57 protein-coding genes and 1 pseudogene (1 of these 58 running past the window's edge) are annotated in these 56638 nt (G+C 54.9%); 10 read left to right on the top strand and 48 right to left on the bottom strand.

Going from position 1 to position 56638, the window contains the following annotated elements; all coding sequences use genetic code 11:
• The 19 genes from GZH47_RS21085 to GZH47_RS20995 form a co-directional block, all read right to left on the bottom strand.
• On the bottom strand, window positions 1-933 hold the 5' portion of the coding sequence (locus GZH47_RS21085; RefSeq protein ID WP_162642971.1) for an oxidoreductase. The gene continues 144 nt to the left of window position 1, outside the view; only the first 933 of its 1077 coding nucleotides appear in the window; the start codon lies at window positions 931-933; its stop codon lies beyond the left edge, outside the window.
• Window positions 930-1682 carry a sugar phosphate isomerase/epimerase family protein gene (locus GZH47_RS21080; protein WP_162642969.1) on the bottom strand — a complete coding sequence of 251 codons (753 nt, stop codon included), beginning with the start codon at window positions 1680-1682 and terminating at the stop codon, window positions 930-932. Before GZH47_RS21080 ends, GZH47_RS21085 begins: the two co-directional genes overlap by 4 nt.
• A 552-nt stretch (window positions 1683-2234) precedes the next feature.
• Window positions 2235-3341: a Gfo/Idh/MocA family protein gene (locus GZH47_RS21075; RefSeq protein WP_162642967.1), complete on the bottom strand. Its 1107-nt coding sequence runs from the start codon at window positions 3339-3341 to the stop codon at window positions 2235-2237.
• A gap of 233 nt (window positions 3342-3574) precedes the next feature.
• Window positions 3575-4483, bottom strand: coding sequence for an ATP-dependent DNA ligase (locus GZH47_RS21070; protein ID WP_162642964.1), 909 nt, complete (start codon window positions 4481-4483; stop codon window positions 3575-3577).
• Window positions 4484-4641: 158 nt separating this feature from the next.
• Window positions 4642-5169 carry a copper amine oxidase N-terminal domain-containing protein gene (locus tag GZH47_RS21065; protein WP_162642962.1) on the bottom strand — a complete coding sequence of 176 codons (528 nt, stop codon included), beginning with the start codon at window positions 5167-5169 and terminating at the stop codon, window positions 4642-4644.
• Window positions 5170-5581: 412 nt separating this feature from the next.
• Window positions 5582-7171, bottom strand: a complete 1590-nt coding sequence (locus tag GZH47_RS21060) for an ATP-binding protein (RefSeq protein WP_162642959.1) — start codon at window positions 7169-7171, stop codon at window positions 5582-5584.
• A 59-nt stretch (window positions 7172-7230) separates the two neighbouring features.
• A complete protein-coding gene (locus GZH47_RS21055; protein WP_162642954.1) occupies window positions 7231-7518 on the bottom strand; it encodes a hypothetical protein in 288 nt (95 codons plus the stop codon).
• Window positions 7519-7729: 211 nt separating this feature from the next.
• Window positions 7730-8083 carry a hypothetical protein gene (locus GZH47_RS21050; RefSeq protein ID WP_162642953.1) on the bottom strand — a complete coding sequence of 118 codons (354 nt, stop codon included), beginning with the start codon at window positions 8081-8083 and terminating at the stop codon, window positions 7730-7732.
• A 69-nt stretch (window positions 8084-8152) separates the two neighbouring features.
• Window positions 8153-8866 carry a hypothetical protein gene (locus GZH47_RS21045; protein ID WP_162642952.1) on the bottom strand — a complete coding sequence of 238 codons (714 nt, stop codon included), beginning with the start codon at window positions 8864-8866 and terminating at the stop codon, window positions 8153-8155.
• 152 nt (window positions 8867-9018) lie between these two features.
• Window positions 9019-9402, bottom strand: a complete 384-nt coding sequence (locus tag GZH47_RS21040; protein ID WP_162642951.1) for a Na-translocating system protein MpsC family protein — start codon at window positions 9400-9402, stop codon at window positions 9019-9021.
• A gap of 254 nt (window positions 9403-9656) precedes the next feature.
• The gene (gene arsC / locus GZH47_RS21035) at window positions 9657-10076 is read right to left on the bottom strand and encodes an arsenate reductase (thioredoxin) (RefSeq protein ID WP_162642949.1); all 420 of its coding nucleotides are present in this window, start codon (window positions 10074-10076) and stop codon (window positions 9657-9659) included.
• A gap of 2 nt (window positions 10077-10078) precedes the next feature.
• Window positions 10079-11521 (bottom strand): arsenic transporter, encoded by a 1443-nt coding sequence (locus GZH47_RS21030; protein WP_162642948.1) that lies wholly within the window; start codon window positions 11519-11521, stop codon window positions 10079-10081.
• A gap of 55 nt (window positions 11522-11576) precedes the next feature.
• Window positions 11577-12053 carry an ArsI/CadI family heavy metal resistance metalloenzyme gene (locus GZH47_RS21025; protein WP_162642947.1) on the bottom strand — a complete coding sequence of 159 codons (477 nt, stop codon included), beginning with the start codon at window positions 12051-12053 and terminating at the stop codon, window positions 11577-11579.
• Between the two features lie 48 nt (window positions 12054-12101).
• Entirely contained in the window at window positions 12102-12443 is a 342-nt protein-coding gene (locus GZH47_RS21020) for an ArsR/SmtB family transcription factor (protein ID WP_318653376.1), read from the bottom strand.
• 335 nt (window positions 12444-12778) lie between these two features.
• Window positions 12779-14416, bottom strand: a complete 1638-nt coding sequence (gene groL, locus GZH47_RS21015; RefSeq protein WP_162642945.1) for a chaperonin GroEL — start codon at window positions 14414-14416, stop codon at window positions 12779-12781.
• A gap of 75 nt (window positions 14417-14491) precedes the next feature.
• A complete protein-coding gene (gene groES / locus GZH47_RS21010; RefSeq protein WP_090644098.1) occupies window positions 14492-14773 on the bottom strand; it encodes a co-chaperone GroES in 282 nt (93 codons plus the stop codon).
• A gap of 1511 nt (window positions 14774-16284) precedes the next feature.
• Window positions 16285-17079, bottom strand: coding sequence for an ABC transporter ATP-binding protein (locus GZH47_RS21005; RefSeq protein WP_162642944.1), 795 nt, complete (start codon window positions 17077-17079; stop codon window positions 16285-16287).
• A gap of 14 nt (window positions 17080-17093) precedes the next feature.
• On the bottom strand, window positions 17094-18137 hold the full coding sequence (locus GZH47_RS21000; RefSeq protein WP_162642943.1) for a FecCD family ABC transporter permease: 1044 nt from the start codon (window positions 18135-18137) through the stop codon (window positions 17094-17096).
• A 1-nt stretch (window position 18138) separates the two neighbouring features.
• Complete coding sequence (locus tag GZH47_RS20995) at window positions 18139-19146, bottom strand: FecCD family ABC transporter permease (protein ID WP_162642940.1); 1008 nt, start codon at window positions 19144-19146, stop codon at window positions 18139-18141.
• Window positions 19147-19346: 200 nt separating this feature from the next.
• Between GZH47_RS20995 and GZH47_RS20990 the strand changes: the two genes are divergently transcribed.
• On the top strand, window positions 19347-20384 hold the full coding sequence (locus GZH47_RS20990) for an ABC transporter substrate-binding protein (RefSeq protein ID WP_162642939.1): 1038 nt from the start codon (window positions 19347-19349) through the stop codon (window positions 20382-20384).
• A gap of 145 nt (window positions 20385-20529) precedes the next feature.
• On the opposite strand, the gene tatC is transcribed toward GZH47_RS20990, so the two are convergent.
• The 6 genes from tatC to GZH47_RS20960 all read right to left on the bottom strand — a co-directional run bounded on the left by tatC (window position 20530) and on the right by GZH47_RS20960 (window position 24459).
• Window positions 20530-21267, bottom strand: a complete 738-nt coding sequence (tatC, locus tag GZH47_RS20985; RefSeq protein ID WP_162645354.1) for a twin-arginine translocase subunit TatC — start codon at window positions 21265-21267, stop codon at window positions 20530-20532.
• A gap of 176 nt (window positions 21268-21443) precedes the next feature.
• Entirely contained in the window at window positions 21444-21674 is a 231-nt protein-coding gene (locus tag GZH47_RS20980) for a twin-arginine translocase TatA/TatE family subunit (RefSeq protein ID WP_162642937.1), read from the bottom strand.
• A gap of 107 nt (window positions 21675-21781) precedes the next feature.
• A complete protein-coding gene (locus tag GZH47_RS20975) occupies window positions 21782-22813 on the bottom strand; it encodes a molybdopterin-binding protein (RefSeq protein WP_162642935.1) in 1032 nt (343 codons plus the stop codon).
• Window positions 22810-23304 carry a MogA/MoaB family molybdenum cofactor biosynthesis protein gene (locus GZH47_RS20970; protein ID WP_162642932.1) on the bottom strand — a complete coding sequence of 165 codons (495 nt, stop codon included), beginning with the start codon at window positions 23302-23304 and terminating at the stop codon, window positions 22810-22812. Before GZH47_RS20970 ends, GZH47_RS20975 begins: the two co-directional genes overlap by 4 nt.
• Before the next feature lie 53 nt (window positions 23305-23357).
• On the bottom strand, window positions 23358-23834 hold the full coding sequence (moaC, locus tag GZH47_RS20965; protein ID WP_162642930.1) for a cyclic pyranopterin monophosphate synthase MoaC: 477 nt from the start codon (window positions 23832-23834) through the stop codon (window positions 23358-23360).
• Entirely contained in the window at window positions 23815-24459 is a 645-nt protein-coding gene (locus GZH47_RS20960) for a 5-formyltetrahydrofolate cyclo-ligase (RefSeq protein WP_162642928.1), read from the bottom strand. Before GZH47_RS20960 ends, moaC begins: the two co-directional genes overlap by 20 nt.
• A 204-nt stretch (window positions 24460-24663) precedes the next feature.
• On the opposite strand from GZH47_RS20960, the gene GZH47_RS20955 reads away from it, so the two are divergent.
• A complete protein-coding gene (locus GZH47_RS20955; RefSeq protein ID WP_162642926.1) occupies window positions 24664-26604 on the top strand; it encodes an ABC-F family ATP-binding cassette domain-containing protein in 1941 nt (646 codons plus the stop codon).
• A 437-nt stretch (window positions 26605-27041) separates the two neighbouring features.
• Here the strand turns inward: GZH47_RS20955 and GZH47_RS20950 are convergent, their stop codons facing one another.
• Window positions 27042-27467 (bottom strand): hypothetical protein, encoded by a 426-nt coding sequence (locus tag GZH47_RS20950; protein ID WP_162642924.1) that lies wholly within the window; start codon window positions 27465-27467, stop codon window positions 27042-27044.
• 28 nt (window positions 27468-27495) lie between these two features.
• Window positions 27496-27939, bottom strand: coding sequence for an Rv0361 family membrane protein (locus GZH47_RS20945; protein WP_162642922.1), 444 nt, complete (start codon window positions 27937-27939; stop codon window positions 27496-27498).
• Window positions 27940-28807: 868 nt separating this feature from the next.
• On the opposite strand from GZH47_RS20945, the gene GZH47_RS20940 reads away from it, so the two are divergent.
• Window positions 28808-29683, top strand: coding sequence for an AraC family transcriptional regulator (locus tag GZH47_RS20940; protein WP_162642919.1), 876 nt, complete (start codon window positions 28808-28810; stop codon window positions 29681-29683).
• Window positions 29684-30183: 500 nt separating this feature from the next.
• Here the strand turns inward: GZH47_RS20940 and GZH47_RS20935 are convergent, their stop codons facing one another.
• The 15 genes from GZH47_RS20935 to GZH47_RS20870 all read right to left on the bottom strand — a co-directional run bounded on the left by GZH47_RS20935 (window position 30184) and on the right by GZH47_RS20870 (window position 44190).
• The gene (locus tag GZH47_RS20935) at window positions 30184-30639 is read right to left on the bottom strand and encodes an HIT family protein (protein ID WP_162642917.1); all 456 of its coding nucleotides are present in this window, start codon (window positions 30637-30639) and stop codon (window positions 30184-30186) included.
• Window positions 30640-30679: 40 nt separating this feature from the next.
• Complete coding sequence (locus GZH47_RS20930; RefSeq protein ID WP_225446151.1) at window positions 30680-32359, bottom strand: 2-isopropylmalate synthase; 1680 nt, start codon at window positions 32357-32359, stop codon at window positions 30680-30682.
• Between the two features lie 848 nt (window positions 32360-33207).
• Entirely contained in the window at window positions 33208-34032 is an 825-nt protein-coding gene (locus GZH47_RS20925; RefSeq protein WP_162642915.1) for a protein kinase family protein, read from the bottom strand.
• A gap of 494 nt (window positions 34033-34526) precedes the next feature.
• Window positions 34527-35309, bottom strand: coding sequence for an MBL fold metallo-hydrolase (locus tag GZH47_RS20920; protein WP_162642913.1), 783 nt, complete (start codon window positions 35307-35309; stop codon window positions 34527-34529).
• 40 nt (window positions 35310-35349) lie between these two features.
• Entirely contained in the window at window positions 35350-36132 is a 783-nt protein-coding gene (locus GZH47_RS20915) for an SDR family NAD(P)-dependent oxidoreductase (protein WP_162642911.1), read from the bottom strand.
• Between the two features lie 27 nt (window positions 36133-36159).
• Window positions 36160-37278 (bottom strand): galactonate dehydratase, encoded by a 1119-nt coding sequence (dgoD, locus tag GZH47_RS20910; RefSeq protein WP_162642909.1) that lies wholly within the window; start codon window positions 37276-37278, stop codon window positions 36160-36162.
• Between the two features lie 271 nt (window positions 37279-37549).
• Entirely contained in the window at window positions 37550-38599 is a 1050-nt protein-coding gene (tsaD, locus tag GZH47_RS20905; RefSeq protein WP_162642907.1) for a tRNA (adenosine(37)-N6)-threonylcarbamoyltransferase complex transferase subunit TsaD, read from the bottom strand.
• Window positions 38580-39086, bottom strand: coding sequence for a ribosomal protein S18-alanine N-acetyltransferase (gene rimI, locus GZH47_RS20900; RefSeq protein ID WP_225446150.1), 507 nt, complete (start codon window positions 39084-39086; stop codon window positions 38580-38582). The genes tsaD and rimI overlap by 20 nt, the downstream gene beginning before the upstream one ends.
• Entirely contained in the window at window positions 39073-40098 is a 1026-nt protein-coding gene (gene tsaB, locus GZH47_RS20895; protein WP_162642905.1) for a tRNA (adenosine(37)-N6)-threonylcarbamoyltransferase complex dimerization subunit type 1 TsaB, read from the bottom strand. Before tsaB ends, rimI begins: the two co-directional genes overlap by 14 nt.
• 3 nt (window positions 40099-40101) lie before the next feature.
• Window positions 40102-40584, bottom strand: a complete 483-nt coding sequence (gene tsaE / locus GZH47_RS20890) for a tRNA (adenosine(37)-N6)-threonylcarbamoyltransferase complex ATPase subunit type 1 TsaE (RefSeq protein WP_162642897.1) — start codon at window positions 40582-40584, stop codon at window positions 40102-40104.
• A gap of 13 nt (window positions 40585-40597) precedes the next feature.
• Window positions 40598-41767 carry a thiamine-phosphate kinase gene (locus GZH47_RS20885; RefSeq protein ID WP_162642892.1) on the bottom strand — a complete coding sequence of 390 codons (1170 nt, stop codon included), beginning with the start codon at window positions 41765-41767 and terminating at the stop codon, window positions 40598-40600.
• A 145-nt stretch (window positions 41768-41912) separates the two neighbouring features.
• Entirely contained in the window at window positions 41913-42779 is an 867-nt protein-coding gene (locus tag GZH47_RS20880) for a YitT family protein (protein ID WP_162642891.1), read from the bottom strand.
• A 676-nt stretch (window positions 42780-43455) separates the two neighbouring features.
• On the bottom strand, window positions 43456-43611 hold the full coding sequence (locus GZH47_RS33870) for a hypothetical protein (protein ID WP_192043530.1): 156 nt from the start codon (window positions 43609-43611) through the stop codon (window positions 43456-43458).
• A gap of 203 nt (window positions 43612-43814) precedes the next feature.
• Window positions 43815-44003, bottom strand: coding sequence for an H-type small acid-soluble spore protein (locus GZH47_RS20875; RefSeq protein ID WP_162642876.1), 189 nt, complete (start codon window positions 44001-44003; stop codon window positions 43815-43817).
• A 1-nt stretch (window position 44004) separates the two neighbouring features.
• Window positions 44005-44190, bottom strand: a complete 186-nt coding sequence (locus tag GZH47_RS20870; protein WP_162642874.1) for a hypothetical protein — start codon at window positions 44188-44190, stop codon at window positions 44005-44007.
• A gap of 158 nt (window positions 44191-44348) precedes the next feature.
• Here GZH47_RS20870 and ku point away from each other — a divergent pair, with 158 nt between their 5' ends.
• From ku to GZH47_RS34665, 5 genes and pseudogenes are all read left to right on the top strand, one after another.
• On the top strand, window positions 44349-45284 hold the full coding sequence (gene ku / locus GZH47_RS20865; RefSeq protein WP_162642872.1) for a non-homologous end joining protein Ku: 936 nt from the start codon (window positions 44349-44351) through the stop codon (window positions 45282-45284).
• The gene (locus GZH47_RS20860; RefSeq protein ID WP_162642871.1) at window positions 45285-46472 is read left to right on the top strand and encodes an ATP-dependent DNA ligase; all 1188 of its coding nucleotides are present in this window, start codon (window positions 45285-45287) and stop codon (window positions 46470-46472) included. It abuts the gene before it with no gap.
• Complete coding sequence (gene ligD, locus GZH47_RS20855; RefSeq protein ID WP_162642868.1) at window positions 46469-47374, top strand: non-homologous end-joining DNA ligase; 906 nt, start codon at window positions 46469-46471, stop codon at window positions 47372-47374. The genes GZH47_RS20860 and ligD overlap by 4 nt, the downstream gene beginning before the upstream one ends.
• Before the next feature lie 86 nt (window positions 47375-47460).
• A pseudogene (locus GZH47_RS34670) lies at window positions 47461-48291 on the top strand (ABC transporter substrate-binding protein); the annotation flags it as partial.
• 297 nt (window positions 48292-48588) lie between these two features.
• A complete protein-coding gene (locus GZH47_RS34665; protein ID WP_404823816.1) occupies window positions 48589-48987 on the top strand; it encodes a DUF3502 domain-containing protein in 399 nt (132 codons plus the stop codon).
• 147 nt (window positions 48988-49134) lie between these two features.
• On the opposite strand, the gene GZH47_RS20845 is transcribed toward GZH47_RS34665, so the two are convergent.
• Entirely contained in the window at window positions 49135-50073 is a 939-nt protein-coding gene (locus GZH47_RS20845; RefSeq protein WP_162642864.1) for an aldo/keto reductase family protein, read from the bottom strand.
• Window positions 50074-50241: 168 nt separating this feature from the next.
• On the opposite strand from GZH47_RS20845, the gene GZH47_RS20840 reads away from it, so the two are divergent.
• Complete coding sequence (locus GZH47_RS20840; RefSeq protein ID WP_162642862.1) at window positions 50242-50574, top strand: winged helix-turn-helix transcriptional regulator; 333 nt, start codon at window positions 50242-50244, stop codon at window positions 50572-50574.
• A gap of 86 nt (window positions 50575-50660) precedes the next feature.
• Here the strand turns inward: GZH47_RS20840 and GZH47_RS20835 are convergent, their stop codons facing one another.
• From GZH47_RS20835 to GZH47_RS20820, 4 genes are all read right to left on the bottom strand, one after another.
• Complete coding sequence (locus GZH47_RS20835; RefSeq protein ID WP_162642860.1) at window positions 50661-51683, bottom strand: HD-GYP domain-containing protein; 1023 nt, start codon at window positions 51681-51683, stop codon at window positions 50661-50663.
• 247 nt (window positions 51684-51930) lie between these two features.
• Window positions 51931-52515: an RNA polymerase sigma factor gene (locus GZH47_RS20830; protein WP_162642857.1), complete on the bottom strand. Its 585-nt coding sequence runs from the start codon at window positions 52513-52515 to the stop codon at window positions 51931-51933.
• A gap of 210 nt (window positions 52516-52725) precedes the next feature.
• Entirely contained in the window at window positions 52726-53943 is a 1218-nt protein-coding gene (locus tag GZH47_RS20825; RefSeq protein WP_162642855.1) for a copper amine oxidase N-terminal domain-containing protein, read from the bottom strand.
• A gap of 104 nt (window positions 53944-54047) precedes the next feature.
• Complete coding sequence (locus GZH47_RS20820; protein WP_162642853.1) at window positions 54048-54662, bottom strand: phosphatase PAP2 family protein; 615 nt, start codon at window positions 54660-54662, stop codon at window positions 54048-54050.
• 191 nt (window positions 54663-54853) lie between these two features.
• Here GZH47_RS20820 and GZH47_RS20815 point away from each other — a divergent pair, with 191 nt between their 5' ends.
• The gene (locus tag GZH47_RS20815; protein ID WP_162642851.1) at window positions 54854-55729 is read left to right on the top strand and encodes an SDR family oxidoreductase; all 876 of its coding nucleotides are present in this window, start codon (window positions 54854-54856) and stop codon (window positions 55727-55729) included.
• Here GZH47_RS20815 and GZH47_RS20810 read toward each other — a convergent pair.
• Window positions 55726-56574, bottom strand: coding sequence for a protein phosphatase 2C domain-containing protein (locus tag GZH47_RS20810; RefSeq protein ID WP_162642850.1), 849 nt, complete (start codon window positions 56572-56574; stop codon window positions 55726-55728). The two genes, GZH47_RS20815 and GZH47_RS20810, sit on opposite strands and share 4 nt — an antisense overlap.
• Between the last annotated feature and the right edge of the window lie 64 nt (window positions 56575-56638).

Below are 56638 nucleotides of genomic sequence, written 5' to 3'. Positions count from 1 at the left end.
CATCACGTTCCGGTAATAGTCCACATAGGAGCCCGCGATCGTCTCGATAACGCCTTCCACGTGCAAGCCGCCGACGGAAGCGTTGATTTTGCCCCACAGCTCCTTCGGCTCTTTGCCCCAATTGCGCACGGCCGATGGCTGCGTTCCTGCGATCAATGCCGCTTCCTGCGGATCGACGCCGTATTTCACGAACGATCCTTTCGTACCGTGCAAGGAATAACGAGGGAACGATTCCCGCACGAATTTGGACGACTTCAGACGCACCTTCAGCCCGCTGCCGTATTGGAGCGTCACGTCGAAGTAGTCATGCGCTTCGCCGCCGCGCTGCTTTCGGATATCGCCGGAAATCGTGGCAGGAATGCCGAACAGCTTGACCGCCTGATCCAGGAAATGAACGCCCAGATCATAAAACACGCCCGTTCCCGGCTCACTTCCTTCGCGCCAGTTGGTCGAACGCAGGACCGGCGCGAAGCCGTCCCAGTGGAACTCCGCTTCCTTCACTTCGCCCAGCAAATCCTGATCAAGGATTTCGCGCAGCGTCAGGAAATCGCCGTCGAAACGGCGGTTGTGATAGACCGTGAGCACTTTGCCTTGTTTCTTCGCGAGGGCGATGAGCTCGTCCGCTTCGGCGGAAGAAGGCGTGAACGGCTTCTCGACGACGACATGCTTGCCCGCAAGCAGCGCGTCTTTGACGAAGGCGTAGTGATCCGTGCTCGGCGTCGTCACCACGACCAGATCGATCGCGTCGTCCGCGTAGAGATCCCGTGCGTCCCGCACGACTTCCACCCACGGATACCGCTCCTTGGATTTATCGCTTCTGCGTTCGACGACTTTGGTCAGCTCCAGGCCCGGAACCGACGTAATTATAGGCGCGTGGAAGGCGCTTCCCGCAAAGCCGTATCCGATTAGGCCGACTTTGATGGTTCCGCTCATTTTGCGACGACCCCCATTTTGCTTAAGTTATTGTAGCTGATGGCAATGCTCTCGAACGGCGAACGGCGGCAGGCATCCTGCTCGACCACGAGCCATTCCGTGCCGATCTCCTCGGCAACGGCAAGAATCGCTTCGAAATCGAGCACGCCTTCTCCGACTTCCGCGAAGAAGCGCTCGTCTCCCGGCTCCATATCCTTCACGTGCAGCAGCGGACAGCGCCCCTTCAGCTTGCGCAAGTAAGCCACGGGGTCAACGCCGCCTTTCTGCGCCCAATAGACGTCCAGCTCCAGCTTCACCAGCTGAGGATCGGTAGCGCCGAGCAAAATATCAAGCGCGGACTCGCCGTCGAACTGCTGGAACTCCCAGTCATGATTGTGGTAGAGGAATTGAATGCCCCGCTCGCGGCAGGCGGCGCCGACGCTATTGAACGTTTTGGCCGCTTCCAGCACAGCCTCGCGGGAATCGAACCGGTAGGACATCGCGACATAGCGCGCGCCGAACAGATTCAGATAATCGACCAGCTGATCCAGGCCGTTCGTAAGCTGATCCAGGCCGGTATGGCAGCCTACGACTTGAAGGCCGATCCGGTCGAAATGCGCTTTCATTTCTTCGATCGTCACGCCTTCCGGCGGCGGACCCGCTTCGACGGCTTGATAGCCGATTTCGGCAACCTTCGTATAGCTGCCCAGAAAATCCTGTTTCAGTTCCTCGCGAATCGTATAGGGCTGCAGTGCAATCGGAAATCTCATCGTTCTCTCAACCTTTCTGGAGTGGGATTGAGGCCGTGCTTGGCCTGTGCTTGCGATGTCGGCGAATGTCGTATTGCCGTTGCTAATACGAATGGCTAATGCTATTACGTTCAGTGGGCCGGAGCACCTGGAGCACCTGGAGCACCTGGAGCAACTGGAGCACCTGGCTAACGAATCGAATAAACCTTATTCGACCCAAATACCTCATTTCGGGTTTCTAACGAATCCTATGAGCGCTATCGCTAGCGATAACTCGCTTTTTCGCCTATTTCTTCGTGTTTTGATTCGCATAAGGCCGCTGAGATTCGTTAGATTGATTTTCCATGTCTATTCGACCAAATAAGAACGCTATGATTCGTTAGCCTCTGAATGCTGCATTCCCCGACCTTCGTCGGGCAACGCAAACCAATCAGCTGCCTATGCTTCCGAAGTAGCTGAATGCTGCATTTCCCGACCTTCGTCGGGAAACGCAAACCAATCGCCTGCCTATGCTTCCGAAGTAGCTGAATGCTGCATTTCCCGACCTTCGTCGGGAAACGCAAACCAATCAGCTTAATCCAACGCGTTATATTTCAAACCCAACGGCAGCGCTGCCGGTTGTTCGCAGCTCGCTTCGATCGGGATATGGCGGCCTTCTTGGGACGAGGCGAGAATGCCCAGCTGAATATCGAGCACGTGGCTGGCCAGCTCGCCGCTTGCGCGATGCTGTCTGCCCGAGCGGATCGCATACGCCATATCGGCGATGCCGACGCCGCGGCTGTTCTTCGCGAAATCATGCGAATACGGGAACGATTGCGTCTGTCCGTTCCGCTGCTGGAGCGTAATGGCCCCGTCGAACATATTCGGGTCCGGTACGTGCAGAATGCCTTCCGTCCCGTAAATTTCGAGGCGCGGCGTATAGCCGAAGCTTTCTTTGGCCGCCTGCAGGCTGGCCGTTGCGCCGTTCTCGAATTCGAGCATCGCCGTCACATGCAGCGGCGCGCCGATCGGAACCGTATCTCCGTATCTCGGCGAGAACGGATTGGTCACCGTATGCTCCGTGCGTACGTTGCCGGCCGAGCCGCTGACGCTTCTCACCGGACCGAGCAGATGGATGAAAGCGGTTAAATAATAAGGCGCCATATCGAACAGCGGGTCCCAGCCGAACTGCAAGAAGTTATCGAAGTTCGGACGCATCGCGTCGAACGAATTGCCCATCAGGATCAAGCCGCTCGCCGCATATGGCGTGCCGATCCAGCCGTCTTCGATGATTTTCCGGCTCGTTTGCAGCCCCGCGCCGAAGAACGTATCCGGCGCGCTGCCGACCCGAAGGCCCTTTTCCTTCGCCAGCGCCAGTACGCGATCCGCGTCCGCCCGATTCAATGCAAAAGGCTTCTCCGCATACACATGCTTGCCCGCCTGCAGGATTTGCAAGTTCACTTCCGTATGCGCCTGTGGCGCCGTTAAATTCACGACAAGTTCAATCTCGGGATCGGCCAGCAATTCCTCAGGCGTGCACGCTTTCGGAATCCCGAATTCCTCCGCCCGCTTCTTGGCCAGGTCGATCACCAGGTCCGCGACCGCGACAACTTCCAGGATGGCGAATGACTTGGTACAGTTCTCCAGATAAATACCACTGATCATGCCGCAACCAATAATGCCGATTTTCATCTTCTGCATGACACTCACCTTTCATCTGCGTACTCGTATAAACAATTCATCCTTAAGGCGCGGAATCCTTCCGTTTTATGAAAATTCATCCTTTCCGCACGGGATGCCCATCAACGTCCAGATGCCTAGCAGTCCCATCGGCAGCAAAGAAAAAGCCAGCCGCGGTGATTACCGACGACTGGCAGTTTTATCTTGCAAGATATCTTGATCCTTGTTTTACCGACTAGGCTCGCTTCATTCATTTAATCATAAGCCCAGACGCAATTCTCCGGCTTGCGATCTGGCAGGAACCCCAGGAAATTCGTTCCATGCAGCTGATGCATGTCCGTTCGGTCCTGATATTCGATTCGGCAGCACAAGCGCGGCTCGATCCACTGCGTTCGCTGGTCCTCTACAGTATGGAGCCTTTGCGCGATTGCCAGGAAAGTTTGTTTTTCTTCAGGCGTGATGCCTTTTTCTACGGTTCCTACCGGCTTGTTCGTCACCGTCCTGAAGTGAAGTCCCAAGACCAGCGCGAAAGGTTCTGTCCGATAGCCCAAAATAATCGTGTCGATGGTCTTGAAATGCTTGATTTTCAGCCAATCCGGCGATGTCTGATTCAAGCGATAGGCAGAATCCTTTCGTTTCGCGACAATGCCTTCCATGCCTTTCTCCTTCGTCATCGCGAACAGCGCCTTGCCCTTCCCGTCGACAAACATGGTTTTCGTGAGAACGGGCGAATCGCTCACGACATCGGTTAAACGTTCTTTTCGCTGCGTTAATGGTTCATGTAAATGCGCGCGATCCGTATAGAGAAGATCGAACACGACGAAAGTCGCCGGATGCGTACGGGCCGCTTGGGCGATTCTTGAAGCCAGGCTCAGCCTCCCGCGATACGCAAAATCGTCGAACACGGGCCGTCCCCCGCGCATGCAGATCCCTTCGCAATCCAAAATAGCCGTGTCGGCCTTGATCGCGGCTGCCGCCTCCTTCAATTCGGGAAACTTGGCTGTAACCAGCGCTCCGTAGCGGGTGTAGGCTTCGATGCGTTCGTTATGCTTATGAATGAGCATGCGCCAGCCGTCATACTTGGGCTCGAAGAGGTAGTCTTCATCGTCGAAGGCCTCCTTCCCCTCACTCACGATCATGGGCTTCCATGCAGAAAAGAGCATAGGATGGCATTCCTCCCCTATCCTCTATTGTCTCCGCAATGAATCGTTAGCAAACCGCGGGGAAAATGCAGATTAGCCCCAACCCTGCGTTCGATCCTATAAGAATGTTAAAGGGATAAAAAAAGACTACTTCTTGTGGAAAGAAGTAGTCTTGGCTTCTATGATTGGCTGACCAATTTCGTCAGCGTTACGCTCCAGTCAAGCTCGCTGTAATCGAGCTGCCAGCCGAGCTGATCCGCCACGAACCGCAGCGGCACCATGACGCGGCCGTCCTCGTTCAGCATGACCTTCGAGCCCATGGAGATCTTCGCGTCGTTAATCTCCATCGCGTTCCGTCCGACCCAGAATTTCATCTTGTACGTCCCGGCCCAGACGATCGTCGATCCGTCCGCTGCGTTCCACGCGACCTTCGCGCCGACACCCTCTGCGAGCGCGCGCAGCGGCACGTATACCATGCCCTTCCAGAGCATCGGCTTCGTGTCCATCTTGACCATGCGGCCGTTATTGTTCAGCATGGGATCGTTCACCTTCAGCTTCACCGTGTATAAACTCATCGGAACGACCGGCTTGTCCGCCGCGATAACCGTCGGCGCCGTCGGTTCGTTCGGCAAGGCGTCAGCGTTTACCAGGGCAGGTGTCATCAGTGATAGTGCGAGCAGGGGGAGGATCAACTTTTTCGTCTTCAAATTCGTCACGCTCCTTAGGATGGGTAGGTGAGGCAAACCGTTCCAGCTGATGCAGGGCCAAGCGAGGCGTATTTAAGCTCAACGAAGCGGAAGTCATGTCTAAGGTGCGGATTGATTCAAATCGCCTATTGGCATGGCGGAAAGTGGGTATGAAGGACTTGTTTGCCATGTACTTTGATGTTACCCAGGGGTAGCGTGACATGAATCAAAAGAAAGGGGGCCGGGTGCGATTTCCCGCGCGTTGAAGAACGCATGCACTTCTCCAGCGCCGGACAGGATGAATCCGAGCCTTGACATCGAATAGGAAAATCGGGGGTTTTCATCTTTCTTTGCGCGGGAAAAAACCGGCCCGTGGATGCTCCTCAGAAATACCGGCTGCCGGATGCATAACGCGACATCGATTAGGATTCGATCATTCCGGCTCAGGAGCAATAGGAAGGGAGATGGAGAATACGGTTCCCGTCGGACCCGTCTTCACGACTTCCATTCGTCCGCCATGATCATGGATAATCTTATGCGATATGGACAGTCCAAGCCCCGTGCCATGGCCCTTCGTCGTAAAGAACGGTTCGAAAATTTTATCTTTTGCCGCATCGGACATCCCTGTTCCCGTGTCGGATACCTCTATGTATACGAGCTTATCGATACCATAGACCTTTACGCCAATTCTCCCGAGATCCTCCATCGCATCGATTGAATTCTTGAATAAGTTTACGAGGACTTGTACGATTTTGTCTCTCTCGACGTTCACGGAGAAAGAATGTCCGGCATATTCGACATGGAGCTCGTGACCTTTCCGCTCGATTTCCGTCCCCATTATCGAGACTGCCCTTGCGATGCAAGCTTCGATCGCTTCCGTTTTCACTTGCGACAGATTCGGCTTGGAGAATTGCAAGAACTCGGAGGTGAGCTCGCTGACCCGCGTGATTTCATCCATGATCATGGGGTGATAGCGAACGATGTCCTTATATTCGTTCTGATAAGCCAATTGGAGGAAGCCTTTGATGGTTGTCAGCGGGTTCCGGATCTCATGGGCCATGCCAGCCGCGAGCTCCCCGATAACCTTTAGTTTATCGGCACGAAAGATATGTTCATCGCGATTAACCCAAATTTCTTTCTTTTGCATGAAAAGCTGATTTTCGACATCCTCGATCGTTTCGCTCGGCGCGCGTCCGTTCGAACAGGCATACGCATAAATAAGATCTAAATTGGGATAGTGAAGTATGATATCATCCACCGCTTGTATGGCGCGAACTTCAGGTGTCCGTTCATTGCCTATCTCCATCGCGATAGCGAATTCGCTCCCGCCGTAACGGCATACCAACGAAGAGCTGAAGCGGGTATCCAGCTCTCTGGCGATCTCTTTCAGACCCATGTTCGCCTGCTCATACCCATGTTGAAAATTAACAGACCTCAAATCCTGGCAGTTCAAGATGATGAAACAAATCTCGCTGCGCGCATTCATTCGGATGAGTTCTTTCCGAAATTCATGGTAGTTGAGCAGTCCCGTAAGTACGTCTTTTTTCAACAGCTCATTGTTCTTTTTCTCCAGCTTCTCTTTCTCTTGTTCATTGCTTTTTATTTTCCAGATCAGCGCGACGAATATAAGCGCGCTGGCGCTGTCGGAGAACGTAACTAGAATGGCGTAGTCATTGATCGGGGAATAAGAGAAACGTATCACACTGTAAAGGATCATAATAAAAAACGTGCTGATGATCGCACGTATTAAATTATCGCTGCGTATGAGTTGTCTTATAAGCAGCATCACATAGATCATTAAGCACCAATTAAGCTGGCTTAGCCAATGAAATAGGAGTAATGCGGCCATTTGCAAATAAATCGACTTGTGGCTGCTCTGCTTGGCGTTAAAGGCGAAGAACATCACGATCCCCGTCGCGACCATTATGAAGGCGTGGTCCGTCCGATCCAAATAGATAGACGAAAAAGAAATAATTACGATCATGAAGGGAAGCAGCATTTTATACAGGACCGTGTTCACCATAGCGATATCACCTTTATCTTCATATTCGCTTGTTCTCCGCAGCTTACAGCCCATTTCGATCAGCCAGCGACGCATCTTCCCCGCAGTCGGTTAACCGTGACCCGGTAAAGCTCCTTCATCGCTCGCTGCGAGGCTTCGGTGAAACACAGCGGCTCCAGATCGGCAATCGTCTTGAGAATGATTTCCACGTAGTTCCCGCCGGCCATATGCCAATCGTTTGCAATCTCAATAACCGTCTTGGCTTCGTCGTTGCCAAGACCGGCGATCACCGCCGCGATCGTGACGGCTTTCGTCAGCTCCGCGCCTTCATGCCCCGAGGTGCCGATCAATTCAAGATACGTATCCATGGATGTCTCCTCAAAATGTTCTGTGTACATTCACTCCTGTCCGTTACGCTCAACTAGACGGACGGGTATTGGCAATCCTATACATATGAATTATGCAATATAATCGCCTTCTCGTGAATGTACGTCAACCGGGCTGACGTATCTTGACAAACCATCTGCAATGCGCATTCGCGTATAAAAATAGAGCTGCCATTTTTCAATTGCGCAGCTCTTAATCTATTACGCCAGTCTTCTTTAGTTTCCTGTATGTATTTTCGGGAATTTCTGTAAAATTCTCGTCTTCTTCTTCGTTGAAGTAGGCCCTGACCGGGATAATCGAAGTATCGTAATGATCCACTTCGGCAGCGTTAAAGAATTTGTTGCGCTCGGCTTTGATAAACCGGGTATGTTCGTACTTGTTCATCAGCGTGGCTTTTTCGAATAGCGGCGCTTTGAGAGTATCCAATACGACACCGCCCGGCCCAAGTAACTGCACCACTTTACCGCCGTCAAGAAGCACCAATTCAAGCAGCCGATCGTTATACGTCATGGGGATTGCTTGGCCCTTTGGCGTCATCTGTGCCATATTGTCCCCCCTATTTCCAAGGCCGCGTCCGAATGCCTGTCGTTGTTTGTAAAGTTTTCAGGGTTTGCATCACGATTTACCTCTCTCAACGGGCTTGTCCTTCTTGAGCCACCACATGCCGGATTGCATTAACGAGTTCTGCCGCAGCTCTTCCCGCGTTGCGAAGGCCAGGTGCACCCCAAGGCCGAGTATAAAGACGCCCCATCCGCAAATCGCGATCCAGTGTACCTCCCACATCACAATGATCCAGGCCATCGTACCAAGCAAGCAAAGAGCTCCGGCGAATACCAGGACGCTCTCCCACGGGCGTACCTTTGCAAACTCGAAGTTAAAGCTCCATTGGCGTCGGATCAACAGCGTTGCCAGCCATATGGACAACAGCCCCGACATCGCATCGACGATATAGTTCTTCCAGAAGTGAGCATGCAGCTGCTGGACATTGAAGTAGCCGCCCGGCCACCCAAAGACGATTGCACCGGCGAGGAGCTGATAAACCACGTAGCCGAGGATGGCAATAAACAACGCCCAGGTCAATCTGATGCTCATCCGTTTGACCAGGAAGAACAATGTCAATAGCAGCCAAGCAAGCGGCTCGAGTGCGGCAAATCCGAAGCCCTTGTACAGGAATAGCGTGACGATGCTGATGATCACATTCGCCCTCGTGACCGACCACAGATGTTTTCGGAAATTCAAGCGGAACAGGCTGAGCATAATCGCATACGTGCCTAATCCCCCAATGGCGTTCGTTACTATAAAGATAAACTCGTTTCCTTGAAAATCCATCACCTTGCTTCCCTCCGCGCATAAAAAAAACCAATCAACAAAAACCGCCCGCCAGCGCTTGCGCCGGCGTGGTTCATGTTCATTGGTTTCGATTAAGCATTTGTTGTGGCCTATTCAATCACCTTAACATATAGTCGGGTATTCATTCCGCATTAATCTGGCTTCATGACTTTCCCGTTTACTATTAAATTTTCCAGGTCCCCGTCCAAAATGATTGTCGTGAACGAGAATCGGTTATCGATATCTATTTTGAAATGCATCGCTAGAATTTGCAAATCGCAGATCGTGCTTAATATCTTTGCCGCGATCACTCGGGAATCATCACGTACCGAATCGTAGTACTGATCTTCCTGCTTGCATTCCGAAACGAATCGAAACAGCCTCAACGATAGTCCGGAATATTCCATCTTCATCTTGACGAAGATCACATCGTCTACGATACGAACCTTCGTGGACAGCGGACCTCGCCCCGATATTTCTTTCCTGCCCCTGTTGAAAGTGCGCTCCAAGTACAACTCCGTTTCCCTCAAATCCAACGGTTGCAGTCACCTCTATGCGTAATCGATTTCGGTCACGACATTCATTATATTCCGCGCCATCAGGCCTGTCACTAGACACTATGTAACATCGTCGTCCGGCAAGATCATCGTTGGTACGGAAATTCCTTTCGTCTGGTAACGCGTGACAAGGAGAAATTATATACCCGCGATTTGGACTTTACAAGTCTTTTTCGCAAGGAATATATGGATGTTAGCTCTGCCGGCGATAAGCAGCGCGATCAAACCGAGGCCTACCCTCTCACAAACTGCTCAATACGATTTTTTATGGAATCGCGAACTTCACGGAATTTTGCAGTGATTTCTTCTTCTGTGCCTGTTGCTTTAGCTGGATCTTCAAAGCCCCAGTGCCATCTTTCTGCCTTTTCATTATGAACAACCGGGCAGTTATCATTTGCATGCCCGCAAAGTGTGATGATGTAATCCGCCTGCTTTAAAATTTCAGGATCAATGACGTCCGACGTGTGATTTGAAATATCGATGCCGGCTTCGTTCATTGTTTGAACTGCGCGTGGGTTTAAGCCATGAGCTTCAAGTCCTGCGCTTCTAACCTCATATTTATCACTGCCGAGCGCTTTTAAAAATCCATCGGCAATTTGGCTTCTGCAAGAGTTTCCTGTGCATAGAAAGTAAACGAGCGCCTTGTTGTTCATCTTTATTGGTCTCCCTTATCGTGAAATTGTTTAATTCGTACCACTGCTTCATTACGTTCTCTTTTGGTACCGAAAATGGCTTTAATCAGTACGGCTGCAGCGATTATAACAACCGCGAACACAGCGATTAAAATCCAAACGTTAATACTTGTCGAGTTGATTAACTGCAGCCATAGATATAGTCCAGTAAGCGTAATAAAGAGCGTCGGAACTGTCAGTATGACGCCTGTTTTAAAATAGTTACCCCATGTGATTTTGACGTCCTTACGCGACAGCACGTGCAGCCATAAAAGAGTTGCCAATGAACCAATCGGTGTTATCTTCGGACCCAAATCACTGCCGATTACATTCGCGTAAACAAGCGATTCTCGAATGGCGCCTTCAGTCGCCGTTCCTTTAATGGCGAGAGCATCTATCATAACCGTTGGCATATTGTTCATAATCGAAGACAATATCGCTGCAAGGAAACCCATTCCGATCGTGGAAATGAATAGTCCTTTGTCGGCTACGGCTTGAATTACACTCCCCAGCTCGTCGGTGAGACCAACGTTACGCAGCCCATATACAACAACATACATACCGATCGAAAAGATCACCACAGCCCATGGCGCCCCCTTTACGAGCTTCCATGTATGAATGGCTGGGCTGCGCCGCGCAGCAAGTATAAACCAAATCGCAACCACACCAGCAATGAATGAAACCGGAACATGGATGAACTGGCTGACCAGATACGCAACGAAAAGAACCCCTAAGATAATCCATGATAGTTGAAACATCTTCCGATCCTTAATGGCTTCGACAGGCTTTTTAAGTTGTTTCAAATCATAATTGCCAGGGATTCTCTTGCGGAAGAACAGGAATAAGACCAGAAGGCTTGCCAATAGGGAGAACATATTCGGAATGATCATCCGACTGGCGTATTCCACAAAGCCGATTCCAAAATAGTCTGCAGATACAATGTTGACGAGGTTACTGACCACTAGCGGCAGCGAAGTCGTATCTGCAATAAAACCACTCGCCATGATGAACGGCATAATCATCCGTTGGTCAAATTTAAGCGCGCGTACCATCGCAAGTACAATCGGCGTCAAGATAAGCGCAGCACCGTCATTAGCAAAAAACGCTGCTACGGCTGCGCCGAGGAGCACAACGTAAACAAACATCAACTTACCATTGCCTCTCGCAAGTCGTGCCATATGCAATGCAGCCCATTCAAAGAAACCAATCTCATCTAAAACAAGTGAAATCAATATGATGGCCACAAATGCAAGCGTTGCATTCCACACGATACCGGTGACCGTGCCGACGTCGGCGAAATCCACAACGCCGACAATCAAAGCAAGAATGGCACCGCCGCTTGCTGACCAGCCGATATTAAGCCCCTTTGGCTGCCAAATTACAAATGTTAAAGTGATTAGAAAAATAAGAAACGCTATTATCGTCATGTTGATCCCCTAAATTACAGAATTCTTGGAAGGTCCGCGGTTTGCGCCTTTCTAATTAGCAGCATTTATTTGTTATCCGCATATCTGTCAGCTCCACTTTTTGAGGAGCAGGTGTAACACAACAAACGTCTTGTTGGGTACTTACGTGATCTTCCGCCGCTTCAAATTCACTATCCTCTTTGGTGTAAAAAACTTCCCATGGATTGCCTTCCGGGTCCGATACCCAAATTTTATCCTGGACGGCATAGCAACACGTTGTATGCATTTCATCGAAAGAAACCAGCCCAGCTTCTTGCAAACGTGCTTTTGTTGCCAACACCTCTTCAGTGTTTTGTACTTGGAATCCAAAATGATTTAAAACACCTCGATTATCATATGGACGAACGTTTAACGAAAAATGCAAGGCAGGATTATCAAGCTCAAACTTGGCATAGTTTTCTTTCACTTTAGCCGGCTCTGCATGAAATAGCTTTTTATAAAACTCAAGAGATTGTTCCAAGCCTTTTACATTAATGGCCACGTGCATTTTCATCTATAACACTCCTTAAATCAATTTTTTTTGATTATAAGACCAAAAAAATTAGCAACAAGAATCCGCGTCTCTAGGTCTAAAAATACAGCACAACTGCTCTGAAAGCAGTGCACCGATCTCTGTGGAGTTTAACTCATAATAACTCCAAGTGCCTTTTGTTTCTTTTGTTATAAGCCCTGCATCCAATAATATTTTCAAATGGTACGAAAGCTTAGATTGCGGCATATCCACGATCTCCGTTAGATCGCAAACACATGTATTGCCACGCTGACAAAGCTCATACATGATTTGGAGACGCTTTTGGTCCGCCAACGCTTTAAATTTCCGTTCATATGCTTCGAATGAAACAGCTGATGCTGTTGTACCATTAACCGGTATTTCCTTCTTCACCTTAATCACCTACTTTATGAAGTAACGACGCAGCATTAACCAACTTTTCAAAAACATATGAATTCAAGTACATTATATATTAGCCTTCTACATTAATCAATTTTTTTTGATTTAAATATTTGATATGAAATTAGCGCGGCCTGGAATTGTTCTTATACCCTTATTGTGAAGAAACGTTTACCTGCACGTTACCCAACCAAAAAAAGAAAGAGGCTGCCCGCGAGTTCACTGAACTCACGAGAAGCCTCTGATTTACTGCCGTTGTTACCCTTCAGTTCCCCTCAGGGTATCTCGGGCACCTCAACCCCTTGTAAATCAAGAAGTTTGGGCGCTTCTTACATCATGCCGCCCATGCCGCCCATTCCGCCCATGCCGCCCATATCAGGCATGCCTGGTTTGTTCGCCTCAGGCTTGTCGGCTACGACAGCCTCAGTCGTCAGGAACATTGCCGCAACGGAAGCAGCGTTTTGCAGAGCGGAACGCGTTACTTTCGCAGGGTCAACGATACCTGCTTCGAACATGTTCACCCATTCGCCGGAAGCTGCATTGTAGCCTACGCCGATGGCTTCTTTTTTCAGACGCTCAACGATAACGGAGCCTTCTTGGCCCGCGTTAGCCGCGATCGTGCGAACTGGTTCTTCCAACGCGCGAAGCACGATGTTTACGCCTGTTTTCTCGTCGCCAGTCGCGTTTACAGCCGCTACTGCCGCATATACGTTCACGAGTGCAGTACCGCCGCCGGATACGATGCCTTCTTCCACAGCAGCACGCGTGGAGTTCAATGCATCTTCGATGCGGAGCTTGCGCTCTTTCAATTCAGTTTCAGTCGCTGCGCCGACTTTGATAACCGCTACGCCGCCAGCCAGTTTAGCCAGACGCTCTTGCAGCTTCTCGCGGTCGAAGTCGGAAGTCGTTTCTTCAAGTTGCGCGCGGATTTGGTTGATGCGAACGTCGATATCGGATTTCACGCCGGCACCGTCGACAACGATCGTGTTTTCTTTCGTTACGCGGATTTGACGCGCGGAACCGAGTTGATCCACAGTCGTAGCTTTGAGCTCAAGGCCCAGCTCTTCCGTGATTACTTGGCCGCCAGTCAAAGCAGCGATATCGCCCAGCATCGCTTTGCGGCGGTCGCCGAAGCCCGGAGCTTTAACGGCTACGCAAGTGAACGTGCCGCGCAGACGGTTAACGAGCAGCGTAGCCAAAGCTTCGCCTTCTACGTCTTCCGCGATGATCAGCAATGTTTTGCCGGATTGAACGACTTTCTCCAGAACCGGAAGAATCTCTTGGATATTGGAGATCTTCTTGTCGGTGATCAGGATGAACGGATTGTCCAAAACAGCTTCCATTTTGTCCGTGTCCGTAATCATGTACGGGGAAAGGTATCCGCGGTCGAACTGCATGCCTTCAACCACTTCAAGCTCCGTTACGAAGCCTTTGGATTCTTCAACCGTGATAACGCCGTCGTTGCCGACTTTTTCCATAGCTTCAGCAATCAGCGAACCCACTTCTTCGTCAGCGGACGAGATGGAAGCGACTTGCGCGATCGATTGTTTGCCTTCGATTGGTTTCGCGATCACTTTCAGCTCTTCGATTGCTGCGCGAACAGCTTTCTCGATGCCTTTGCGGATAACCATCGGGTTAGCGCCTGCAGTTACGTTTTTCAGACCTTCGCGGATCATCGCTTGCGCAAGAACCGTAGCAGTCGTCGTTCCGTCGCCGGCAACGTCATTCGTTTTGGTCGCGACTTCTTTAACAAGCTGCGCGCCCATGTTTTCGAATGCGTCTTCCAGCTCGATTTCTTTCGCGATGGACACGCCGTCGTTCGTGATCAGCGGGCTGCCGAATTTCTTCTCCAGCACCACGTTGCGGCCTTTAGGACCGAGGGTAACTTTAACTGCGTTAGCCAGTGCGTCTACGCCGCGAAGCATTGCGCGACGAGCGTCTTCGCCGAATTTAATCTCTTTCGCCATCGTTGATAACCTCCTGGTATATGGGATTTAGGTATAGGCTTGCTTGCCATTTATGTGGAGCTCAAGCGCTGCGGCTTAGCCCAAAATTGCGTGGATGTCGCTTTCTTTCATAATCAAAAGCTCTTTGCCTTCGTACTTCACTTCGGTACCGGCATATTTGGAGAACAACACGCGGTCGCCTTCTTTGACTTCAAGCGCAATGCGAGCGCCGTCCTTAACCGCACCGCTGCCTACAGCGATTACTTTGCCTTCTTGCGGTTTTTCTTTCGCCGTGTCAGGCAGCAAAATGCCGCTTGCAGTCGTTTCTTCTTTCGCGATTGGTTCGATCAATACGCGTTCACCCAAAGGTCTGATCATGAAAATAGCCTCCTTTAAATAGTTGTGCTCAACTTGTTAGCACTCACACTCGTTAAGTGCTAATAACCATTTCTAATAATACCGATTTCCATGGTGGATTTCAAGTCTTTCAGAAGCGATTTCATAGGAAATTTACACGTCCCGCCAGACACTGGGTCAAACTTCCATCGGAATGTCACGTCCAAACCCAAGCCCGCCGCGCATCCAAAGGGCCCAGAGAAGAACGTGCAGCGGTAAAGACTACCTTCAGGCAAAAAGCAAAGCAAGCACGTCTAAAGTAAAGTATGTCCGCGCTAAAGGACGAAAAACAAGCGCCCTCAAACGTAAGTTCGAAGAAGGCCCAGCGGCAGGCACGCCACATCCGGATCCAGGGACGGATTCCCTAGGGGTAGTTCAACTAACCTCAGGCAAAAGTAAAGTAAGCACACCTTAAATAAAGTGTGTCCGCGCCAGCGGACGAAAACGAGCCCCCCTCAAACGTAAGTTCGAAGAAGGCCCAGCAGCAGGCACGCCACATCCGGGTACAGGGACGGAGTCCTTGGGGTCCCCCTTGAGAAAAGGGGGATTTAGGGGGTTGTGAAACGCTTTTGAATTGCAACTAACTTCAGGCAAAAAGCAAAGTAAGCACACCCAAAGTAAAGTGTGTCCGCGCCAGCGGACGAAAACAAGCCCCCCTCAAACGTAAGTTCGAAGAAGGCCCAGCAGCAAGCACGCCACATCCGGGTACAGGGACGGAGTCCTTGGGGTCCCCCTTGAGAAAAGGGGGATTTAGGGGGTTGTGAAACGCTTTTAGGGGTTGGGCGACAAGGGATGCTCTCTCTCTAACGAACCGTACACAGCTTAAATCAACAAAATAGCCGCCAAAAACAAGCTAAAGAATCCAACACGCCTTATTTATGCAAAACGACTCGCATGCAGGGTCAAAAGACCAAATAGCGCTGCTGGGATTCGTTAAAATGTGAAAAACCGTATTTAGGGGCAAATAGCGCCAACTAGATTCGTTAGCATCGGAAAGATGCGAATTCAAACCGACTAACGTCCAACTAACCTCAGGCAAAAAGCAAAGTAAGCACACCCAAAGTAAAGTGTGTCCGCGCCAGCGGACGAAAACGAGCCCCCCTCAAACGTAAGTTCGAAGAAGGCCCAGCAGCAGGCACGCCACATCCGGGTCCAGGGACGCAGTCCCTGGGGTCCCCCTTGAGAAAAGGGGGATTTAGGGGGTTGTGAAACGCTTTTGAAAAAGCTTTTGAACTGTAACTAACCTCAGGCAAAAGTAAAGTAAGCACACCCAAAGTAAAGTGTGTCCGCGCCAGCGGACGAAAACGAGCCCCCCTCAAACGTAAGTTCGAAGAAGGCCCAGCAGCAGGCACGCCACATCCGGGTCCAGGGACGGAGTCCCTGGGGTCCCCCTTAGGCAAGGGGGATTTAGGGGGTTGTGAAACGCTTTTGAATTTATATTTAAATTATTTAAATTAAATTAATATTTGATATTTATTATAAAGAAAATAAGCCTAACGCAGTTTACGCCCTTTCCCATGCGGAATACACAAAGGCGTCCCAAAAATCGGATCTTCGGTCACCTGGCATTCCATATCGAAGACGTCCCGAATGAACGGTTCGTTCACGATCGTTTCGGGTCTGCCCATCGCATGGATCTGGCCGTTCTTGACCGCAACGATATGATGCGCATAGCGGCAAGCCAGATTGATGTCGTGCAGCACCATCACGATGGTCCGGTTTTCCTTCTCGTTCAGCTCGAAGAGCAAATCCAAGATATCGATCTGATGCGTCATATCCAGGAAGGTCGTCGGCTCGTCAAGCAGCAAGGTCGGCGTATTCTGCGCCAGCGTCATGGCAATCCAAGCCCGCTGCCGCTGCCCGCCGGACAGCGAATCGACCGAATGGTCCGCCAGCTCCGCCATATGGGTCACTTCAAGCGCCCGCTTGACCGCCTTCTCGTCCTCGATCGACCATTGCTGCAGGAAGCTTTGATAAGGATACCGGCCCTGCTTCACTAGCTGGTGCACGGTCAGCCCTTCCGGAGCGATCGGCCCTTGGGGCAAGATGGCCAGCCGCTTGGCGACTTCCTTGCTCGACAGTTTGGCAATGTCGCTTCCTTCCAGCAGAATCGAGCCCTCCTGGGGCTTCAGCAACCGGGCAAGCGAACGCAGGATCGTTGATTTTCCGCAGCCGTTGCTGCCGATGAACACGGTGATTTCGCCTTTCGGAATCAAGAGGTCGAGGTTCGAAAAAACCGCGTTCTTGCCATAGGATAGCGTCAGATTATTCGCCTGTATGACGGACATGGGATTCACTCCTTCTAAGATCTGCGATGACGGTACAGCAAGTAGATGAAGAACGGTGCGCCGATCGCGGCCGTGAATACGCCTGCCGGAATGTCGAGCGGCAGGAACGCGATTCTCGCGACCAGATCGGACAACAACAGAATGAGCGAGCCGATCAGCGCGGATACCGGAATGACGCCGCCATAGGCAGGTCCCACCAGCTTGCGGGCGATATGCGGCGCCATGAGGCCGATAAAGTTGATCGCTCCTCCGATCGCCACCGCCGAGCCCGCCAGCGCCACGCTGACGAACAACAGTATCGTCCGTTTCGCCTGCAGCGAGCTTCCGACGCTCGTGGCCACTTCGTCTCCCAGCTCCTGCACGTTCAAGTGCCTCGCATAGATGATCGACACAGGCAATAAGATGGAGAACCAAGGGAGAAGCGTCAGCACGTCCCGTTTCCACGACACGCCATAAATGCTCCCCGTCATGAACGTAAACGCTTTGACCGCTACCGCCGTCGGCGTGAAGGATGCCGTCAGAATCAGCATGTACGTCACGGCCGTTAACGCCGTGGCCATGCCGATGCCGATCAGCACCAACCGCAGCGGCGTGATTCCGCCTCGATAGGCAAACAGATACACCAGGATGGCCGCGGCGAACGCACCGCCGATCGACCAAAGCGGCATAAACCGGATGCTGAGTTCCGAGAAATACAGGATAAATACGATCGTACCCAGAGAGGCGCCGCCGGAAATGCCGATGACATCCGGGGAGGTCAACGGGTTGCGGACGATCCCTTGCAGCAAAGCGCCGGATACGGCGAGCGCCGCGCCTACCATGATTGCAATCACGACGCGGGGCAGACGCAAGGAGAAGATGATCATATGATTCGAGGCATCACCCGTGCCGAATAATGTACGAATCACTTCGATTGGGCTGATGTTCAGGCTGCCGAGCCCCGTGCAAATGATCATGGCGGCCAAATTGGCGGCAATAAGCAGCAGGACGACGATCAACGTTCTGCGATTGATTTGGAAGGAATGCTTCCGGCCTCTAAAAATTAACCAGTCGTTCATGCTAGGCGCGCACTCCTTTTCTGGCGATGTAGACGAAGAAAGGCACGCCGATAATGGCCGTCATCACGCCGACCGGCACTTCCTTGGGGAACGCGATAAACCGCGAGCCGATATCCGCGCCAAGCAGCAGGATGCCGCCAAGAATGGCGCAGTACGGAATGACCCAGCGATAATCAATGCCGACCAAGTAGCGCGTAACATGCGGAATGATAATGCCGACGAACGCGATCGGACCCGCGATGGAGACGGAACCGCCTGCCAGCAGGACGATGGAGATGCCTGCAGCAAGTTTGATTATCATCGTTTTCTGCCCCAGGCCCGTCGCGACGTCCTCGCCCAATCCAAGCAAATTCATATGCCGCGCCAGCACCCAGGCTCCGATGAGCCCAACGCCCATGTAGGGAGCGGCGGAATTGAAAATCCCCATGTCCCTCCCGGCAACGGATCCGACGAACCAGTAGAGCACCTGATCGAAGGTTTGCCCGCCCGTAAGCAGAATGCCGAGCGAGATCGACGAGAAGAAGGCCGTCATGGCCGCGCCGGCGAGCGTTACTTTAAGAGGGGTCAGCCCGTCGCTCCCGATCGATCCGAGCAGGTAGACGAGCAATGCCGTGAAAGCGGCGCCGGCAAAAGCAAGCGTTGCATAGGCGGACAGGCTGCCCGCGTCGAAAAACGCCGTACCGGCGACGATGAAGAATGCCGCGCCGGCGTTAATGCCGAACAAGCTTGGCGAAGCAAGCTGATTTCGCGTGATCCCTTGCATCAGCGTGCCGGCAACGGCGAGGCTTGCGCCTGCCAAGGCGGCGATCAGCGCCCGCGGCATCCTTGTCGTCCGAATGATGAGCTGGTCCTGGGAACCGTCGAAATGCATGTAGGATTGGACGATCGTATGCCAACTGATATCCGCCACGCCAAATACGACGCTGCATACGATACCGGCCAAGAAAACGAGCAGACCGATCAATAGACCCGCGACTTTTTGCGTGCGTGTTATAAGTAAGGATTTCATGCCAACCTCTTTCCGGTCTTCCATATCGACCCTTAGGAACGAATAAATTAGAACATTCGTTATTCTAGGCGATGTGAATCGGAGTGTCAATGATTTCGATTATCATTATCATTTAGGTTGACATCTGCATGAAATTGCTGGTATAGTTGCCTCTCAAGCAGGAGTGAGAATCATTATCATATCGGAGGGAATTTTCTTAAATGGTTGCCTTAGCAAGAAAGAAGTTGTCTTGGTCCGTCTTGTCCGTTCTCATCGTCTTGTCTGTCGTCATCTCCGGATGCGGTCAGTCAAACTCCGCCGACAATGCCAACAATGGAACTACCAATACCGGCAATGCCGCCAACACCGGCAACGCGAATAAAGCAGCAGCCGATTCGGCCGATGCCGCTGAACGCAAGATTACCCATGCCATGGGAGAAACCGTCATTAAAGGAACGCCCGCGCGAATCGTCGTTCTCACCAACGAAGGCACGGAAGCCTTGCTCGCGCTTGGCGTGAAGCCCGTAGGCGCCGTTAAATCGTGGACAGGCGATCCTTGGTACGCCCATATCGCGAAAGACATGGACGGCGTGACCGTCGTCGGCGAAGAAAGCCAGCCGAACCTCGAGCTGATCGCCAGCCTGAAGCCGGATCTGATTATCGGCAACAAGCTGCGCCAAGAGAAAGTATACGAGCAATTGAAGGCGATCGCGCCGACGATCTTCTCCGAAACGCTCCGCGGCGCATGGCAGTCGAACTTCACGCTCTATGCGGACGCAATCGGCAAAAAAGCCGAAGGCGAGAAAATCATCGCCGATTACGATGCGCGCACGGCGGATTTCAAAGCGAAGGCCGGAGACAAGCTGAATCAAAAAGTATCCGTCGTTCGTTTCATGGCAGGCAAAACGCGTATTTACTTGTCGGATACGTTCACGGGAATCGCCTTCTCCAAACTTGGCATCACGCGTCCGGATAGCCAGAACGGCTACAAGGATACGTTCGTAGAGGAAATCACGAAAGAACGTCTGCCGGAAGTCGATGCGGACAGGCTCTTCTACTTCACCTACGAAACGGGCGATGGCAAAGGGACGCAGATGGAAGAAGAGATGCTCAAGGATCCGCTTTGGAAGAGCCTTAACGTCGTCAAGAACAATAAGGCGATCAAAGTAGACGACGCGATATGGAACACGGCCGGCGGCGTAATCGCAGCCAACCTGATGCTAGACGAGCTGTACAAAATTTACGATATTAAAGCTTAATCGCATACAACAGCACTACGCCAGCGCGCGCCGATTCTCAATCGGCGCGCTGTTTTTTGCATCCGCGTTGCCTACAAAAAAATCCCTTCCAAGCCTGTCATGCTTGAAGGGGATTTATCTGGTTAAACCTCTTATCGTCGCTTGCTTACCTTCCGAACTCTTCTTCCCAAGCCTCGTCGGCCTGCAGCTGCTTCTTGTAGACCACGCTCGACAACAGTACGCTGATCTCATACAACAGGATGAGCGGCGCAGCCACCAGGGAATCCGAGATGAAATCCGGAGGCGTCACGACTACGCCGATGACAATAAGAACGAAATACGCCAGCTTCCGCATTTTCTTCAGCCGCTTCGGATTGAGAATCCGCAGCTTCGTCAGGAACATGATGACGATCGGCAGTTCGAAGAGCAGCGATATCGGAATCAGAATGTTAAACATGAACGAGAAGTATTGAATGACCCCATACGTTTCTTCCAGGTTCAAATGCTTCGCGACATCCGTCGTGAAATTGAACGCCATCGGGAACACCACATAGTAGGAGAAGGCGAGCCCGATCAGAAACATGAGGAGCACGAACGGAACGAATTTCAGCGTCGCCTTCTGCTCCTTCACGCCGAGCGCCGGCTTAACGAATGCCCACAGCTGGTAAGCCGCCGTCGGCAATGCGACGATGAGCGCGATCACAAGCGCGAACTTCATATACAGGCCGATGCCGTCCCACAGGGAGAAGGCGTTCAGCTTCATGCCTTTCACCGGTTCCTGGTTTACGATGTAGTTGTATACCGGATCCGCGAGAAACAGACCGATGATCATCCCGATGACCAGGAAGACGAGGGTAATGATTATTCTGCGCCGCAGCTCGCCGATATGGTCGAAGATCGACATCGGATTATCGCCGCGGGCCGATTCCTTGGCGTTGGCATTCTCTGTTGAAACAGCCACCGTAATAAGTCACCACTTTCCTGCGAATGAACGACTTGCGCCGTCCTTGAAGGCGTCAGGTGCGAACACGCGAATCAATTTCGGAATTTCTCCATTTTCATAAAAAAAGCGGGCCCCACTTACTCTGGGAGCCGCTTATTGTCGCCCTGATCTTCCGAACGGTTCACTTCCGTCCGTTTCGTTTCCCTGCGATCCTGTGGTTCGTCATCCATGATGTCTTTAGCTCCGGCCTTGAATTCCTTCAACGTGCGGCCGAAAGCGCGGCCTAGTTCCGGAAGCTTATTCGGTCCGAACAGCAGCAACGCGACAAGCGCGATCAGTAAAAAGCCCGTAACACCTATTCCACCCATCGTTCCATCCTCCTTCTTCTTGTGCTGGCATAAGAGAATCCGCTTCAAAAGCAGAAATTATTCGAGTTTCCTGCACATCCGGCAGCGCTCAGCGCTCATCCATAAGACTATCGCACATGCAGACCGCCGTATCCCATGGATACGATATCCGATCTCACGATCGTCTCGCCGGCAAGAATGCGCGGCAGAAGCACGTTGAACGACGTATAGGGATCATGCATGACGCAGCCCGGAAGTCCCATAATCGGCGTTCCGTCCAGATAGCCCATTAGCAGCATGGAGCCCGGAAGCATCGGCGTTCCGTAGCTGACGATTTGCGCGCCAGCATCGGCAATCGCCGCAGGCGTACGATCGTCGGGATCGACGGACATTCCGCCAGTTACGATTATCATATCATAGGACTGCTGCTGCAAATAGTGTATTTCCTTGACAATTGTTTGACGATCGTCCGGGGAAAATCGCTGCTCCGCCACTTCCGAGCCAAGCGCTTCCACGATGCGCCGCACGGCCGGACCGAATTTATCCTCGATCCGACCGGAGAATACTTCGCCGCCGGTCGTCAACAGTCCAATCCGGAACTTCCGCAGCGGCTTCAGCCCCAGCGGCCCTCGCCCTGCATGCCGCGAGCGATATTCATGGACAAGCTTAAGGGCCGCTTCGATCTTCGCTTCCGGCACGACTAGCGGAATGACGCGCGTTGCGGCAAGCTGGCCGCCGGGCATGACGACGGCATCCGTCCGCAGCGTCGCCAAGGCGATTTCGCCCAGCTCGTTAATGGCATGAACGACGGAAGGCTCGATGACGGCCAGCGCCGGAACATCCAGCCCCGACTTAACCGCAACCTTGCCCTCGTGAGGTTCCGTCAGCAGCAACCCGTCGTCCTGCAGCGCAAGCGCCAGCCGCCCCGCCGCGTCGTCTTCGTGAAGCTCGCCTTCGCCAAGCTCCAGAATATAGATATGCTCCTTGCCGATATCAAGGAGCTTCGGAATATCCGATTCCACGATCACATGGCCTTTCTTGAAGAGACGGCCTTTGAACTGCCCCGGAATGATTTGGGTCAAATCATGCGCCAGCACGAGGCCGACCGCTTCCCGCACAGGCACTTCGTTCAGCAGCGTGCCCTGCTTGCGCCCGCTCATTCCGCATGATCTCCCGTGCGTCCCGACAAAATACTAAGCGCATGCGGCAGCTGATCCATAATCGCCATCAAGTTCTCGTGCACGCCTTTCGGGCTGCCCGGCAGATTAATGATGAGCGAACGCCCGCGAATGCCGCATATTCCGCGGGAGAGCATCGCCCGTCGCGTCCGCTGCATGGCGCCGATACGCATCGCTTCCGCAAGACCGGGAACGAGACGATCGATCACCTTAAGCGTCGCTTCCGGCGTCAGATCCCTGGGGGCCAGTCCGGTTCCGCCAGTCGTAATGACGAGATCCGCTTGGTAATAGTCCGTCATTTCGATTAATGCCGCCATAATTTCATCCTGCTCGTCAGGCACGATCCGGTAGTCGACGATTTCGCCGCTGAGCTCTTCCTCGACCAGCTCGCGAATCACCTGCGCGCTCGTATCCTCACGTTCGCCGCGCGAGCCTTTGTCGCTGGCCGTAAGCAACGCTACTTTCCATTGCATTCGCTTCTCCCCCAATCGCTATTCATTCGTCTCATGCAGATACAGCATGAACGTTAAACGCCGTTAACGGTATAATCGCCGTTCTTGCCCCCGCTCTTGGAGGCCAGGTACGTCGGTCCGATAATCATGTCCTTCTGGAGTGCCTTGCACATATCGTATACGGTCAATGCCGCAGCGGATACGGCCGTCAAGGCTTCCATTTCCACGCCTGTTTTACCGGTCGTCTTCACTGTTCCTTCTATATAAAGTTCATTCTTTCCATTATCGCCGAAAACGAGATTCACGCCGGTAAGCGGAAGCGGATGGCACATCGGAATCCAGTTCGACGTATTCTTCGCCGCCATGATCCCGGCCACTTGAGCAACGGCCAGCACGTCGCCTTTGCCGATCTTTCCGGCCTTGATGCGCTGCAGCGTCTCTTCCGCCATCGTCACGCTTGTCCGCGCAACGGCAATTCGCGCCGTCACTTCCTTGTCCGACACGTCCACCATGCGTGCCCGGCCCTGATCGTTAAAATGGGTCAGATCCATCCGTTGCCACTCCCCAATATCCAAGTTCGGTAATGCCGCCGTCGACATAGACATCGTGGCCGTCCATTGGCACCGCATCCGCCTGCTGAGCCTCGTAGCCGAGGGCGATCCAGGCCGGCATTGCGGATCCGGCCAGCCTTGCGGATGCTGCAAGCCGTTCGTGAAACCGATCATAATACCCGCCGCCATAGCCGAGCCTGCCGCCTCCCCGATCGAAGGCCAATCCCGGCACGAACACGACGTCCGGAATAAAGGCGGCTTTGCAGCGCTTGGCCGTGACCGGATCCGGTTCCCGGATGCCGTACGCGCCGGGGGACAGCTCGTCCCACGCCTCAATCGCGTACAGTTCCATGGAACGGTCGCTGCGGATGCAGCGCGGGATGATGACCGACACCCCCGTGCGCCAGCACCATTCGATCAGCAGCGTCGTGTCCAGCTCCGACCGGAATGGCACGTAAACCATGACGCTGCGTATCGTCTCCCCTTGCCCGATCCGCCGCCGAAGCCATTCCACGGCCAGCTGGCAAACCGTATCCGACCAAGCCATGCGGTTCGCCTCAGGCAAAGCGTCGCGCTTCAGCGCCGCCGCCTTGCGAGCCGCTTGCTTCTCACCTGATCGATTCATCCCATTCCCCGCTTTGCTTCTTTGTTTACCGTCCCTGCTGTATCAGCCCATAGTTGTTATTTAGTTTACCACTGTTGCCCATATTTCGCCAACAAGCGCAAAATCGGAAAGCGCGGATTCGGGACGGAACATGGTCGCGCGCCGAACGGATTTCATGTAAACTGGTACAAAGGCATTTTTCTCAAAGTTGGAGGTTTCGAGTACATGCTTCTTCAAGTTTCCGATGTATCCAAAAGCTATGGCGTCAGCAGCGTGCTTTCGTCCGTCACCTTCCAGGTGCTGCCCCGCGAACGGGTCGGTCTGGTCGGCGTGAACGGCGCCGGCAAGTCGACGCTGCTCCGGATTATCGCAGGCGAGCTATCCGCGGATTCCGGCACCGTATATAAATCGAAAGAAACGACGATTGGCTACCTCGCGCAATCCAGCGGACTCCAGTCAGACAAGACGATCGAGGCGGAGATGAGGGCGGTGTTCGCCCATCTGACCGACGCGGAGCGCGAGCTCCGTTCGCTGGAGCAGCAGATCGCGGATCCGGCGCTGCACGGCGACGAGAAACAATACGAAGCCGTGCTGGGACGGTACGCCAAGCTGTCCGAATGGTTTAGAGCCGAAGGCGGCTTCGAGATGGACACCCGGATCCGGAGCGTCATCCACGGGATGGGCTTCGCGCAGTTTCCGCCGGAGACGATCATCTCCACGCTGAGCGGCGGACAGAAGACGCGCCTCGCGCTGGCTAGAATCCTGCTGCAAGCGCCAGACCTGCTTATGCTCGACGAGCCGACGAACTATCTCGACATCGAAACGCTGACTTGGCTGGAGGATTATCTCCGCGGCTACGAGGGCGGAATCCTCGTCGTCTCCCATGACCGTTACTTCCTGGATGCGGTCGTGAACACCATCGTTGAAATCGAGCGTCACAGCGCCAAACGTTATACGGGCAACTACAGCCGTTTCATTGAAATCAAAGCGGCCGAATATGAAGCACAGATGAAGCAGTTCGACAAGCAGCAGGAAGAAATCGCGAAGCTGGAAGATTTCGTGCAGCGCAATATCGTCCGCGCATCCACCACCAAACGCGCGCAGAGCCGCCGCAAGACGCTCGAGAAGATGGACCGTCTCGACAAACCGCTCGGCGATCTGAAGAAAGCGCATTTCTCGTTCGAAATCGAGCGCCAAAGCGGCAATGACGTGCTCGACGTCCGCGATTTATCGATTAAGTTTCCCGAGAAGAAAGCGCCGCTCTTCCGCGACGTGACGTTCCGATTAGAGCGCGGAGAGAATGTGGCGCTCATCGGGCCGAACGGGATCGGCAAATCGACGCTGCTTAAAGCGCTAGTGGGTCAGCAAACCTACGAAGAGGGCACGATCCGCTGGGGCACCAATGTGAAGATCGGCTACTACGATCAGGAACATACGGGACTGAACCATGCCAACACGGTGCTCGAAGAGCTGTGGAGCACGTATCCGCATATCGAAGAAGCAAGAATTCGGACGGTGCTCGGCAACTTCCTGTTCAGCGGCGACGACGTCAAGAAGCGGATCAGTACGCTGAGCGGCGGCGAACGCGCGCGCGTTTCGCTGTCGAAGCTGATGCTGGCGCATGCGAACATGCTCATTTTGGACGAACCGACGAACCATTTGGATCTCTACAGCAAGGAAGTTCTTGAGGGCGCGCTGATGGATTATGACGGAACGCTGCTGTTCATCTCCCATGACCGTTATTTCTTGAACAAAATGGCGGAGCGCATTGTCGAACTGAACCCGTTGGGGACGGAGCATTTCCTGGGAAATTATGACGAAATGATCCAGAAAAAGCGTGAAATCGAAGAGCTTCGGCTCGAAACGTTGTCAGCTCAGCAAGGAAAACAGAGCAAATCCTCGCCGGTTGCGGAAGCGGTGCCCGCATCCGCGTATGAAGCCGACAAACAAGCGAAGCGTGACGAACGAAACCGCCAGCGCAAACAGGAACAGCTGGAAAACGACATCGCGCGGCTGGAAGGCGAAATTTTGACGATGGAACAGCAATTGACCGATCCCGAGATTTACAACGATTATGTACGGGTCGGCACGATCCAGAGCGATATCGATACGCGCAAGGCACAGCTTCAAGAAGTCTACGAAGCTTGGGAAGAGCTGCTCGCCTAACGGCAGGCAGCGGGCGATCGTTTCGTAACCGACAAGATTTTCAACATGCTTCACTTCATTAATAGACAGCGTTAAGTATTCCGGATGGCATGGAGCCGTCCGGATTTTTTTGCACAGCCTCAACGGGCTTTGGCAAATAAGGTTCTTTCGGTACCTTGCCTGTGACTCCAATGGCTTAGCGAAGGATCTAATTTTCAGCGGACAAAAAGCCGCGTCCTCAATCAGGCCCGCGACAAGTTTACTTTTAGAGGATCCAGGGATCAACATCGGCGAGGATGTCGAACAATTTCGAACGCTCTTGCCGGAACACTTCGGATTTTCCCAACGTATTTATCCCCTCGACCGATTTCAAAATTTAAGGCGTGTACCAAAACTGTGCCCCCTATACGGTAGTAGGGACTTTGCAAAAAAAAAGACCCCGGGGGGGTCTTCTCTAATTAATTGTATACATTACCTGAACCGGACGCGGAGCAACTATCAACCTTATTAGTAATTCTAATCTGCATTTGTTTATTGGTATCAACACCATACCATTGATAAGAATAAGTTTGAGTTATATAGTCGTAAGGGATATTATGAGCTGCTCCGTATATAGTGTCACCAAAATCCCCTTTTTTCACAAGTGCGTACTCAATAATAGTATTTGCATTGCAAGCCCCATCCTGTTTTCCTAAAATACTAGGATTGGGATTTGTATTAGTAAATAACTCACCATAAAGATTATTATTCTGAAATTGAATTGTCCAACTATAATAATCTACACTTACTCCAGCGAATACGGATTGAGCAAAGAATAATGCGAGCATCATAGTTATTGGTGTGATTAAGAGTGCTTTTTTTAGTCGCTTTTTCATTGTTTTCACCGTTGACCTTTCATCAGTATTAGTTTAATTATTGAGCCGGAATCGATTGACCGATAACGATTTTCCAACTGCCATCTTCAGTAAGCGTCACAGGAAAGTCTAGAGTGATATTACCGTTATCATTTGTATAAACATCCAATGTCGCTGTAAAAGTCTTTTCGTCGATTTTGACGATTTTGTCAATGTTTTTGAGAAGAGATGTGTTTGATGCCATTAGCTCTCGATAGTCTGATTTGCGTGAACCTTCTTGCTCAGGCCCATATCTTGTGTCAATAGAGTACTTTACCGCATCCTCCGCATTCTTCGTCTCCAATGCGGCGAAATAATTTTTCACCGTTTGTTCAGCATCTTTTTCATCCAATTGCGATGCATTCGTTGAACTCGTGTGCACAAGGTATCCGGCTCCTCCACCAAGTACGATTACTGCAGCCAATGCGCCAGCCATTAAAAACTTTGTCTTGCGAGTTTTCATTCTGAACTTTCCCTTCTTCTGTAAATTTTTTAATAAATTACCTTTTAAGTAATAATTTATTATGTCATAATTTGTTAATTACCACATAGTCTATTAGTCCTACTTTAGTCAAAATTTAGATTTCAATAGGTACTTAATACTTCTGCTAACTATTACTTAGACGATTCCATTTACACATTTGTTCTAGTTAAATTACGCCTACAAGATTCCGCAACCCCCCGATGATACATGCTGTCTAATACCAAGCGCATTCTCCGGCGTCAGTTCAATCTATTGATGTCCGATAATATCGTTTGTTTGCAAAATAACCCTTCCGCATCGTTCGCATCGCGGGCCGAGCTTCAGAATCAGCCTTCCGGACAGGTATATCTATCGCCGTCGTATTTTTCGACCGTATTCAGGACGCTGACCGGTTATACCATGAAGGACTCATTACTTCGCTGTCGACTATATCAGAGACTATATCAGACGGCATTAGAACTTATGCATATGGGGAAGCCTATACTGGCCATCGTCTTCGAGAACGGATTTGCGATGGCACGCATAGCATCGGCAGCCTGTACAAGCCGCTCCGACAAGTTTCGTAAGATCGTTCATTCCATTAATAGACGGCGTTAAGTATGATGCCGTTAAGAATTCCGGGCAGCAGGATGCTGTCCGGTTTTTGCTGTCGGCGGAGTCCTTGCTGGCAGGGAAGGACTCTTGGCATGTGGCGCGAATTACTATACATCTCCGTCCCCTCTCAGTCCCCAATTATCGGCTACTTATCCGGGGCTCAGGCAGCGAACAACCCTGCCAAATCGGAGCAGGATGAGTCGGATGCCTGCTTACGTTTCCTGCTACGCTATTCGTGAAGGGAGGTCATCGGATGAACGCGCTCGAACATTTGAACGGCGCCTTAGACTACATCGAACAGCATCTGGAACAGGAATTGGATGATCGTGAAATCGCCAAACACGCCTACTGCTCCGTGTTTCATTTCAAGCGGATGTTCTCGTTCCTCGCAGGCATTACGCTGCAGGAATACATTCGTCGCAGACGTCTCACGCGTGCAGCGCTGGAACTGCAGAACAGCACTGTCAAAGTGATTGACATCGCTATGAAATACGGCTATTACTCGCCGGATGCATTTACGCGCGCTTTTCTAAGCTTGCATGGCATTACGCCAACTGAAGCGAGAACCGCCAAACGTTCGCTCACCGCTTATCCTCCGATGTCCTTTCGATTAACGATTGGAGGCAGTGAACCGATGAAAATTCGAATCGAACACAAGGAAGCCTTTCAAGTGATCGGGGTAAGCAACCGGGTAACGCCGATCGAGTCCGGCGAACATCCCGGCGTGGAACAAGTATGGCAAGCGCTCGATCATGATACGTATGCTGAGCTGAAGTCGCTTAACGACGCAGCGCCTTACGGCACCCTGCATGTGAACGTCGGGGAAGGCGTGCGCGCGAAGGACGATTACGACTATTACCTCGCTGTCGCTTCCAATCAGCCCTGCCCGGTTCGTTTCGTGCCATTCACCATACCGGCCACGACATGGGCCGTCTTCGAAATGACGGTTCCTTGGGAGAAAGAAAAATGGCATCGCATCTACGGCGAATGGTTTCCTTCCTCGGGGTATGAACAAATTGCCGGACCGACGTTTCAAGTCGGGCCCGACATCACGATCGGATTGGACAGACAGGTCGATTCCGGTGAACATGACATCGAATTATGGCTGCCTGTCGCCAAAGTCCGGTAACGGCGGCCGCCGCCGAAGACCGGCATTGTATCCTGCCTTCGTCGTAAACACCCGTTCCCGGCAATCTATCCCCCTTGTCCACAGATATATCCACAGCAGTGGATGAATTGTGCGGCAATTCTGGCACCTGTCATGTCGAAAAACATGAATAAATTTACCGTTTCTTTAACAAGCCTCTTCGCACCTCGAGGATGACTGCTAATTTATTCCCATTATCCACATTATCCACAGACGGGCTGTGAAAAACTTATTCGACTTTTATGCACATTTCGCAGGCCCGTATTTCGCGGGTTTCACGTAGTTATGCACAATTTCCCAACAAGTTGTGGACGATGCTGTGGACAAACTAAAAAGCAGGGGGATCTCCTCCTGCTCTCTTGCTCGCCTTTCTTTGCTCACCTGCCAGATATGCTTTGATACACGCCATCAGCGCTCACCTTTAGAAAGCTTGCGCTCTTTCCCGCTTATTCCCCGCTGGTTCTGGTAAATGCTCTTCCCGATCAACTCCGCCGGCCTAGGGCATCACGGATTCTTCCCCGAATCCCTTCAAGCTCGCCGAAGCCTCCCCGCGGAGCCTCCGTCCACTGCAAAATATGCGTCGGATGCCAATACTTGACCGGCGTTCCCGGATAACGGGGGACAAGATGCATGTGAAAATGCGGTACGCCGTCGCCTTGAACGAAGCTGTACACATGCTCGGCTTGAAGACCTTCCCGGAGCGCGGCGCTAATCCGGTTCATTGCCATGCCGACCGCTCCCGCTTCCCTCTCGCTTAAATCGCCCAGTCCCGGGACATGCCGTTTGGACTCCAGCATCACATAGCCCATGTATGCACGATGCTCGCCCGCCCCGGCCGCCATCAGAGAAGCGATGACGGATTCATCTTCATAGACCACGCCTGCCGCCGCTTCGGCACTTGCATGCTTCCGGCAAATAAAGCAAACTTCCAAGCGCATTGGCGCACCTCCTCCCGCCGTTTTGTTCGACTCGCGAATCTTAACCGGACTTCGCCGATTTGACCGCTTCCGTTCCGCTATTCATGCCCACGCTCATGATCAGCTGGTTGCATGCCGCCACATAAGCCTGCGCAGAAGCCAAAATAATATCGTTATGCACAGCCGTGCCGCTATAGCGCAATTGGTTATGCACAACGCTGACGGCTGCCTCGCCGCGCGCATCTTCCCCCGTGGACAAGGAGTGCAGCTCCAGATCATCGAAAGTCGCGCCGATCGGGATCGCCTGCTGCAAGCAGTGGATGACGGCTTCGAGCGGCCCCGTTCCCGTTCCGGTGAAGGTGCTTTCTTCCTGCGAATCCCGTTCGCGGACGGTGACCGACGCAATGCGGGAACGCTGCGTGCCGGCCAGCACTTGCAGATCGACGAGCACGTACGGATCATGCTGCTGTTCCGTCGTTTCGCTGGCGAGGCGCACCAGCACGTCGTCCGGTACGATTTTCAGCGCGTCGGCCTTCTCCTTGAAACGGTCGTATACATCCTGCATCTGCTCCTCGTTCAACTCGATGCCGAATTCCGCCAGTCGATGCTTGATGGCGTGACGGCCGGAATGCTTGCCGAGCACGATCATGTTGCGCGGAATGCCCATCGCCTCGGGATCCATGATCTCGTAGGTGTTGCGGTTCTTGAGCAAGCCGTCCTGATGAATGCCGGACTCGTGCTGGAACGCATTTCGTCCGACGATCGGTTTATTGTACGCAATCGGAAAATTCATCGCCCGGCTCACCATGCGAGACGTCTCGTATATTTCGCTCATAACGATGCCGGTTTGGGCGCCGACGGCAGATTTGCGGGTTTCGATCGCCATGACGAGCTCCTCCAGCGAGCAATTGCCGGCGCGTTCGCCGATGCCGTTGACCGTCACTTCGATCTGGGTAGCGCCTGCCGAGATCGCAGCCAGGCTGTTCGCGACCGCAAGGCCAAGATCGTTATGGCAATGCGCGCTGAACTGAACGCGATCGGCGCCGCGCGCGCCTGTTCTAACGGCACGGAACATGGCCCCGTATTCTTCCGGAAGCGCGAAGCCGAGCGTATCCGGCAAATTGATGACCGTGGCGCCTTCCGCGATGACGGCTTCCACCATCTCGATGACGAACTCCCGGCTCGTACGGCTGGCATCCATCGCGGAGAATTCAATTTCATCGACGAATTGCTTGCCGTAAGCGACCATTTCGCGCGCGATATTCACGACCTGCTCGCGGGACTTCTTCAGCTGGAAGTCCAGATGAATGTCCGACGAGGAGATGAACAGATGCAGGCGTCTGCGCGTAGCATCCATCGTCGCCTTGACCGCCGCGTCGATATCGCCTCGGACCGCGCGGGCGAAGCCGGCGATCTCCACGCCTTGCAGCTCGCGGGAAATTTGCTGGACGGCCGCGAATTCGCCTGGGCTGGAGACCGCGAAGCCCGGCTCAATGACGTCGATGCCCAGCTTCGCAAGCTGGCGGGCGAGGACGATTTTCTGCTCGGGGCGCAGCGTCGCGCCGGGCGACTGCTCGCCGTCGCGCAGCGTCGTATCGAAGATGCGGATGATTTTATTGGCGGCCGTCACTTGGATATTCGAGTTCGTGCTCGGACTCGCAATCGTATTCGGATTCATATTCGGATTCATATTGGTATTCGCATCGGTATTCGTATTGTTATTCGCGTTAAATGGTGTCATGGCGGACTCCTCCTGAATTTAGGTTTTGGCTTGCACGGGCCGGGTGAGGCTGGACAACAGAAAAAACCCATCGTCTCTTCTGATTCAAGAGACGACAGGCTTCTTAAGGCTTGCCGCGGTACCACTCTCGTTGCCCGGACGCTGCCGTCCGGACCCGCTTAAGCAGCTCGCGCCCGCAATTATGCCGGCAATCGCTGCACCTGATGACGGGGGTTAACCGTAACGACGTACGCTTGGCGACAACCATCCATTAGGACGGTGTCGCCGCATTCCCCCGTTCCGCTCCCAGGCGAGTTCGGATATCCTTCGTCTGCGTCGCACCTTCCCGCAGCTCTCTGCTTCCCGGACATTCTCCTACTGCTCCTGTTCAACGCGTTGTCTCGCTATATGTGTACGTGAGATCGCTGAATATGGATTTGCTGTGATCCACAAAAACCAAAAAAGCCTGCCGTCTCTTATATTCAAGAGACGACAGACTGTAAAGTCCGGCGCGGTACCACCCTTGTTGACGATCCCCCGCGAAGGGCAACCGTCCACCTTAAGCATCACCGTCGACTCTAGAAATCGAAGGTTATGCACCCGATCACGGCGGTTAACCGTAACGACGTACGCGAGCTTCCTTTCAGCCTTGGCCTTCGGCCGATTCTGAAAACCCGTTCCGTCATTCCGCTCCCAGGCGAGGTTCAAGCTGCCTTCGACTGCGTTGCACCAACCCGCAGCTCTCTGTTCCCGGCGTTTCGCTTTACTGCTCCTGTTCGACGCGTTTCATTGTTTGATTGTTGTGTTGATGCTCATTATATGCTCGGCGTAATCGTCTGTCAATTCAGAATAACAGAAAGTTCAATTTATTATATGGCTGCAAGCCATGCGGCATGGAATTCGCTTATGCTGCCATAGCGCTTCTCCCGGTCCGGGGAGGCCGCTTTCAACGCGACTTGATATAGACGCTCGGATGCGCGCCATCGTCCAGGATCGCGGCTTCCGTCTTCGGCGAGGAAAACGAACGCGGCCGCCCCCATCGTGTACACATTCGTCACATGGTCGATCCGGCTGCCTCTGACGAATTCCTCGGGCGCCATGAAGCGGCTTGATCCGAACAAGCGATCCATCTCCAGCACGAATGCACCCTTCACATAATAATCAAAATCGCACAGATGCAGCTCACTCCGCTCGAAATCGTAAATCATGCAGCCGTCGTACCAATCGACCGCGACATAGCCCCGGCGCTCTAAGTAGACATGCAAGTCGTACATCGCGGAGAGGACAGCGGTGATGACGGCCGCAGGTAGCTGCCTGAAACGATAATGCGGCGAGTCCGGGTGATTGCGTCCTGCCGCGCCGGGGAATTCCGGCGTACCCAGCACTTCGCCGCTTACCCACTCGTAAACGAGAGCCAGCCCTTCGGCAGGCTTGAAGACATTAAGCAGCTTGGGGATGAGGGGATGCTGCACGTCACCGTGAAAGGCAGCGGCATTGCGCAGGAAGACGATCGCCTCCGGTCGTTCCGAATACTTGACGAACCACTTGCGTCCCGCGGCATGTACGCCGTAAGAAATGCAGCCGGAATCCTGTTGGTCGAACACCTTGAAGACGTTCCCTAATCGAGACAAGTAGGCAACGATACTCTCTTCCACATGCTGAACCGTTGCGAGCGGACAGTCGTTTGGATGCATGCGCTTTGGTCTCCTTTGTAGCTTGGAATGGTCACTCTCATGCCGGCCGGCATCCTTAACTTTATCCAAAAAATGACTGCTCGCCTAGACTTATAATTCCCGGGTTGGTATACTACTATTATGAGGAGCCTGGTAGAGGCATCTCTGTTTGTTAACACCCATCTTACCCTTCTTACCCTTCTCAGAAGAGCGAAAGCACTAGCGAGTGCCTTGGAATAGCCAGAAACCCGACGATCGTTATCGTCGGGTTTCTTTGTGCTGCCTTCCCTTTCTTATGGCCTCCGCCGCGCGCAAACACTTGTCTTTGCTTGCTCAACTCGCGTTCAATTTCCGTTATCACATCGCGCGTTTCTGCATGATCCGCCTCGAAACTCACACAGCGCAAACTCGCTCAACGCCGCGCCGCCTAGCGCAAGAAAACGGGACGAAGCAGCGTTCTGCTTCGTCCCGTTTTGAATGCGAAATGGACTACGATTATTTTGTGGCAGACCGCATTAGCCGCGAACGATCCCCTGCACGCGTCCCTGCTCCGGAATCGCAATCTCAACCGAAGCCGCTCCCGCTTCCTGCATCGCCGCAACGAACGAAGCCGGATCGGCCGTGTTCTCGGCGAACATGCCGAAATGCATCGGAATCGCCAGCCGTGCGCCGGAACGAATCGTTAGCGACGCGGCTTCGTCCGCATTCATGTTGCCCCAGCGACCGTTGATCGGAACCGCGATGCAGTCCGCCTCCATATCGCCGGCGGCATGCAGCAGCTCTTCCGTCAGCTCCGAATCCCCGACATGATAAATCCGGCAGCCTTCGTAGTCGAGCACGAAACCGACCGCGTCGAATTCCCCGTCGCCGGAGCTGTGCTCCGCGTATACCGCGCGGATGCGCACGCCGTTAAACGAGTATTTCCCGCCGCGGTCGAGGCGCGTAAAAGCGTTTTCCGGCAAGCCCAGCTTGCGGTAATGCTTCTCCACCGAACCCGGACCCGCCACTTTCATGCCGGCTGACGTCACGGCCTGGATAACCGACGGTTCGTCGAAATGATCCAGATGGTCATGCGTGAGAAGCAGCAAGCCGCCCGTCAGTTCTTCAGGCAGAAGCGGCGCCGGGCTCAGCCGGGTCAGTCCGTCCTGCTTCTCGACCGTGTCGGACAAATACGGATCGATGACGATCGCGGGCCCGCCGCCGAAGCGCCAGGCGAAGCCGCCTTGGCCGAGCCAAGTCCACGCCGCTCCCTGCTCCGCCTGCGTAACCGTTTCCAATTGCTTCAAACAGTTGTCCATCCTGTGCGTCCTCCTCGGCAATCGAACGATTGAACGATCGTTACTCCCTCTGTCCCCAAGCCAAGTGGCTCGTCTCGCCGCCGTCCACCGCCAGCGTGGTGCCGGTAATGAACGCTGCCTTGTCGCTGGCCAGGAATGCGACGGCTTCCCCGATTTCCACGGGCTCCGCGATGCGCCCGACCGGAATATTCCGGATCATGCCGCGGTACGCCTTCTCCCGTCCCTTCTCGTCGAGGGAGGTCAAGTACTTGTCTATATTGCTGTTGCGCGTCATCCCCGGCAGCACCGTGTTCACCCGGATCCCATTGGAAGCGTACTCGAGCGCGATGCTTCGCGACATGGAGACGACGCCTCCCTTGACCGCCGCGTATGCGGCGAAATGCGGCACCGTCTGCAGCGCATGGACGGAAGCGATGTTGACGATCGCTCCCTTTCCCTGCTTCTTCATGATCGGAAGGACTTTCTGCATCGTCAGGAAATGGCCGCGAAGATCGGTCGTCATGACCCGGTCCCAGTCGTCCGCGGTGATTTGCTCGACCGCCCGATAGAAATGCGTCCCTACATTGTTGACTAATATATCGACGGTACCCCACTTCGCCGCCGTTTGCTCGACCGCGCGGATAATATCCGACTCCTTGGAAACGTCCGTCTGGATAAATTGAATACGGTCGCGATCGTCCGTCATTTCCAGAACGGCCCGTTTCCCTTCCTCTTCGTTCCAGTCCAGAACCGAGACGCTGCAGCCTTCTCTCAGCAGCACTTCCGCGATGCCTCTGCCGATTCCGCTTGCCGCTCCGGTCACTATCGCCACTCTACCCTGCATGTGTGCATTCTCCTTCGAGCCGAATTCTTACCAGTCAGCCACCGAGCCGTCGTCTTCATGGAACCAGCGCGGCGTATCCCAATCGCCGTCGTACAGCTTGTCCTTGATTGCGTCTTCGTCTACCTCGATGCCAAGTCCAGGAGCCGTCGGCAGTTCGATATAGCCATTCTGGATGACGAATGGGTTCTTCAAATAACCGTGGCCGGTCTCGGCATGCTCCTGCGAGACGAAGTTCGGCACAGTCGCCGACAACTGAATGCTTGCGGCCAGATTAATCGGGCCCAGCGGGTTATGCGGCGCGAAGCCGGCATAGTAAACCTCGGCCATCGCGGCAATCTTCTTGCCTTCCAGGATACCGCCGCAATGCGCAAGATCCGGCTGGACGATTGCCGCGGCTTGCTTCTCCAGCACTTCGCGGAACGCCCATTTCGTGAACAGACGCTCGCCCGTAGCGATCGGCGTCGACGTCGAACGGGCGATGGTGACCATCGTATCCACGTTCTCCGGCAGGCACGGCTCCTCGATGAAGGCCAGCTTGCAGTGTTCCAGCTCCTTGACAAGGCGAACCGCCAGCGCCGGGCTGATGCGGCCATGGAAATCGATGCCGAAGTCGCAATCCGTGCCGATCGCTTCGCGAATCGCCGAGACGCGCGCCACTTGCTTGTCCACCCACGCAGGCGTTTCGATGACATGCGCCATCGCCTCGATGCCGGTTTTCATCATTTTGAAGCCTTGCTCTTTCAACCGTTTCGCATTGCTGACTGTTTCTTCCACCGTGCTTCCGCCGATACCGCGATACATCTTGATCCGGTCGCGAACCGGGCCGCCAAGCAGCGTATACACCGGCACGCCGAGCGATTTGCCGAGAATATCCCACATCGCCTGCTCCAGGCCGCTGATCGCGCTCGTCAGAATCGGGCCGCCGCGATAGAACGTTCCCCGGTACATGGCTTGCCACAAATGCTCGATGCGGCGCGGATCCTGGCCGATCAGATGCGGCTCAAGCTCCTTGATCGCCATCTCGACCGTACGCGACCGTCCTTCGACGATCGCCTCTCCCCATCCGACGATTCCTTCGTCGGTCGACATTTTCAGAAACGAAAACCGGGGCCGTAAATGAAACACTTCGATTTTGCTGATACGCATGGACAATTAGCCTCCTTTAAACCTATGGCGCCCGTGAATGAGTCGCCTGTTTCTAGTCATTCCGCGATACAATGAAAGCGATAACAAGAGGTTGCGCAGCTGTTGCGATGCGGGTTAGGCGGAATCACGAACGTCGCATTGCCTAGGTTTTCGACAGCAGGTTTCGATATCCTGCATAATAAAAACGATGTCGAATGTAATAAAAAAGAAGGACAACGCGATTCGCGTTATCCTGCTTCATTTCGTTAGAAGCCGTAAACAGAAACGTCCGTTAAACGGACCACTCCTCCAGCGACAGCCCCGGCTCCGCCTTCATGTCCAGCGGCGTATACTCGCCGCGGATCCATTTCAAATGCGCCGCCGCGCCGATCATCGCGGCATTGTCCGTACAGAGCTTGAGCGGCGGGATGAGCAGCGGAATGCCTTCCGCAGCGCAGCGCGCCGTCAGCTCGGCGCGCAATCCGCCGTTTGCGGCCACGCCGCCGCAGAGCAGCAGCTGTTTGGCGCCGAATTCGCGGGCAGCGCGCAGCGCTTTGGTCACGAGCACGTCGATGACGGAAGCTTGGAATCCGCGGGCCAGCGCGGCTTGGCGGATCGTTTCGCCTTTCATCGCCGCCGTATTGATGCTCGCCAGCACCGCTGACTTCAAGCCGCTGAAGCTGAAATCATAGGAATCCGGCTCCAGCCAAGCGCGCGGCAGCTGGATTTCGTCTTCCGCTTCCTGCGCGAGCCGGTCGATATGCGGGCCGCCGGGATACGGAAAATGCAGCGTCCGCGCCACTTTGTCGTATGCCTCGCCGACCGCGTCGTCACGGGTGCGCCCGATAATGCGGAACTTCCCTTCGCTCTCCAGCAGCACCAGCTCCGTATGTCCGCCGGATGCAACGAGCGCGAGACACGGATAGGCCATCTCGTGCACAAGCTCGTTGGCATAGATATGGCCGGCAATATGATGCGTGCCGATGAGCGGCAGGTTCAAGGCCATCGCGAGGCTTTTCGCGGCGACGATGCCGACCAGCAGCGCGCCGACGAGTCCCGGTCCTTGCGTGACCGCGATCGCGGACAGGTCGCGGAAGGTGACGCCGGCCTCCGTCAGCGCCTGCTCCATAATGAGCGAGATGGATTCCACGTGCTTGCGCGACGCGATTTCCGGCACGACGCCGCCGAATCTCCGATGGGTCTCGATTTGGCTCGATATGATATTGGATAAGATCTCTTTGCCGCCGCGGACGACCGCGACCGATGTTTCGTCGCAGCTCGTTTCGACGGCGAGGATGAGTTCGTTCGTTTCGTTAGATGGGTTAGATGCGTTCTTCGTCATACCATTGCTCCACTTCAGAGGACTCCGGCAGCTCCGCCCACATGATGAGGGCATCTTCCTTATTGTCCGAATAATAGCCGGGGCGGATGCCCGACGGCTTGAAGCCCAGCTTCGCGTACAGCCGCTTCGCGACCTCGTTGCTCACGCGAACCTCGAGCGTCATGCGGCGCGCGCCGAACAGCAGGGCCGTCCGCTGCAGCTCCGTCATGAGCCGTTCGCCAAGCCCTTGCCCGCGATAGCCTTCGCGCACGGCCACGTTCGTCACATGCGCTTCATCCATGATCGTCCACATGCCGGCGTAACCGATCACTTCATTCTCGTAGTCCATCACCATATAGCGGGCAAAATGATTGTTCGTCAGCTCGTTCACGAACGCTTCCTCTGTCCAAGGCGTCGCGAAGCTCTCCTGCTCGATGGCGACGATCGTCGGGACGTCGTCCAGCGTCATGGAGCGAAATAGAAGACGTTTCCTGTCAATTGGCGTCACCTTGGACAGCTCCTTCCGCCGCGGCTTGCTTGGCCGCCGCCGTTCGTTCCTGCAGCTTGACTTCCGCTTCCGTCAGCTGCGTGTAATTCGGGGCGAATGCATGCACGTCGTCGCTTTCCCCGGCGGCCAGCCTCGCTGCGCCGAGCGCGGCCACGGCCCGCCCTTCCAGCCAAATCGGCAGCTTGCGCACCTGTATGCCAGGGCAAAGCGCCTGCAGCCGATCGGCCTCCGACTCGTGCAGCTCAAGCTCGCCTGCGATCCACACGGCCGATGGCCGCAGACATTCGCCTGCCGCTTCGATGGCAGCAGCGAGCTCGTCCACCCATTCGCGCATGAGGCGAATGCCGTCCTTGGACAGCCGCTTCCATGTCCCGTCCCCCAGCGCGCCAGCTTCGGCGCTAGCTTCGGTACGCGCTGCGAAGGAAGCGGTGTACACTTGGCCTCTTCTGGCGTCCATGATAGGAACGAGCCAGACAGGTCCTTGTCCGGCTTCCGGAACGGCCGGATAGCCGTCCGGAAGATGCCGCGCGGAGCTTGCTCCCTGTGCGGTATCGCTGGCATCATCGATCTCAAAAACATCCGCGACGTCAAAGGCATCCGCAGCATCAAAGACATCCGCAACGTTCGCGCCATCCGCTGGACTTCCGGCGGAATTCGCGTTCTGCCATGCGCCGTACCCCAGCGCTTCCAGGCTGGAGACGCCGACGAGCGGCTTGTTCCATACCCAAGCCAGCGTTTTGCCAAGCGACACCGCGATGCGCATGCCCGTATAAGAGCCGGGGCCGCGCCCGATCGCGATCCCGTCCAGCTCGTCCGGCTTTATGCCGCATTCCGCCAGCATCGCCTGAACGGTCGATACCGTATGGACGGAATGATTGCGCTCCGCGAGCGACTGCACCTCGCGCAGCACCTCATGGCCGCGCACAAGCGCAGCCGCCAGCGCAGCCGTCGACGTATCCACTGCCAGCACGAGCAGCCGATCTCCGCCGCCCTGCGTTATATGTTCACTCATGTGCTACCTAGCTCCCATTCCCTGTAATTGCCTGCACCACGCCGCATAGGGCGAACCGATGCCGGTAATCGTAATCCGGCGCGCTTCGCCGCCCAAATGCGCCATATACATCTGGAGCCGGTCCGGCGGCAGCAGCGGTTCGATCAGGCTGGCCCATTCTACGATCGTAACGCCGTCGCCGAAGAAATAATCGTCGAGGCCCAGCTCGTCCGCCTCCGGCTCCGAGAGCCGGTAGACATCCATATGATAGAGCGGCAGCTGCGCGCCCTTATATTCTTTAATAATCGTAAACGTCGGGCTGTTCACGATGCCAGGCACGCCGATTCCCTTCGCGAACGCTTGCGAGAATCGCGTTTTGCCCGCGCCGAGATCGCCGTCAAGCGCCAACACCGTGCCGGGACCGGCCCAGCCGGCCAGCGTTTCCGCGAGTAGAACCGTGCCGAATTCTTCTTCCACGTCCCATACGATTTCAATCGTTTCGCTCATTCCCAAACCGCCCCTACCCGCCAAAATGATTATAGCCGCGCTTCGCGAGCGGCTCCTGCTTTGCTTGTCCGCGTTCGTTGTAATCGCGGACAAGCGCCACCGCGGCGGGGCCTGCCTCCGCCACGCCGATGAGGTACATCGGCAGGCCGGCCGCTTCCAGTTCGGCCTTCGCCGCGTCCGCGTCGCCGGCTGCGATGGTGCCGAGCAGCACGTAGTCTTCGCCGCCGTAGAGGATCCATTCCAGCGGATCCACGCCGCAGCGATTCGCGTAAGCGGTCAAGCTGCCGCTCTTCGGCAGCCTGGACTCGCGGAGCGCGAGCTTGACGCCCGAAGCCTCGGCGATTTCCCAGGCTTCGCTGGCCAGGCCGTCGCTGACGTCATTCAGCGACGTGACCGTGCCGCGCGCGGCTAGCAGCGCCGCCGCGCGCACGGACGGCGCCGGCCGGCGGTGCGCCTGCACCAGCGCCGCCGTGCCGGCCGCCTCGGCCGCAGCCGGCGGCACGGGCTGCGGCCGGGGCGCGCTTGCCGCCGCGGCGGCCGCGACTAGCGGCGAGCCGGAGGCAGCGCCGCCCCCCGGCTGCGCGGCAACCGCCGGCGCAGCCTCGCCCGCCGCTGCCGCGGCGAGCAAAAAATGCAGACCGGCCGCGGACATCCCCGCAGCGCCGGTCACGAACACGGCGTCGCCGGGCCGAGCCCCTGCCCGGCTGACCGCCCTCCCGGCCGCGACGGTGCCCGTAACCGTCACGGCGACGACCAAATGCAGCGGCGACGAAGTCGTGTCGCCGCCAACGACCGCCACGCCGTAATGCTCGGCGCAGGCGTAAAGCCCGTCATAGAGCCGGCGCACGCGCTCCGGCTCCCACGTCTTCGGCACGCTGACGGACACCAGCGCGTGCCGGGGCGTGCCGCCCATCGCCGCGATGTCGCTGACGTTCGCGGCCAATGCCTTCCAGCCGACGTCTGCTTCCGCCATCGTCGCATCGTTGAAATGGACGGTCTCCACCATCGTGTCGACCGCCAGCAGCCATTCGAGCGCGCCGGATTCCCCCGGCGGCGTCCCGACGACCGCGGCGTCGTCGCCGATGCCGAGCACGACGCCCTGCGACGCCAGCAGCGCCTTGCTTTGCCTGCGCTCCGTCCAGTGGCGGATACGCGCAAATTCGTCCAGACTAACACCCTCCAATGGCACCGATCGCCAACCGTCTAATTGACCTTATTATATCGGTCTGCCCGCGGAGCCGCAACAAAAGCAAGCAAGGCCGCGCTTCTTCCGCGCGGCCTTGCTCGTATTTACTCCTAGTAACGCTGCCGTGCTTCCGCAAAACCGGCTAGTGAATGTCCCGCTTCTTGAAGCGGCCGCCCTTCACGTCGTGAATATTGCCGACGGCCAGAAAGGCGGTCGGATCGAGTTCCTGCACGATCGACTTCATCTTCGCTTCTTCCAGACGCGTAATGACGCAGAAGATGACCCGCTTCACGCCGCCGGAGAAGGCGCCTTCGCCCTGCAGATACGTGACGCCGCGGCCCAGGCGGCTCATGATGGCGTCGCCGATTTCCTTGGCCTCGTCGCTGATGATCCATACCGATTTCGACTGGTCGAAGCCTTCCAGCGTGATGTCGATCATTTTGAACGCAATGTAGTAGGCAATTAATGAATACATCGCGCTGTCCCAAGAGAAGACGAAGCCCGCGCTGCCGAGAATGAACAGATTGAAGAACATGACGATCTCGCCAACGGAGAACGGTGATTTCTTCGTAATCAGAATGGCGATAATTTCCGTACCGTCCAGCGACCCGCCGAAGCGGATTACTAACCCGACCCCGATGCCCAGAATAACCCCACCGATAACAGGGGCTAGAAATTGGCTGTACGTAAGCGCATTAACCGGGTGAAGCAGCGTCGTTCCGATCGACATGACGGTTACGCCATAGAGCGTCGATAACGCGAACGTCTTGCCAATTTGTTTGTAGCCTATGATGAGAAATGGAACGTTGAGTAAGAATAGAAAGAGACCGAGAGGAATGTTCGTGACATGAGCCAAAATGATCGAGATACCGACAATGCCGCCGTCAATAATATTGTTCGGCACGAGAAAAATCTCCAGAGCTACCGATACTAGCGCCGCACCAATCGTAATAAATACGATCCGCCGCAGCAATTCAAGCTTTGTAATCTTATAATGCTGTTTCGCCATATCTTCTTCCCCCTAACACAATGGATGGCTAAAAATCCATCTTCTTCATCCATTATACCGTATATTCGCTCGATTTCAAAATCAAATACCGGGTTATCACGCAATTTAGATGGTTTAAATCGATATTTCTTCGAATATCGCAGGTTTAATTTAACGTTTCACCTTAATAAAGCTAGTGAATCAGTCGGGATTGTATGGTTATGAGTGTCGGGAAAATCCAAGCGCCGTTTTCCTCGCATGTAGTGTACTGGGTACATCTCTTTTCTCTAATCTGCCGGGTTTTCGACCATGTAGTGTACGGGTGCATCTCTTGCCCGCGGCCGCCCGTGTTTCCTCAATCCCGAGAAAACCTCGGCCAAGCTTGCGTGACGGACGCGAGACGGGAATTTACTGTCGCTATTAGCCAAGCGGAAGCTGTCGAAACGACGTCGGAAAAGAATCAACCGACACCAGGTCGCCGCAGCCGCGCAAATGCGCAATACGATCTTCATTCAGAAAAACAGAGCTGAACGTTCTGAAGCAATCGGCTTCAATCTTCCGTTAACCGGCCTTCTCCGCCGACATCGTATGCTCGCCCTCCGGCTGTTTTACCTCTATACAACGCAAAAAAAGCCCGGCCGCCGAAGCGGACCGGACTTAGGATGCTGAGGCGTCGCCGCCTCTTTCCACGCATCGTTTAAAATTTCGGGAATACGTAGCGGACCAGGAAATACAGGGCCCCGAAGAAAATGATAATGTAGGCCGCGTACTTGATGAACGTCGACGCAACTAGGCTTGAATCCGACTTGCGCTCGATATGGCGCTCTTCGACATCGATATCACGGTGGGTCATCTGTTCCACGCTCCTTTTCGATTGGCGGCTAAAACCGCTGTTAGGATTGCATTACCCCGCAGCGGGCGCTGCCAATCAATCAGGCGCTGTATTCGCAATAATTCGCAACGCCGCCCGCCCGCACGACGAATAAACCAGGCGCAAAAGCGCCTGGTTTCAACCGGTCTTCGATGCTCTTCCATGCCCGACAGCGTAAATAACGGCTATTCTTCGCCTTCTTCTGTCAGGCGGTCGCAGGAAACGGTCTGCGTGTTAAGCGGGTCGGAACCGACCTGAACCGTCGCCATGCCGTTCGTTTCATCCACATTTTCGATCCATACCGACTTGTCGCCCAACTGAACGGCGAATGTATCCTTGGAACTGTAAATTTCCATTGCGCGTTTCGTGTCCATCTTATTCCCTCGCTTCGATCTCCATCGTGTCCGTGGTCGATTCGTCAATCAGCCCGTTGTTCAACGTCACTTGGCCTCCGCCCAACCCTTCATTCACCATCCGGTCGATGTCCATAAAGAAGTCATCGCGGCCTTCATGCTTTTTGTCGTTATTGCTCCCCGTCGGAGAAGTTCCAGCCTCGCTCATCCTAATGCCTCCTTATGCTGATTGATGGTTGTGCTAACGAAAATATGCCCGGAAGGGCTTAAGTTCATGCATTCCGGGGAAAACTGAGCCTAGAGCATTCCGGATCCGATTTCACCACTTCCTAGTCAGATAACCCATCAACAAAGGAGGAATCTTTCATGCATACCGTTTGGAAAGGCGCCATCAGCTTCGGGCTCGTGCATGTGCCCGTCAAAATGTTTTCCGCTACCGAAGATAAGGACATCTCCATGAAGCTGATTCACCGCGTTTGCGGCGGCAACGTCTCCTATATCCGCAAATGCCCGACCTGCGAGGTCGAAGTCGAGTGGGACGATATCGTCAAAGGCTATGAGTACGAGAAAGGCCGCTATGTCCTGTTCGAGAAGGACGAGCTGGAGCAGCTGTCCGGCGAAGCGACGAAGACGATTAATATTTTGGACTTCGTGGCGCTCGAAGAGATCGACCCGATCTATTTCCAGAAAACCTATTATCTCTCTCCCGACCAAGCAGGCGGCAACGCGTATAACCTGCTGCTTGAAGCCATGCGCCAATCCGGCCGAATCGGCATCGCCAAGATCTCGATCCGTTCCAAGAGCTCGCTCGCGGCAATTCGCATTATCGACGACTGCCTGGCCATGGAGACGATTTTCTACCCTGACGAAATCCGTCCGGTCAATCAGGTACCCGGCCTTCCCGATGCCGTCAACGTGAACGAGAAGGAGCTCATGATGGCCCGCATGCTGATCGAACAGCTGTCCACGCCCTTCGAGCCCGCCAAGTATACGGACGATTATCGCGCGCGTCTGATGGACCTCATCCAGCATAAAATTTCCGGCGAGGAAGTTTCCGTGGCGCCGGAAGCGCAAAGAACGAACGTACTCGATCTGATGGCTGCCTTGCAGGCAAGCCTCGAAGCGGTCAAGCTCCCGCCGAACGCGCCGGGCGGCCTGGACACGAGCGCGGCCGGCACGCTGCCTTCCGCAGCGGCGCCGAGCCAGCAAGCAGCCGACGGCGCCGCAGGAAGCAGCGATGTCGTCGCCAAAGTGAAGAAACCGCGCGCCCGCAAATCCAAGAAGGAAGAAACGGTGTCCTAGATGGATCAGCTATGGCCGCAGCAGTTGCCAGACGATATGTCCCCGGCAATCGGAATGCCGGGCGGGACAGTCGACCTTCCGCTTCCGGCGGAGCCGATGGCTCCATTGTCCTCCGCTGAGCTTCCCGCCGGAAGCGATTGGGGCTACCAGTTGAAATGGGACGGCATTCGCATTCTTGCCCGAATGGACGGGCACGGACATGCGGAGTTGTTTTCGCGGAAGCTGTACTTGAAGAACGCCGTGTATCCGGAAATCGTCGCGCTGCTGGAAGCGAAGGCGGCCGAATGGGGCCCCTGTCTGCTTGACGGGGAAATCGTATGGTGGGACGGCATCCGCCCGAACTTCCAGCAGGTGCTGAAGCGCGAGCGCTCGCGGGGCCTTGCCCGGCAGCCGCTGCCTGCGGCCGCGTCGTCTGGCGAGGCGCCGGGCAGGCCGGAAGGCATTCTTGCGGCAGACGGCCAGCAAGCCGGCATCGCGTTCACGCCGATCGCATCGGAAGCAGCCAAGCCATCCAGTGCCCGGAATCCGGCGTCCGGCAAGGCTGCGAGCGCCGCGGCTTCCCTATCATTAACGCCAAAATCTTTCGGCGGCCTCGTCTATGTCCTGTTCGACGTGCTGGCCGACGCAAGCGGCGATCTGCGCCAGCTTCCTTATGAAGAGCGGCACCGGCGCTTGACGGACCTGTGCGGAACCGACGACCCCCGCGTCTTCGTCACGGATTTGTTCCGGGACGGCGAGGCGCTCTGGACCTGGGTAGAGACGAACCGTTGGGAAGGCGTCGTCAGCAAGCGGCTGTCCAGTCCTTACCGCGAAGGCAAGAAGCACCGCGATTGGCTGAAGAAGAAGATCGAGCTCGTGCTCGATGTGGATATCGTCGGCCTCAAATGGCGCAAGGGAATCGTGGCCAGCCTAGTGATGGAGCTGGAGGGCGAGTATTTGGGCAGCGTCTCGCTCGGACTGAACGATGCGCTGCGCAGCGTGCTGGCGTCCACCTTCCGCCCGCAATATGCCCATCTGGCTGTAGTCGCTTGTCCCTTCCCCGCTTTGCCGGAGGATTTGAAGCATGAGGAAATCCAGTGGCTGTCGCTGCCGTTCCGCTGCCGGGTAACCGGCCTCGAACTGACCTCCGCGGGCCAGCTTCGCCATCCGAAGCTGGTGACGTTCCTGCCGAAGGAGCCGCTGTCATGAGCCGCGCCGTCAAGGGCACCATCGTCGTGGAGGGACAAGAGCTGACGATCAGCAATCCGGAGAAGCTGCTCTGGCCGGAGATGGGCATTACGAAAGCCGTCTTCCTGCAGCGGCTTGCCGCCCTCTCCCCATGGCTGCTGAAGCATTGCCAGGATCGGCTGCTCACGACGATCCGCTATCCCGACGGCGTGAACGGCAAATCCTTTTATCAGAAGAACTGCCCGACGCCCGCGCCGGATTTCGTGGAAACGGTTCCGAGCGAGAGCATCGACTACGTCAAGCTGACTTCGCTGCCGGTGCTGCTATGGCTCGGCAATTTGGCCTGCCTGGAATATCATGCTTCCTTCGACCGGATCAGCGACCCTGTCCGGCCGACGGAATGGGTGATCGATCTCGACCCGTCGCTGGAGGAAGAGCCGCGCATCATGGAAGCCGCGCTGCTGACGGGCGATCTGCTGCAGTCGCTCGGCATCTCGTCCACTCCTAAGACGTCGGGCGCTACGGGTGTCCAGATCATCGTCCCTCTCGTGAAGGACTTGTCCTTCGACGAACTGCGGCGCATCGGCGAATTCGTCGGCGCGTATTTGGCAGACAAGCATCCCAAGCTGTTTACGGTGGAACGGCTGAAGAAGCATCGCGGCGACCTGATTTACGTCGATTATTTGCAGCATTATCAGGGCAAGACGATCATCGCTCCCTACTCCCCGCGCGCCCGCGCCGGCGCAAGCGTCTCCACGCCGCTGCACTGGGACGAGGTTCGGCGCGGCGCGGCCATCGCCGACTTCAATCTGCTCAACATCGAGGAACGGCTCATTCGCGAAGGCGACCTTCTTGACCAGGTGCCCGCGCAGACGCTGCGTCCGATTCTATCGTTTATCGGAAAAGGCCAGGCCAAATCGTAAATTCCATATTTTTCTTTATCCGCCTATCGAATGAAGCTATACTCTACTAGACTGCTATCACGACTTCAATCTAGGAGAGTGTAAACATGAACATCAAACTGCGTTCCTGCAAAAGCCGCTTCGCAGGCGGCATGGCGCTGCTGCTGCTCGCTTCCTCCGCTCCCGCCGCCGTGAACGCTGCGTCCGGCGGGCAAGCCCAAGCTCCCGTAACCTTGACGATGTATTATCCCGGAACCGAAAGTCCGGACGAAGCTGTCGTAGAAGAGGCCATTAATCACTATTTGAACATGAAGATCGGCGTCTCGCTCGACTTGCGTCCGTACGATTGGGCGAATTACAACAACAAAATCAAAGTCATGATTGCCGCCGGCGAACCGATGGATCTGTTCTTCACCGCAGGCTGGCTGAATTTCAAGCAGTTTGCCGATATCAACGTGTTGCGGGATCTGACCCCCCTGCTTGCGCGCTATGCGCCGGACATGATGAAGACGATGAATCCCCTCTATCTGAAGGGAACGGCCATCAACGGCCGCAACTACGCGGTTCCGACGCAGATGAACAACGTCACCTGGAAAGGGCTGCTGATCAACAAGCAGCTCGCGGATAAATACCATTTCGATATTGCGGGCATTAAGAAGTTGTCCGATCTGGAGCCCATGCTGAAAGTAATCAAAGCCAAAGAGAGCAAGGCAACGCCGCTCTTCGGCAAAATCGCCGACTTCGAAGGGCTTGCTTCCTATCAGAAGCTTGCCCCGGATTCTCCCGGTTCGCTCATGCCCGGCGGCGGCACGAAGGTCGCGAACGAATTCGCCTCGCCGGCGATGAGCAGCCTGCTTGCTCAATACTATCGGTGGACGACCAAAGGCTATATCGTTCCGTCCAGGCAAGCCTTCAATTCATTCCAAGATCAAACGCTCTTCTCCAGCCAAGCTTCGGTGCAGACATTCGCCGTCTTGACGTCGTCGGCCAACTACGACACGGCCTCGCAGCTGCAGACCGCGACCGGTCAATCCTGGCTCGAGGTCAGGCTGCAGGCGCCGCTCATTACGAACGAAAATTTGACCGCGGGCATGCTGTCCGTCTCTTCGCTCTCCAAGCATGCGGAGGACGCCGTCCGCGTCATAAACCTGCTTCACGCCAACAAGAAACTGCTCGATCTCCTCGACTGGGGCATTGCCGGTACGCATTACCGCGCCGATGCCGGCTCGCCGGGGATGATCACGCCGATCGGGAAGGGATACGCGACATCAGGACCTTGGATGTTCGGCAATCCCGGGCTCACTTACCATACGAAGGCCGACGCCGCGGATCCGAACATCTGGGCCCGGGGCAAGAAAATCTTCGATAAAGCGGCCCTGTCTCCGGTAATCGGACTGTATTACGATCCTGCGCCAAACGCCGAGTCCAATCAGGCGGTGAACAGCTTGATCAGCAACTTCAACGCGAACATGGATCGAGCCCCGCAGGACCCCGCCACGGCGCTGCCTAAGCTGCAGAGCCGGTTGAAGCAAGCCGGAATCGCGGGCGTGATCGCGGACAAGCAACGGCAGGTCGATGCTTACCTGACGGAGAAACATAAGCTTGCCGTGCAGCAGCAAGCCTTGGCACAGTAATTCGTAAGCCATGACGTTAGAGGAACACACTTCTTTGCTCGATTTCGCAGACCATTCGCAGCTTTCATCTAAACAACAAACGGCGCCACGGAGGATAATCCCGTGACGCCGTTGTGCTATTCGCTAGATATTCGCTAGAACATCCGCTTATTTCAAAATCCCTTCAACCCGCTCCAGCACGTCCTCGCTCAATCGGACGCCGGATGCGTTCACGTTCTCGACGACCTGCTCCGGACGGCTTGCGCCGACGAGCGCGCTCGCGACGTTGTTTTGGCGCAAAATCCAGGCGATCGCCAGCTGACCTGTCGTAATCTCCAGCTCCGAAGCAATCTCTGACAAGGCGCGTACTTTGGCCAGTTTCTCCTCGGTAATGCCTTTGCGCATCCACTCCAGCTTGTTCGCGCGGCTGTCGGCCGGGATATCCGCCAATGTCGTATATTTCCCTGTCAGCAAGCCCTGCGCCAGCGGGGAGAATACGACTTGTCCGATGCCGTTCTTCTCGCCGTACGGGATAACTTCCTTCTCGATATAACGCTCGAACATATTATAAATCGGCTGGCTGACGACGATGCGGTCCAGCAAATAACGGTCCGCGGTTGCCAATGCATCCGCCATCTGGGATGCGGTCCACTCGCTGACGCCGGCATAGAGGACTTTGCCGGAGCGGATCAGATCGTCGATCGCGCGCAGCGTTTCCGCAAGCGGCGTCTCGTTATCGTAACGGTGACAGTAGAAGATATCCACGTATTCCGCGCCCAGCCGCTTCAAGCTCGCATTGCACTGCTCGATGACATGCTTGCGGGACAGCCCGCGGTCGTTCGGCCCTTCGCCCATCGGCCAGAAGGCTTTTGTCGCCAACACATAAGATTCGCGCTTGTAAGCCTTCAGCGTCTCGCCCAGCAGCACTTCCGCCGCCCCGCGCTCGTACACGTTCGCCGTATCGAAGAAATTGATGCCAAGATCGTATGCCTTCTCAATCGCCTGCACCGCATTCTGCTTCTCTACGTAACCGCCATAGGTCAGCCAGCTGCCCAGACTGATCTCGCTCACTTTAATCCCGCTGCCGCCAAGTTTCCGATATTGCACCGCAATCCCTCCACATTCGATTAGAATCCACTCCTGCAGGTTTCAGAACCCAGTGTCTATTCTAGAAGAGATAGATTCAAATTGAAAGTAGTGAATATATTCTCATTATATTATATAGATTATATCTGCTATACTTAAAGTAACTATGTTTTCGGGAGGTTGAACATCATGACGATAAGCAATTACGTACCGAAAGTACCGGCCGTTATCGAATGCAATATCGAGAAAACGCTGGATGTCATCGGCGGAAAATGGGCCTTCCTCGTGCTGCGCGAGCTGTTCTGCGAGAAACGCCGTTTCGGGGAGCTCCAGCGCCTCATTCCTGCTGTCAGCCCAAGAGCCTTGACGAGCACCTTGCGTCATCTGGAGAGTCAAGGCGTCCTGGAACGCCATGTGTTCCCTACCGTCCCCGTGACGGTTGAATATTCGCTGACGCCGAAGGGCGTCGACCTGCACAACATTTTACGCGAGATGAAGCTGTGGGCCGCAAAATGGACGTAAGCGAACAATAACAACAACAAGAAGAGCAGGGAGAATGGCCGGTCGGCCTTCCCTGCTCTTCTTGTTAGCGCAGCTGCATGCAGCCGCTAGAATCCGATGATTCGTTTGATTTGAATTTGCCGATTGCTGGAGAGATCGACGAACTCTTCACCGACTTTGATGAGCGGCGCTTCGCTGTCATGCGGATTAATGAATACGATTTCGCCGATCCGCTCGTCGGTCAGCATCACTTGCTGGCCGATCAGTTTCGTCGTGATGTTCTCGAGAAACACATGCACGATTCCCGGATCCAGCTGTCCGAAGAAACCATCGCGCAGCTGGCGGACGACTTCGTAGAACGGCAGTGCTTTATGGTAAGGACGATCCGACGACATCGCATGGAAAATATCAGCCACCCCGACGATTTTGCTGAACACGTCGATCTTGTCCGAAGTCAGTCCGAGCGGGTAGCCTCTTCCGTCCTCGCGCTCATGATGCTGCAGCGCCACCAGCGCCGCGCGATAGCTGATGCCTTCGGTTTTCTTCAGCAAATCGTAACCGTAGATCGTATGTTTCTTCACCAGCTCGAACTCTTCGGGCGTCAGCTTGCCCGGCTTGTTCAAGATCTCCTCGGGGATTTTCACTTTGCCGATGTCGTGCAGCGTTGCGGCGAGAGTAAGCGCTGTCAAGTCGTCGTCGCTGAAATTCATCCATTTGCCGATCATGGTGGAGATAACGCCGACGCCGATATTGTGCTCGTACGTATAGTCTCCTTGGGCCTTGACGGCTTCGAACAGCTTGAACATGCTCGGATCGTTCGCAATGTTCTTAACGGCCGGAACGATCTCCGCCTCGAGCTCTTTTAACGGGATTTGTCCTGTGTCTTTAATGGAGGCATACATGCTTCTGGCGCGTTCCGTCAGTTTCTCGACTGCTTGGCGAGGCGTCTCGACTCTGTTCGGATTAGGATTAGACAGGACAACGTCGAGGAAGACGGATACGTCGTCGATACCGTGCTTTTCCAGCAGAATCAAATGCTCTTCCTGAAGCGTAATGCCAGCTGGAAGGATGGTGACGCCAAAAGTGTTTACCACGTCGTGCTTTGTGATTTTCCCTAAATATTGTCGCATTGCGCCCCCACCAAAATCAGACTTGTGCAATATTTCCAAGGTAAATACTAGGTGTCACCAATACAATACCATGACTAAAGGCTACTGTCCTATGGTATTGATTTACAATCTTCAAAATAGGATTCAAGTACTATTCGTTCATCGGCAGGAAGGCCTCCATTCGTAAGAGCAGCGGGACACTTTCCCCGAAAACGATGAAAAAGCCCCTTTCGCCAAAGGGGCTTTCGTCTATGCGGCTTTCGTATTCTTACCGTTCGCCCGTCATCAATGACGTCGTCCAGCGCTCCAGCGTAAAGGGATTCGGCGCGCCTTTGCGGTTCGCCGATCTGCCCCGCTTCGCCGCGCTTGCGCCATCCTGCGGACGGCCGCGTTTGCGGAGCGCGTTCTTCGAACGGTGCAGCACCATTTTGACAGCCGGAACGGTGCAATGCAGCACGTCGGCGATATCTTGATACGTGTAGTCGAACACTTCCGCCATGAGCAGCATCTCCGTCTCCCGTTCGGACAGATGCTCCGACATCCACTCCAAGATTCCCCGGACGGAGATATAATCGGGATCATGATGCGGCTGCAGCAGCGCTTCATCGAGCGGGACAGTCGTGCTGTGCCGCCTGCGGTGCGCGTCGATTTGCAAATTTCGGGCGATCTTATAGAGCAATGAACGGGGATGGCGCAGCAAACCCGTATCCCGGTAATACTTGAACGCCCGAAGAAGCGTCTCCTGCAGCAAATCCTCCGCCTCCCATTTCGAAGACGTCAAATAGCCGCAATACGTGCGCACATGTTTCAAATGCGGCTTCACGGCTTCTTCAAACTCGGTCCACGGTTCCATGCTTTCGCCCCCTCGCTGGTTTGGTTTCACGATTTCCGTTCCATGCGCTGTATCCGTTCCCTAGTCTAGCAGGCCATTATGAACATCATGTGAAAATGCAGGGGCCGAAATGAAATCCGGAAATCCGGTGCGCCGCTTAATAAGCAAAAAAGCTGCCTTTCGGCAGCTTTTCAGATGACTTCCAGTATTGCATCGTTAATCGCGTCCAGCCTATTCGAGATCGTCGCTAATCAATTCGTTCTCGTTCGATCCTGGCGTGATGAGCCATTTCCCGTCTTGTTTCACCAGCTGGTATTCCGAAACGGCGGCGTATTTCATCGGTTCTTCGTCGTTCGGGCCGAACTCGTACTGGAAAGACACCAGCACGGTCGCGCTATCGTCGCTCAGCTCGACAATCGCGGTGCGGTCGACCGTTGCTTTGAATATGAAGGTATCGTCGCTGAAAATCTGTTCCAGCGTGTCCGCATCGTCGTCGAATCCGTCATCGTTGGGATCGAGCGTTGCTTTGTAGGCAGCAAGGTCCTTGGCGTTCATTGCGGCAACCTGCGCGTTCACCGCGCCCAGCAGCGCTGTCTTATCCGCATCGGGAACCGTGATTTCCTGTGCCCACATGCCGTCCTCGTCGATCACTCGCGTGCTGTCCAGTTCGATATCGTAAACGGCCCATTTGCCGTTCGTGTCTTTGCGCAGCGTATAGTACATCTCATACTCGGATTCCGGGAAGAAACCGTCGCCGCTGATCTTCTTGTTTTGTTCCAGCGTGTAGACGACGGCTTCCGTCGACGAGTAGGTATCGATCGACATTTCCTTGTAGATCGTCTGGGTGTGGAGCTTCGCGTACTGTGCGCGAATATTCGCCTCCAGCTGTTTCTTCAGCGGCATCTGGGAATGGATCAGCGCCATGAAGGCGTCGGCATCCTGTTTGTCCTCGGCAGTCGCCAGGCCGTTCAATACCGCGAACAGTTCGGCTTGCTGCGCGGCTGTTGGGCCTTTGTCCGTAATCGTAACGGTTTTCTTCGCGCCGTCCCAGTCGACGTTCTTATCGGACAGCGTTGCAATGAAACGAACGCCCACCATCGTGCGGCCGTTCAGCAGCTTCATCTCGCCGTTAACCGGCACTTTCGCTCCGTCAACGAGCGCGCTCGTGCCTGTCGGCGTCATTTGGATGCTGCGGGAAGCCGACTTCGCATTGATCGTCTTCGTTGTTGCGTTGTAATCGATGGAATAGCCCAGCTTCGTAAAGAGCGTGCGGAATTCCACGAAGGTTTTGCCGTTCAACAATACGGGCGGAGACGGGAAAATAACCCACTCTCCGTTGAGTTTTACTTTAATGTCCGTGCTTATGCTCGCTGCGGAAGTCGTTCCCGCGAACATCGTTATCGCCATGACAAGCGTTAAAGCCAGTCCGATCCAACGTTTCATCTTCATCTGAATTCTCTCTCCCTATTACTCAAGTCGTAGTTTCCAAGCCCTCTTAGATTACCTAACATGACAGTATTTAACAATGATCCGAAAGGTTCAAATTCCGTGCGTTATCGCCGCAGGGGCGCCCATTGCCGGAACAACCGGATGCACAGCGTCACCCAGCACGCGCTGACCCAGTAGCCGGCGAGAACATCGGACGGGTAATGAACGCCGAGATAAACGCGGCTGAGGCCGATGCTTACGATCATCATGAAACTGAATGCCAGCAGCGCGATCCTCCATCCCCGATTCGGCAGATGCCTCCAAAGCAGATAGGTAACGAGAAAATAAAACGTGAACGCCGCCATCGATTGACCGCTCGGGTAACTGTAGCCCTGCTCCTCGACGATCCGGTGAATGTCCGGACGCGCGCGCCGGTAGATCGGCTTCAGCGCATCGTTCAGCAGCGTCGAGCCGAGCATGCCCCCGATAAGCAGGACGAGTTCCTTGCGATGCTTCAGCACGATATAGAGCACAACGGCAAGGACGAGCAGCGCCGGTATGATGACCGCCGACGAACCGACCTTGGCCAGTACCTTGGCAATCGCGGTCAGCGTATCGTTCTCCCAGCCTTGCACCGCATCGATGATCGAAGCGTCAAAATGCGCCAGCCTGTTGCGCGAGACGAGCATCGACAGCCCCTGAAATCCCGCAACCGCAAGCAATAATAAGATGATCCACATGATACGAACTCCCCCATTATATGAATGTTCTGTTCATTATAGCGGCTCTCGGGGGGAGTCGGCTACGGAAAAATCGGATTTCTCGCCGATTATCGCGCGTGATCCGCTTGCATGGCAGTCGCCGGTGCATCCAGGGTACACTTATGCTGAGACGGATAAATGATGGAGAAAACCCGAAGGAGGAATCTTGCATGAAGCATCAACCATTAGCCGGCCGCATTGCCGTCGTTGCCGGCGCTACCCGCGGTGCCGGACGCGGAATCGCGGTTCAATTGGGCAAGGCGGGCGCGACCGTATACGTGACCGGAAGAAGCTCGAAGCTCGGCTTGTCGGATATGGGCAGACGCGAGACGATCGAGGAAACGGCGGCGCTCGTCACGGAGGCAGGCGGCCGCGGCATTGCCGTGCGGACCGATTTCACCGTGGAAGCGGACGTCCGCGCGTTGTTTCAACAAGTGGACGAGGAGCAGGATGGCCGGCTGGATGTGCTGGTGAACGATATTTGGGGCGGCGATCCGCTCACCGTGTGGGGCCAGCCGTTCTGGGAGCATTCGCTCCATAACGGGCTGCTTGTGCAGCAGCGCGGCGTGCAGACGCATATGATGGCCAGCTATTATGCCGCGCCGCTCATGGTAAGCCGGCGGTCAGGACTTATTATTGAAATTACGGACGGCTACGATTACCGGTACCGCGGCAATTTGTATTACAGCCTGGCGAAGATCTCCGTCATTCACTTGGCGCAGGCCATGGCGGCGGACCTGGCGCCGCATAACGTGACCGCGCTGGCGCTGACGCCCGGCTTCCTCCGTTCCGAAGCCATGCTGGACCACTTCGGCGTCACGGAAGAGAACTGGCGCGAAGGCGCCGCGAAAGACGTGCATTTCCTGCAGTCGGAGACGCCTGCGTATGTCGGCCAAGCGGCAGCGGCGCTTGCCGCGGATCCGAACGTGCAGGCCAAATCGGGCAAGGCGCTGACCTCATGGGATCTGGCCGAGGAGTACGGGTACGCCGATGCCGACGGCAGCCGTCCTCACTGGGGACGTTATGCGGCCGAGCACGGCTTCTAGGTCAGCTCGATCCAGATCGCCGTTTTATCGTCGGACTTCTTCATGCGCGGATAAAGCGTGCAATCGGGGTCCGTATTCTCCAGATCCGTAAGCCATTCCAGATATCGGTCCAAACCCATATCCCTGACGAGCGCGGCGATTTCGGCCGCGCTGTCTTTGTCGGACACGCCGGGCGGCTTCGGGATGTACAAGCCGTCCGAGAACAGCAGCAGCGCGGCGGCGTTCGACGAGCTGATCCGGCCGAATTCCAAGTAGTCCGCGCACGCGGGGTCCCCGTTCAGCACGCCGTAACCGCCGGGACGGTTCGCGAGCGCCCGGCCGGCAATGAGTTGTCCCATGGTGTGCTCCCTCAGGTCGGCCGGAGCGGTCAAGCCGGCGGCGATGCCCTCGAACCAGACCGCCTTGCTGCGGTCGTCCACGTGCGCCAGCTGATCATGCGTCACGATGCGGATCGTGCCGTCGGCGTAATAGACGGCCAGCATGCAGTCGCCCAGCTGCGCGAATTCGATCCACGACGGGCCGATGCGCACGAACGCGGCGCAGGCGCTCCAAAGTTCTTCCGGCACATGCGGTGCTATGCCTGCCGCATCCATTGCCTCGCGAAGACGCGCGTTCGCCTGCAGCAGCATCTCCGGCAGCGGCTTTCCGGCCGACGCGTCGTCGCGGCAGGCAGCGGCGATGCCTTGGGCGGCCAAATAGCCTCCTGTTTCTCCACCCGGCCCGCGATACGGAGCGAAAGACGTCGCTCCATCAATGACCCCGTATAACCCGCGCCGCTCGTCGCATACGAGGGCATCCTCGTTCCATGCGCCGACGCCTTGCGCCGATCGGACTATTGCTTGCATCGAATCGCCTCCATCCGCATCTTGCCGAATTCGTTTCCGGCTCTCTCAACTCTATTACTCTCCT

Source organism: Paenibacillus rhizovicinus (assembly GCF_010365285.1).
Taxonomy (GTDB): Bacteria; Bacillota; Bacilli; order Paenibacillales; family Paenibacillaceae; genus Paenibacillus_Z; species Paenibacillus_Z rhizovicinus.
Note: the sequence above shows the minus strand (reverse complement) of the source record. Positions and strands in the feature narration are given on the sequence as shown.

Bases quoted from the DNA above. Each gene is read 5' to 3' on its own strand.
- GZH47_RS21080 (WP_162642969.1), bottom strand. From the start codon at position 1,682: ATGAGATTTCCGATTGCACTGCAGCCCTATACGATTCGCGAGGAACTG.
- GZH47_RS21075 (WP_162642967.1), bottom strand. From the start codon at position 3,341: ATGCAGAAGATGAAAATCGGCATTATTGGTTGCGGCATGATCAGTGGT.
- GZH47_RS21070 (WP_162642964.1), bottom strand. From the start codon at position 4,483: ATGCTCTTTTCTGCATGGAAGCCCATGATCGTGAGTGAGGGGAAGGAG.
- GZH47_RS21060 (WP_162642959.1), bottom strand. From the start codon at position 7,171: ATGGTGAACACGGTCCTGTATAAAATGCTGCTTCCCTTCATGATCGTA.
- GZH47_RS21055 (WP_162642954.1), bottom strand. From the start codon at position 7,518: ATGGATACGTATCTTGAATTGATCGGCACCTCGGGGCATGAAGGCGCG.
- GZH47_RS21050 (WP_162642953.1), bottom strand. From the start codon at position 8,083: ATGGCACAGATGACGCCAAAGGGCCAAGCAATCCCCATGACGTATAAC.
- GZH47_RS21045 (WP_162642952.1), bottom strand. From the start codon at position 8,866: ATGGATTTTCAAGGAAACGAGTTTATCTTTATAGTAACGAACGCCATT.
- arsC (WP_162642949.1), bottom strand. From the start codon at position 10,076: ATGAACAACAAGGCGCTCGTTTACTTTCTATGCACAGGAAACTCTTGC.
- GZH47_RS21030 (WP_162642948.1), bottom strand. From the start codon at position 11,521: ATGACGATAATAGCGTTTCTTATTTTTCTAATCACTTTAACATTTGTA.
- GZH47_RS21025 (WP_162642947.1), bottom strand. From the start codon at position 12,053: ATGAAAATGCACGTGGCCATTAATGTAAAAGGCTTGGAACAATCTCTT.
- groL (WP_162642945.1), bottom strand. From the start codon at position 14,416: ATGGCGAAAGAGATTAAATTCGGCGAAGACGCTCGTCGCGCAATGCTT.
- groES (WP_090644098.1), bottom strand. From the start codon at position 14,773: ATGATCAGACCTTTGGGTGAACGCGTATTGATCGAACCAATCGCGAAA.
- GZH47_RS21005 (WP_162642944.1), bottom strand. From the start codon at position 17,079: ATGTCCGTCATACAGGCGAATAATCTGACGCTATCCTATGGCAAGAAC.
- GZH47_RS21000 (WP_162642943.1), bottom strand. From the start codon at position 18,137: ATGAACGACTGGTTAATTTTTAGAGGCCGGAAGCATTCCTTCCAAATC.
- GZH47_RS20995 (WP_162642940.1), bottom strand. From the start codon at position 19,146: ATGAAATCCTTACTTATAACACGCACGCAAAAAGTCGCGGGTCTATTG.
- GZH47_RS20990 (WP_162642939.1), top strand. From the start codon at position 19,347: ATGGTTGCCTTAGCAAGAAAGAAGTTGTCTTGGTCCGTCTTGTCCGTT.
- tatC (WP_162645354.1), bottom strand. From the start codon at position 21,267: ATGTCGATCTTCGACCATATCGGCGAGCTGCGGCGCAGAATAATCATT.
- GZH47_RS20980 (WP_162642937.1), bottom strand. From the start codon at position 21,674: ATGGGTGGAATAGGTGTTACGGGCTTTTTACTGATCGCGCTTGTCGCG.
- GZH47_RS20975 (WP_162642935.1), bottom strand. From the start codon at position 22,813: ATGAGCGGGCGCAAGCAGGGCACGCTGCTGAACGAAGTGCCTGTGCGG.
- GZH47_RS20970 (WP_162642932.1), bottom strand. From the start codon at position 23,304: ATGCAATGGAAAGTAGCGTTGCTTACGGCCAGCGACAAAGGCTCGCGC.
- moaC (WP_162642930.1), bottom strand. From the start codon at position 23,834: ATGGATCTGACCCATTTTAACGATCAGGGCCGGGCACGCATGGTGGAC.
- GZH47_RS20960 (WP_162642928.1), bottom strand. From the start codon at position 24,459: ATGAATCGATCAGGTGAGAAGCAAGCGGCTCGCAAGGCGGCGGCGCTG.
- GZH47_RS20955 (WP_162642926.1), top strand. From the start codon at position 24,664: ATGCTTCTTCAAGTTTCCGATGTATCCAAAAGCTATGGCGTCAGCAGC.
- GZH47_RS20945 (WP_162642922.1), bottom strand. From the start codon at position 27,939: ATGAAAACTCGCAAGACAAAGTTTTTAATGGCTGGCGCATTGGCTGCA.
- GZH47_RS20940 (WP_162642919.1), top strand. From the start codon at position 28,808: ATGAACGCGCTCGAACATTTGAACGGCGCCTTAGACTACATCGAACAG.
- GZH47_RS20935 (WP_162642917.1), bottom strand. From the start codon at position 30,639: ATGCGCTTGGAAGTTTGCTTTATTTGCCGGAAGCATGCAAGTGCCGAA.
- GZH47_RS20930 (WP_225446151.1), bottom strand. From the start codon at position 32,359: ATGACACCATTTAACGCGAATAACAATACGAATACCGATGCGAATACC.
- GZH47_RS20925 (WP_162642915.1), bottom strand. From the start codon at position 34,032: ATGCATCCAAACGACTGTCCGCTCGCAACGGTTCAGCATGTGGAAGAG.
- GZH47_RS20920 (WP_162642913.1), bottom strand. From the start codon at position 35,309: ATGGACAACTGTTTGAAGCAATTGGAAACGGTTACGCAGGCGGAGCAG.
- GZH47_RS20915 (WP_162642911.1), bottom strand. From the start codon at position 36,132: ATGCAGGGTAGAGTGGCGATAGTGACCGGAGCGGCAAGCGGAATCGGC.
- dgoD (WP_162642909.1), bottom strand. From the start codon at position 37,278: ATGCGTATCAGCAAAATCGAAGTGTTTCATTTACGGCCCCGGTTTTCG.
- tsaD (WP_162642907.1), bottom strand. From the start codon at position 38,599: ATGACGAAGAACGCATCTAACCCATCTAACGAAACGAACGAACTCATC.
- tsaB (WP_162642905.1), bottom strand. From the start codon at position 40,098: ATGAGTGAACATATAACGCAGGGCGGCGGAGATCGGCTGCTCGTGCTG.
- tsaE (WP_162642897.1), bottom strand. From the start codon at position 40,584: ATGAGCGAAACGATTGAAATCGTATGGGACGTGGAAGAAGAATTCGGC.
- GZH47_RS20880 (WP_162642891.1), bottom strand. From the start codon at position 42,779: ATGGCGAAACAGCATTATAAGATTACAAAGCTTGAATTGCTGCGGCGG.
- GZH47_RS33870 (WP_192043530.1), bottom strand. From the start codon at position 43,611: ATGACCCACCGTGATATCGATGTCGAAGAGCGCCATATCGAGCGCAAG.
- GZH47_RS20875 (WP_162642876.1), bottom strand. From the start codon at position 44,003: ATGGACACGAAACGCGCAATGGAAATTTACAGTTCCAAGGATACATTC.
- GZH47_RS20870 (WP_162642874.1), bottom strand. From the start codon at position 44,190: ATGAGCGAGGCTGGAACTTCTCCGACGGGGAGCAATAACGACAAAAAG.
- ku (WP_162642872.1), top strand. From the start codon at position 44,349: ATGCATACCGTTTGGAAAGGCGCCATCAGCTTCGGGCTCGTGCATGTG.
- GZH47_RS20860 (WP_162642871.1), top strand. From the start codon at position 45,285: ATGGATCAGCTATGGCCGCAGCAGTTGCCAGACGATATGTCCCCGGCA.
- ligD (WP_162642868.1), top strand. From the start codon at position 46,469: ATGAGCCGCGCCGTCAAGGGCACCATCGTCGTGGAGGGACAAGAGCTG.
- GZH47_RS34665 (WP_404823816.1), top strand. From the start codon at position 48,589: ATGATCACGCCGATCGGGAAGGGATACGCGACATCAGGACCTTGGATG.
- GZH47_RS20840 (WP_162642862.1), top strand. From the start codon at position 50,242: ATGACGATAAGCAATTACGTACCGAAAGTACCGGCCGTTATCGAATGC.
- GZH47_RS20835 (WP_162642860.1), bottom strand. From the start codon at position 51,683: ATGCGACAATATTTAGGGAAAATCACAAAGCACGACGTGGTAAACACT.
- GZH47_RS20830 (WP_162642857.1), bottom strand. From the start codon at position 52,515: ATGGAACCGTGGACCGAGTTTGAAGAAGCCGTGAAGCCGCATTTGAAA.
- GZH47_RS20825 (WP_162642855.1), bottom strand. From the start codon at position 53,943: ATGAAGATGAAACGTTGGATCGGACTGGCTTTAACGCTTGTCATGGCG.
- GZH47_RS20820 (WP_162642853.1), bottom strand. From the start codon at position 54,662: ATGTGGATCATCTTATTATTGCTTGCGGTTGCGGGATTTCAGGGGCTG.
- GZH47_RS20815 (WP_162642851.1), top strand. From the start codon at position 54,854: ATGAAGCATCAACCATTAGCCGGCCGCATTGCCGTCGTTGCCGGCGCT.
- GZH47_RS20810 (WP_162642850.1), bottom strand. From the start codon at position 56,574: ATGCAAGCAATAGTCCGATCGGCGCAAGGCGTCGGCGCATGGAACGAG.